Consider the following 44,754-nt stretch of genomic DNA (forward strand, 5'->3'; position numbering starts at 1 on the left):
GTTACGACCACATCGTCGCACCGGCCACCGTGCAGGGCAAGAACGTGATGCCGCGCGTCGCGGCCCTGCTCGATGTCATGGTAATCACCGACATCTCCGCCGTCGTGGACGGGGACACGTTCGAGCGCCCGATCTACGCGGGCAATGCCGTGCAGACGGTCAAGTCCTCCGACGCCAAGAAGGTGCTGACGGTCCGCACCTCGACCTTCGATGCGGCGGGCGAAGGCGGCTCGGCTTCGGTCGAGGATGCGGCGATGGTCGAGGGGCCCGGCCTCTCCGAATGGGTCGAGGACAAGGTCATGGAGAGCGATCGCCCCGACCTGACCTCCGCGAAGGTCGTGGTTTCCGGTGGTCGCGGCGTGGGTTCGGAAGAAAACTTCGCGATGATCGAGAAGCTGGCCGACACGATGGGTGCCGCGGTGGGCGCATCGCGTGCCGCGGTCGACTCGGGCTATGCGCCGAACGATTGGCAGGTCGGGCAGACCGGCAAGGTCGTGGCACCCGAGCTTTACATCGCGGTCGGCATCTCCGGCGCAATCCAGCACCTCGCGGGGATGAAGGACTCCAAGGTGATCGTCGCGATCAACAAGGATGAGGAGGCTCCGATCTTCCAGGTCGCCGATTACGGCCTGGTGGCGGATCTCTTCGACGCGGTTCCCGAGCTCGAGAAACAGCTCGGCTGAGCGGACCGGTCAAACGACAGACGCCCCGTCCGGATGAGCTCCGGGCGGGGCGTTCGTTTTTCAGGCGTCCCGGTCGCTCACCGCTATCAATCTGCGGCAGAGCGGCCAGCTCGCGATGGCCGCGGCGATCCCTCCCAGACACAGAATGATATTCGAGGCTGGTGCCGCGATTCCAGCGAGGCTTTCCGCAGCCCAGAGCGGCAGCAGCACGAGCAACGAAAACTCGATGCCGACAAGCACGGCCATCAAGACGCCCGAGAGGCGATCGGATTGCATTCAGGCAAACTCCGGGTGGCACGCAGTTACCCGTGGTCCCGGCTGTCCGGGCACGTCGCGCGCGACCCGAGATGGAATGTGCGCTTGCCGATCTGACCCGGCAAGCCTCGTCACAAATCGTGAAAGAGGGTCGGTCGACCCGCGAGCTGCCGCACGAATGGAACGCTCGCCTAGTCCTTGCGGCGGACCACGACGCGATTGCCCGCATCACGGCTCACATCGAACGCTCCGGTCTTCTCCACCAGTTTCGACAGGCTGGCGCAGCCATATGTCCGAGCGTCGAAATCGGGGCGTGCATTGCTGATCCGCTGGCCCAGGACGCCGAGAGAAACCCAGTCATCCTCCTCCTCCAGCTCCGCAATGGCACCGCGCAGGATCGGAAGGGCGGCCGATGGCGGTTCGGTACGGCGCTTCTCCGGCATGTCGGAGCCGTTCTGACCGCTCATCAGGTTCTCGTTGTAGATGAACCGGGTGCAGGCCGCGCGAAAGGCCTCCGGCGTCTTCTGCTCGCCGAAGCCGTAGACGACGGCGCCCTCTTCCTTGATCCGCTGGGCGAGCCGCGTGAAATCGCTGTCCGAGGAGACGAGGCAGAAGCCATCTACCGAGCCTCGGTGCAGCAGATCCATGGCGTCGATCACCATCGTTATGTCGGATGCATTCTTGCCTTTGACATAGGCAGGCTGATGCGTCGGGATCAGCGCATGGGTTGCCAGCTTCTTGTCCCAACCGCTCATCTCGGAACGTGTATAGTCGCCATAGATCCGGCGCACGTTCGCCTCACCAAGCCGCGCGATCTCGTCGAACAGGGCGTGAGCGACGTTGTGGTTGGTGTTGTCCGCATCAATCAGCACGGCGAGCTTGCGCGAGGTTTCGGCCATCGGACGTCCTTTTCTGTTTGAGGACAGGACGTAGCGCGTCAGCCTCCCCGCGCAAAGTCATAACATGCGGTGACCCAGCAGTTGTTCGACCGGTTGGGCCAGCAGGTCCGCCGCCTCGGCATGCATGGCATGGGACGGGAGCCGACGCGCGACCTCCGGCGGTTTGCGGCCCGGCATCCGTTCGCCTTCGGCCGCTTCCGTACTGGCGACATACTCCACATAGAAGTCGGCATGTGGCCGCAGACGCTCCACCATCTGCCGATCCACGAAAGACGGTGTCAGATCGCGCGCGGGCAACGGGATCATCCGTCCATCCTCGTCCGGCGAACTGTCGGAGCACCAGAACAGGATCGTCGGTGTCTCGATATCCGTCAGCAACTCCTTCATCCGGGCATGCCACGCCTCTCGCAACTCGACCTCGACCACCTTGAACCGATCCGCGCTGACCCTGTGCAGCGTCGCCAGCATGTTGAGCACGAAACGGAACTGGTCGAAATCCACTTCGGGATAGAGCGCGCGCAGCATGTCGCTGACCGACCTCAACCTTGCATTGCGTCTGGTGAAGACAGAGTAGAGGCGGTTCGACACCACATGGGCCGACATGACGGAGACGATGCACGCGCGCGCATTCGAACACGCCTCCAGCAAGACGGGATCCTTCAGGAAGAAGCTCGCGCCCGCGCCTGGCGTTCCCCAGTTCGCACACGTCGTTCCGACGTTCTGCTGCAGTCGGGAAGGCCAGGGGTCGCTTGCGAACCGTCCGTAGGTTTCCGACCCGCCGATGCAGGCGACATAAGGTCGGCGAAGGTCCGGCTTCGGTCCGCGAAAGACCTGTCGCGAGCGTCCCCAGCGGTACTCTCGATAATCGACCCCTTGCGTCATCACGGACAGAAAGCTCATCTCGGTTTCCTTACGCTGCGCCCATGCCCCCTCTTAAGGCACGAGATCTGAACAAATCCTGAACGGCTTGCGCAGCGGAACCGGGACGCCATATGGTGCGGCGCAACGGTGAGAGGTGCGGACATGGAAATCAGGACGGTGGGCGTGGTCGGCGCCGGTCAGATGGGCAACGGTATCGCCCATGTGTTCGCGCAGGCGGGTTTCGACGTCAAAATGACGGATATCTCCGCGGCGGCGCTTGAGGCATCGGTCGAGCGGATCGGCACGAATCTCGACCGCCAGGTCGCGCGCGACCGCCTGACCAAGGCCGACCGGGACGCGGCCATGTCGCGCATAACGACGACGGATCAGCTTTCCGAATTGGGATCCTGTGATCTGATCATTGAGGCGGCCACGGAGAATGAGACGATCAAGCACCAGATCTTCGCCGATCTCGCTCCGCATTTAGGTCCTGACACGATCCTGACATCGAACACGTCCTCGATTTCCATCACCCGGCTGGCTTCCAAGACCGATCGGCCCGAACGGTTCATGGGTTTCCATTTCATGAACCCGGTTCCGATCATGAGCCTCGTCGAGCTTATCCGCGGGATCGCCACGGATGAGGCCACGTTCGATCTGCTCAAGGGTGTCGTGGCCAAGCTGGGCAAGACGGCGGCGAGTGCCGAGGACTTCCCGGCCTTCATCGTGAACCGGATCCTCATGCCGATGATCAACGAGGCGATATATACGCTCTACGAAGGGGTCGGCTCGGTCGAGAGCATCGATACGTCGTTGAAGCTGGGGGCCAACCACCCGATGGGCCCGCTCGAACTGGCCGATTTCATCGGGCTCGACACCTGCCTCGCCATCATGAACGTGCTCCATGACGGGCTCGCCGATACGAAGTATCGCCCCTGCCCGCTCCTGACCAAATATGTCGAGGCGGGCTGGCTGGGCCGCAAGACCGATCGCGGCTTCTACGATTATCGCGGAGATGTTCCGGTTCCGACCCGGTGAGTGGTTGGCGGCGGATCGAGAGCCGATCCGACTACCTTGCCGCATGCTCCGGGCGGCTCTTGACCGGCAACGGGCTGCAATTCAGGGTTCATGCCGACGGCACCCTACATGGGTGCGCCCGGGGCAGGCCTTTCCATGCGACATGGACTTGGCGCGGCCCCCACTTCGTTAGGCTGTCACTGAATGGCGAGACCGGAACGCCGAAGATCGAGCAAATCGAGATCCGGGATGACAGATTGCGGTATCGCGAAATCGATGGGCACTGGCGCGAGGTCCATATCGGGCCTGCCTGATCGTGACTGCCGAGCCCCTGCAATGAGGTCACATGGCCCCATCTGTCGCAATATCGTGAACAATTTGTGGCGTGCTTACCACGTGACAACGGGACCGGTGCGCGCCACCTTCCACACCATCGAAACGCAAAGGAGCCTCGTCATGGGCATTCGCACGATCCTTCTCGCCTCCACGCTCGCATTCGCCCCGCTCGCCGCACATGCGGATTGGGAGGTCGACTCGGCCCACCAGCACATTCAGTTCGAGGTCAGCCACCTCGGCTTCTCGAACACACAGGGCCGCTTTGACAGCTTCTCGATCGCGGTCGAGGATTTCGATCCCGAGAACATCGAAGCTGTGAAGGTCTCCGCCGTGATCGACGCCTCCTCGGTCGCCACGGGCCACGAGCCGCGCGATGCGCACCTGAACCGCGCCGACTTCCTCGACACCGAGGAGTTTCCCGAGATCAGGTTCGTGTCCACCGGGGTCACGCAGACCGGCGATAATACCGCCGACGTGACGGGCGACCTGACGATGCTGGGGCAGACGCATGAGGTCACCTTCGAGGCGATGATGCACAATATCGGCCCCAACCCCTTCAACCCCGAACAGCAGATCGCAGGCTTCACTGTCACTGGTGAGATCGATCGCACCGAGTTCGGAATGGGCTTCGGCGCGCCGGCCATTCCGGCGATGATCCCGGTCGAGATCAACGTCGATCTGATCAACAACGGCTGATCCGGGCGGGCGGCCTTCGGGCCGCCCCTTGCCTCGGGAGGATGACATGCAGATCCGCAATTCGACGCGACGCTGGGGCATTCCTTCCCGCATTATCCATTGGCTGACGGCCGGGATCCTCCTGTGGACACTCGGGCTCGGTGTCTACATGACGAATTTCGTCGCTGACCCGCTGGACCAGTTCGCGCTGACGCAGGTTCACAAGAGCTGGGGTTTCCTCGTGTTCGCGCTCGCCGTGATCCGGGTCGTCTGGCTCATGCTGTCGCCGAAACGCCCTGCCCTCCCGGCCGACACGCCGCGCTGGCAGATCGGTGCGGCGCATGCCAGCCACGCCGTTCTCTATCTGATGATCTTCCTCATGCCGCTTAGTGGCTGGGTCATGTCGGCCGCCGCGCCGATCCAGGACCTTCTGAACATCGACAACAAGGTCTTCGACTGGTTCGTGCTGCCCGATCCCTGGGTGCCCGGCGTGGAGTGGATCGAGAATGTCGCAGCTTGGGTGCACTACTGGTCCGGCATCCTGCTGGGGCTGACCCTGCTCGCCCATATCGGTGCCGCGCTGAAGCACCACTTCGTCGAAAAGGACGATGTCCTGAAGCGGATGACGACCGGCTAGATCACTCGCCTTCGCCGAACCGATCCGCGATCAGGGTTCGCAGCGCGTCGGCCAGTTCGGCCGCTCGAGGACCGTGGGTGACGACCTCGATGGTTGTGCCCTGTGCTGCCTCGAGCATCAGCAGACCCATGATCGAGTCGCCCGACACCGTCTCGCCATTGCGACTGACCGACGCCGTCGCATCGTGGGCCTCCACCACCTCGACGAACCGTGCCGACGCACGCGCGTGCAGGCCCTTCCTGTTCAGGATTTCGAGCGTCTGTTTCATGCCCTACTGCGCCGCCACCTGGCGACCCTCGCGCGCGTCGAGATATCGGCGGCCCGCGTGAAGCGCCGCATTCAAAGCATCGTGGCGCGACAGATGGCGGGATTTGGCGAGTTGGACGAGCATCGGCATGTTCGCTCCCCACAGCACGTCCATCCCGGACCTGTCACAGGCCTTCATGGCCAGATTGGATGGGGTCGATCCGAAGAGGTCCGTCACCATCACGACGCCATCCCCGCGATCCACCTGCGCTACCGCATCGCGTATCTGGGCCTGGCACAGATCGAGCTTGTCTTCGGGGCCGACCGAAACCGCTCGCACGCCTTCGAGCGGCCCGACCACATGTTCGAGCGCTGCCAGGTATTCCCGCGCCAGCCCGCCATGAGCCACGATCACGATACCGATCAATCCGGTGCCACCTCTCGCTTCCCGTCGCGCAGCCCCAATCCGCGCCGGGTCAGTTCCCTGTGCCGAATAGACACGCGCGCACCATCCTCCGCAAGCCTCTTGCCGAGCGTCTCGGCCATGTAGACCGAGCGGTGTTGCCCTCCGGTACATCCGAACCCGAGCGAGAAATAGGATTTGCCCTCGTCGCGATATGCCGGGATCAGGAGCTCGAGAAGGTCGTTCACACGTTCGATGAAGGCATCGTGCCGCGGATCGGCCGCGACATGCGCGGCCACGGCTTCGTTCAGCCCCGTCAGATCTCGCAGCTCAGGAACCCAGTGGGGATTTTGCAGGAAGCGGCAATCGAGCACCATGTCGAGCCCTTGCGGAACACCGCGCTTGTAGCTGAAGGACTGGACGCTGACGGACAAACCGTCCTGTCCCTGCGGCCCGAACCACCGGGCGATCTCCGCCTTCAGATCGTGGGGGGTCAGATCGGTGGTGTCGATGACCACATCCGCGCGATCCCGCAGTCCGCGGAGCAGGTCGATCTCCTGCTCGATCGCGACGGCCGGCGCCTCGGCTTCGAGCGGATGCCGGCGCCGGGTCTCCGAGAACCGACGCAGCAGCACGTCCGGCGCGCAGTCGAGATAGAGCAGACGGCCTGCGATGTCGGGCTCGGTCTGCATCCACTCGGTCAGCCAGATCATGTTGCTGGCCGAGAAACCCCGTGTGCGGACGTCCACCCCGATAGCCAAGGGCCCTGTCGCGGCCCCGCCCTGCGCGACCTGCCGGATCAGCGACAGCGGCAGGTTGTCGATGGTTTCGTAGCGCAGATCCTGCAGCGCCCGGATCGCCGTCGTCCGTCCCGCCCCCGACGGCCCGGTCACGATCACGATGGGATTGCGGTTGGCGACTGCGGTCATGTCTGCTCCTCGAAATCGAGCGATCCGTCCAGCCATAGATGGAGGGTGGCGGCCAGCCCGACAACGCCCCGTGCGGGCAATCGTCGCAACGTGATGCCGCAGGCCGTCCAATCGCTTTGCGGCGGTTGGCGTCCGTCCGGGATCTCATCGAGGTCGACGCAGAGGTGAATACCCGTGGTCACAGCCCCTACCCTCCCGATGCCGATGCCGCGCAGTTCGATCCGCCCGCGGAGGGTCGATGGCGGCGAGGCGACGAGCCGCCCTGCCTCGGCTTCGAGAATGACCCTGTCATCCGCGATCAGACGGCAGCCGCGCGACACGAGATCGAGCGCCAGGCTCGACTTGCCGCTGCCCGCCGCGCCAACGATGATCAGGCCCCGCTTCCGACCGGCGACGGCGGTTGCATGGAGGCTCACTTGGGAAGGCGCACGGTGAACCGCGCGCCCAGAATGGATCCGGCCTCATCCATGCGGTTGGCTGCACGGATGGTGCCGCCATGCGCTTCGACGATCTGCTTGGAGATGGCTAGTCCCAGGCCGCTATGATTCCCGAACTCCTGTCCGGGACGTTCCGAATAAAAGCGGCTGAAGACATCCTCGAGATTTTCCGGCGGGATGCCCGGACCCGTATCCTCGACCCGGATCACCGCGACTTCGTCATCCTCGGACACCTCGACGGACACGGTACCGTCCGGAGGCGTGAAGCTGATCGCGTTCGTGATCAAATTGACGATGACCTGAGCCAGGCGGCCTTCGAGGCCAGGCACCATGACCGGCCGATCGGGCGATTTCGCCTGCAGCGTAACCCCGCCATCGGCGGCGAGGTCCTGATTGTACGAGACCAGCGAACTCGCCAGCGCGGCGAGATCGAACGGCTCCATCTCCTCGCGCACGAGTTCGCTGTCGAGCCGAGAAGCGTTCGAAATATCCGTCACCAGCCTGTCGAGGCGCTGGACATCCTTCGCGATGACACCGAGCAACCTCGCGCGTTGCTCATCCGTCTTCGCGTACTCCATCGTTTCCACCGCCGATCTCAGCGATGTGAGCGGATTCTTGATCTCATGGGCGACATCCGCTGCAAAGACCTCATTGGCCTCGATCCGCTCGTACAAGGCCTGCGTCATCAGGATCAGCGCCCTGCTCAGGTTGCCGATCTCGTCGGGACGGCCGGTCAGGTCGGGAAAACTGATCCGTTCGGGTGCCATGTCCCGAGTCGAGCGGCTGGCCGCCTGCGCCGCGTTGGCGAGGACCCTGAGCGGGCGCGCGATCGAGTTCGCCAGCACGACCGAGAGGCCGATGGACACGGTCAAGGCCAGCAGGAAGACCGTCATCAGCTGTCTACGCTCGCGGCTGACGAGCTCGGGAATATCGCCCGCGCGCGTCGACAGGACCAACGCCCCGACGGGCGCCCCTCGCACGGCCAAGGGAAGGGCGAGGGTCAGTCGGTAGTTCCCGGACGCGTCTCCGCTCACGACCTGCGAGGTGACGCCCGACAGGGCATCCGCCACCGCCTTGTCCAGCTGTGCGCGGGACAGAACGGCTTCCTGCGCGACGTCGCCGCGCCGGGTGAGGGCTGCCAGCCGATCGATGACCTGGTCGTAGATATAGGTGGGACGCGGTGCTTCGGATGGAACGGGCACCCCGTCGCCGTCGGGGCGCGCTTCACGCGTGTCCGCGATGGTGCGCGCATCCGTATCGAAGAGACGTACCCGCGACGCGGACACCCGGCCGATTCGCGTGACGATGGCGCGGGCTTGCCCGATATTGATCGAACCGCTTTCTGTATCGAGCGCGAATTGGTCGATGGTCTCAGCGATCAGCGCGGCATCGCGGGCGAGGGCCTCGGCCCTCATATCCACCAGTGAGCTTTCGAAACGGCTGAGGAAGAGGATCCCGATGACGAGAAATGCCTGGGCCAAGAGGTTGAACAGCACGATGCGACGGGCGATCGGCGAACTGGAATAGAGATGATCCTCCTCGGCGGCTGCCCGTGCACGCGCGGCATGGTCCTTCGACAGCACGCGCCCGTGATCGAGCCCCTGCAAATTGCCCGCCGACACCGTCAGACCTCGGTGTACCGATAGCCGACACCGTAGAGCGTTTCGATGGATGCGAAGCTGTCGTCGACCTTCTTGAACTTCTTGCGCACGCGCTTGATGTGACTGTCGATGGTCCGGTCGTCGACATAGACCTGATCATCGTAGGCCGCATCCATCAGCTGATCCCGGTTCTTGACGAAACCCGGACGCTGGGCCAGCGCCTCGAGGATCAGGAACTCGGTCACGGTCAGCGAGATCGGATTGCCATCCCAGGTCACGGTATGGCGCAGGCTGTTCATCATCAGCTTGCCCCGCTGCATGGTCGTGTCGGCCTCCTCCTCGCTCTCCGGTTCGGCACGTGCCGCCCGGCGCCTGAGCACCGCGCGGATCCGCTCCAGAAGCAGTCGTTGAGAAAACGGCTTGCGCACGTAATCGTCCGCACCCATGCGCAAACCCAGCACCTCGTCGATTTCCTCGTCCTTCGAGGTCAGGAAGATGACGGGGAGGTCGTTCTTCTGGCGCAGCCTGCGGAGCAATTCCATGCCGTCCATCCGCGGCATCTTGATGTCGAGCACCGCGAGGTCGGTATCTCCTTCGGACAGGGCCGGTAGAGCCGCCGCGCCGTCGCTGAAGGTCCGGACCTCGAATCCCTCCGCCTCCAACACCATCGAGACGGATGTCAGGATGTTGCGGTCATCGTCCACCAAGGTGATGCGTTGCATAGGTAAGCCCCCACTGACCGGCCTGTTGCCTTGCTGCAATAGTGCTACCGCGCGCGACATTCCAACGCAACTGAACGCAGCCGATGATACGATTCAAACCGCTTGCGGAATAAAATACCAAAATATGCGGACTGGATTTGCGAAAATTGTCTCGGTAAGGAGTGCGTGTCACCGCCCCTCGCAAGGCGCCATCGCCCGTGGAACTGGCCCTTCCACAGCATAGGGGGCACGATAAGACACAGGCGCGCGCCGCCACAGTATCCCGCGCGCCTCATTCGGGAGCTCAGTCCAGATGGAGACGGGCAAGGTCAACCCTGCACAAACCCTCGACAAAACCGGCATCGAAGGGGTCGCACGCGTTCATTACAACCTGCTGGAGCCCGCGCTGATCGAAGAGGCGCTGGAGCGCGACGAAGGCTCGCTGGGTCAAGGGGGCGCGTTCCTCGTCTCCACCGGCAAGCACACCGGACGCTCGCCCAAGGACAAGTTCGTCGTCGACGAGCCGTCGGTGAAGGACTCGATCTGGTGGGAGAACAACCCTCCGATGGCGCGCGACGCGTTCGACCGGCTGCACTCCGACATGCTCGCTCATGTCCGGGAGGGCGAGCTGTTCGTGCAGGATCTCTATGCCGGTGCCGACCCCGAGCATCGGCTCAATGTCCGGGTCATCACCGAGCTCGCGTGGCACAACCTGTTCATCCGGCACCTGCTGCGCCGCCCCGAACTGGATGAGCTCGAAGCCTTCGCCCCCGAATACACGATTCTCAACTGCCCCAGCTTCAAGGCCGATCCCGAACGGCATGGCTGCCGGTCCGAAACGGTGATCGCGCTGAGCTTCGAGAAGAAGCTGATCCTGATCGGCGGCACCTCCTATGCGGGCGAGAACAAGAAGAGCGTCTTCACGCTTCTGAACTACCTCCTGCCGGAGAAAGGCGTGATGCCGATGCACTGCTCGGCCAACCATGCCCAGAAGGACGCGCATGACGTCGCCGTCTTCTTCGGCCTGTCCGGCACCGGCAAGACCACGCTTAGCGCCGATCCGGGCCGCGTGCTGATCGGCGATGACGAGCACGGATGGTCGGACACCGGCACCTTCAACTTCGAGGGTGGCTGCTATGCCAAGACAATTGGTCTCAGCGCCGAGGCCGAGCCCGAGATCTACAACACCACCTCGATGTTCGGGACGGTGATCGAGAACATGGTGTTCGATCCGCACACCAAGGAGCTCGACTTCAAGGATGACAGCCTGACGCCGAACATGCGCTGCGCCTACCCGCTCGACTACATCCCGAACGCCTCCGAGACGGCCCGCGGCGGAATGCCCCGGCACGTCGTCATGCTGACCTGCGACGCGTTCGGCGTGCTGCCGCCGATCGCGCGGCTGACGCCTGCGCAGGCCATGTACCACTTCCTGTCGGGCTTCACGTCCAAGGTGGCCGGCACGGAGAAGGGCGTAACCGAGCCGTCGCCGACCTTCTCCACCTGCTTCGGCGCACCCTTCATGCCGCGTCGCCCGGAGGTCTACGGCGCACTGCTGCGCGACAAGATCGCCCAGCACGGCGCGACGTGCTGGCTGGTGAACACCGGCTGGACGGGTGGCGCCTACGGCACGGGCTCGCGCATGCCGATCCGGGCCACACGCTCGCTGCTGACCGCGGCGCTGAGCGGGCGGCTCGACGATGCGGAGTACCGCACGGACGAGAATTTCGGCTTCGAGGTCCCCGTTTCGGTCGATGGGGTGTCGGACATCCTCCTTCACCCGCGCCGGACCTGGGACGACAAGGATGCCTATGACGCGCAGGCGGCCAAGCTGGCCGGCATGTTCGCCGACAATTTCGCGCAATACGAAGCGCATGTCGGTGACGACGTGATGCAGATCGCCGTCACGGCTGCCTGATCGACACGGCGGAGGGCGCGTCCTGCGACGATGCGCCCTCCTCTCCTTGGCGGTTCGTGCCGGATGGCAACTCGTTCCCGCCCACTCCTGTCCTATCTGCTGCCCAGACGGCCCCAAGCGGCCAACGGCAGATGACAGGAGTACGCCCCATGACCGAACATGCAGCCACGAAGGGCACCTGCCCGTTCCGCGGAACCCGTATCGGGGGCGCGCAAGGGTCCGAGCCGCAGCTTGATCACTGGTGGCCGAACCGGCTGAAGGTCGAACTTCTCAATCAGGATGCGCCGCAGTCCAATCCGCTGGGCCGTGATTTCGACTATGCCGAAGCGATCGAGAGCCTCGACTACGAGGCGCTGAAGGAGGATATCCGCCAGTTCCTGCACAGCTCGGTCGACTGGTGGCCGTCGGACTACGGCCATTACGGCCCGCAGATGAACCGGATGACCTGGCACTCCGCGGGCACCTACCGGATTGCCGACGGGCGCGGCGGCTCTGCGGAAGGCATGCAGCGTTTCGCCCCCATCAACTCTTGGTGGGACAACGGCAATACCGACAAGTCGCGCCGCCTGCTGCTGCCGATCAAGCTGAAATACGGCTCCAAGGTCTCCTGGGCCGATCTGATGATGCTCGCGGGCACCGTCGCGCTGGAGGATATGGGCCTGCCGCTGCAGGGCTTCGCCTTCGGCCGCGAGGATGCGTGGGAGGCGGATCGCGGAACCTATTGGGGCCCCGAAGGCTGGGACGGCAAGGCCCCGACCGAGGTGCCCGCCGACCCCAAGCTCGGCCATCCCGGCGACATGGTCCACCGCGGCATCCGCTGGGAGGGTGACGTCAAGGAGGACTATTACGACCTCGAAAACCCGCTCGCGGCCTCCCACCAGTCGCTGATCTATGTCGATCCCGAAGGCCCGAACGGCAATGGCGATCCGATGGATGCTGCCCGCGACATCCGTGAGACGTTCGCCCGCATGGCAATGAACGACGAGGAGACGGTCGCCCTCGTCGCCGGGGGCCATGCGTTCGGCAAGTCGCACGGCGCCGTACCCGCCGACAAGATCGGCGGCGCGCCCGAGATCGCGAGGATGAGCGAAGCCGGCATGGGGTGGAGCAACCCCGTCGGCACCGGCAACGCGGAATACACGATGACCAATGGGATCGAGGGGTCCTGGACCCCGAACCCGACCCGCTGGGACAACGATTACCTCACCAACCTCTTCAAGTTCGAGTGGGAGCAGACGAAGAGCCCGGCAGGCTCGCTCCAGTGGACGCCGAAGGACCCCGATGCGCCCAAGACCCCCGACGCGCATATCGAGGGCAAGATGAACCCGCTGATGATGATGACCACGGACATCGCCTTCAAGGTCGACCCCGAGTACCGCAAGGTCTGCGAGAAGTTCCTGGCCGATTTCGACTACTTCACCGAAGCCTTCTCGAAAGCCTGGCACAAGCTAATCCACCGCGACCTCGGCCCGACCTCGCGCTGGCTCGGCCCGGATCAGGGCGGCAAGTTCATCTGGCAGGATCCGACCCCCGAGGTCGATCACCCGCTCGTCGATGCCGACCAGATCGCGCGGCTGAAACGGGACGTGCTCGCCTCCGGCCTGAGCGTCCGCGATCTGGTGGGCGCTGCCTGGGCCTCCGCCTCGACCTATCGCGACAGCGACAAGCGCGGCGGTGCCAACGGCGCGCGTGTCCAACTCGCTCCGCAACGCGGCTGGGCGGTCAACGATCCCGAACGCCTGGAACGCGTGCTGGGCAAGCTTGAGGAACTTAAGTCGAGCTTCGACGGTGAAGGGGCCACCAAGATCTCGATGGCCGACCTCATCGTTCTCGGCGGCTGTGCCGCAGTGGAAAAGGCAGCGGCCGATGGCGGCCACGAGGTCGAGGTCCCCTTCGTCCCCGGCCGCACCGACGCCACGCCCGAATGGACCGACGAGGAGAGCTTCGAATGGCTGCGCCCCGTTGTCGACGGTTTCCGCAACTACGTGGACGAGGCGCCAGGCTACAAGGTCTCTCCGGAACGGCTGTTCCTCGACAGGGCGGCGCTCATGAAGCTCACGGCTCCCGAATGGGCCGTCCTGACCGCCGGACTGCGCGTGCTCGACCAGAACTGGGACGGCTCCGACCTCGGCGTCTTCACCGAGCGCAAGGGCGTGCTCAGCAACGACTTCTTCGCCGAGCTCGTCTCGCCCGACCTTGACTGGCGTCCGCATGACGAGGCCGAGACGCGCTTCGACCTCGTCGAGCGCAAGACCGGCCAGACGAAATGGACAGCGACCCGCTGCGATCTGATCTTCGGCTCCAACACCGAACTGCGCCAGATCGCCGAGTTCTACGCGGGCGCGGATGGCGAAAGCCGCCTGATCGCCGATTTCGTGAAGGCCTGGCACAAGGTGATGATGCTCGACCGCTTCGACGTGAAGGCCGAGCGCAAGGCTGCGGTCGAATTCTGTTGAGCTGCCGGCCCGCCCCTGCAACCGGGGCGGGCCGCTTCAATCGTAGGACGCGATCTCGATCAGGTTTCCGTCCGGGTCGTTGAAATAGACCGACGAGATCGGCCCGCGCGCTCCGGTCTTGGCCACCGGCCCTTCCACGACCTCGACGCTCTCCCGGTGCAGCCGGGACACCACCGCATCAGATGACAGGCTGGTGAGAAGACACACGTCGCCGCAGCCGATCGCGGCATGATTGCGCGTCTCCTGCCCGAGCGTCTGCAGGTTGATCTTCTGGCTCCCGATCTTGAGCGCCTTGCGCCCACCGCCGAAGGTCTCGACCTCGGCACCGAGCACCCGTTCGTAGAACGCCACGGCAGCCTCGATGTCCCGCACCGTCAGGACGACATGATCGATTCCGGTCAGTTGCATCTTCTCACCCCATGATACCGCGCCGCAGCAGGTTCAGCCCCGCCAGAACCAGCACAACGAGCGTTGCACGCCGGAACGCCTCCTGCGCCATCCGGTCTTGCACCCACAGCCCCAGCCCCATCCCGGCGAAGGCCGGCAGGATCAGCAGAACCGACAACGGCAGTGTCACCTCGTCGAGCACGCCGGTCGCTCCGTGCACCAGCGTCACCACGCATAGCCCAAGCAGGAAGATCACGCCCTGAATGCGCACCTGCTCCACCTTGGGAACACCCCGCGCCAACATGTAGAGCACGACCGGAGGGCCGGTGACGGCGGCCAGACCGCCGAAGATACCGGCAAGGATGCCCGATCCGACCATCGCGCTCCGCCGTCGTGCAAGCGCCGCCGACGGACGCCAGCCTGCCAACTGGATCGCCGCAAAGCCCGTGACGCCTGCCCCCAGGACCAGGAACAGCACGCGCGCAGGCAGCACGCTGACCAGGGGCGCGACCAAACCCATGACGACCACGATCAGAATCACGTAGCCGCGAAAGGCCTGGAAGCTGGCCCAGGCATTGCGCGGTCCGTCCCGCAGCGCCTGCCAGACATTGGTCAGCAGCGCCGGCAGCATGAGCGCGGCCACGGCCACGGCGCCCGGCACCAACGATCCGATCCCGCTGACCGCGACCATGGGCAGCGCGAATCCGACGGCGCCCTTGACGAAGCCCGCGACGAACATGATGAGCGCGGCGAGGATCAGCAATTCGACTGGAAAGGTGGCGAGCAGGGGCGCAAAGAAATCCATGAGCCTTGCTGGCATGCGCCTGACCGGGTTGCAAACGTATCCTCGGCCCTCACCGGTCAGACTAATTTCCGATCCATGCGGCGTGACGTCGCGAACGATTGTTGCGCGGTGAACTTGACCCTCTCCGCCTGCCCATCTAGGGTCCCTCGCAGTTGCACACTACGCGTGGCCGAAACGCGAAACGCTCGTGGAGAGACCGATGAAAGACCTCGCCCAGACGCCCGACGCCCTTCTTTCAAAGGGCCGCGCCGCCGTTCCCGCGCTGCGTGAACTTCGCGCCGACGCCGTGGCCAAGCTCGCCGAAATGAGCGCCGAGGCCGGTGTGGATGCGGTGCAATACGCCGCACACGGTACCGGTTGGGTCGCGACCTATTGCGAGGCGCTCGAACAGATGGTCGCCTGGGCCGAGCGGCTGGAGCGGGCCGGTGCGTTCGGTGAGATCGAGAATCTGATCCTCGCGATCGCGCTGGGAGAGTATGCCGCGCAGCTGCAGGGCGGCATTCCCATGAGCCAAGGCGAGATCTTCCGGATCGCCGAGCTCGACCTGACCTTGCCTGAACCGATCGCCACTCTCATCGGCAGCAATACCGATGCGGCACGCCAGCGGCTCGTCACCCTGATGATCGAGCGGCAGGGCGTCGCGAGCTACGGCGCGACGGGTCTCGACGAGGAATTCGAGATGATCCGCGAGCAGTTCCGCCGCTTCGCCGAGAATCGCGTCCTGCCCGATGCGCATGAATGGCACCTAAAGGACGCGCTGATCCCGATGGAGATCATCGAGGAAATGTCCGAGATGGGTGTCTTCGGCCTGACCATCCCGGAGGAGCATGGCGGATTCGGCCTCGGTAAGACGGCGATGTGCGTCGTCTCCGAGGAATTGAGCCGCGGCTATATCGGGGTCGGCTCGCTGGGCACCCGGTCGGAGATAGCCGCCGAGCTGATCCTGTGCGGCGGCACCGATGCGCAAAAGGCCGAGTGGCTGCCGAAGATCGCGAGCGGCGAAACCCTGCCCACCGCCGTCTTCACCGAGCCCAATACCGGCTCCGACCTCGGCGCGCTCAAGACCCGCGCGGTGCGCGATGGCGACGACTGGGTCCTGCGCGGCAACAAGACCTGGATCACGCATGGCGGTCGCACCGATCTGATGACGGTACTGGCCCGCACCGATCCCGCGACGGACAATTATGCGGGCCTGTCCATGTTCCTCGCGCCCAAGACCCGCGGCACGGATGCTGAACCCTTCCCCGACGCCACCATCGCGGGCGGGGAGATCGAGGTTCTGGGTTATCGCGGGATGAAGGAATACACCCTCGCGCTCGACGATCACCGCGTCGGCGGCGATGCGTTGCTCGGCGGCAAGGAAGGTCAGGGCTTTCGGCAGCTTATGCGCACCTTCGAGAGTGCGCGCATCCAGACCGCGGCCCGTGCCATCGGCGTGGCGCAGAACGCGCTCGACCTCTCCTTGCAATACGCGCTCGACCGGATCGCCTTCGGGGCTCCGCTGGCCGAAAAGCCGCGTGTCTACGCCAAGCTCGCGATGATGGCGGTCGAGATCATGGTCGCCCGTCAGCTGACCTATTTCTCCGCACGCGAAAAGGATGCCGAGCGCCGCTGCGATCTGGAGGCGGGAATGGCCAAGCTGCTGGGCGCGCGCGTCGCCTGGGCCGCCGCCGACAACGGCGTGCAGATCCACGGCGGCAACGGCTTCGCGATGGAATATCCGATCAGCCGCGTGCTGTGCGATGCGCGCATCCTCAACATCTTCGAGGGCGCGGCGGAGATCCAGGCGCACGTCATCGCACGCCGCCTGATCGACACACATCAGAAGTGAGCCGTTGCGACGAAGGGTTCGGCAGGCTAGTCCTGTCGGCACCTGACACGCACCCGGACAGACATTCTTCATGCGGCTGACCCTCCTGCCCCTTCTCGTGGTCCTGAGCGCCTGCGCCTCCGGCCCGCCCGACGAAATCGTGCCAGCCATCCCAGCAGGCCGCCCCGCCCCGCCGCGCGCCGCCCAGGACGCGGCGGAAGCCGAAGCCGCCCGCGCCGCCGAGCTGGCGCGCCGTGCCGCGATCCCGGATGAGATCAGTGACACCGACTGGACGCTGACCACGCTGAACGGGCAGTTGGTCGGACGTGTGATGGAGGTCGACCTGTCCGGCGGCCAGATCGACGGCATGGGACCGTGCCATTCGATTCGCGGAAACTACTACGGCACCGGCCCGATCTTCGTGGTCGAGACGATCATCGTTCCGCGCCTGCCCGATTGCGAACGGGCCGCTCTGCAGGAACAGATCGCCATCGCGATGATCGACGCCCGCTCCGCCCTGATCGAGGATGGCCGACTGGTCGTGCGCGATGCCGAGGGCAACGTCAGGCTGGAGTTCCTGCCCCTCGGCTGAGCGCGGCGACGATCGCCCTCGCAGCCGCGTCTCGAGCGTCGATCGCGGCCGGTCGCGGCAGTAAGGGGGCCAGCCGCTGGTGCAGGAAATGCCCTGTCAGCGCGAGCCCCGCCTCCACATCCGCAGCCGATGCGTCTTCGCCACCGTTGAGGAAGCTCGGCAGCACCAGCAGGCGGTCCGCCCACTCCCCCGCCCCATCCCTGCTGACCCCGCGACCCGTGCGCGGCGAGACGAAAGCGAGTGGCCCCTGCCCCCCGTTCGCGCAGCGGCGCAGATCCAGTCCAAAGCCCAGATCGGCCAGCAGCATGGCTTCCCAAGCGACATAGGTGGCAGGCCAGTCGCCACTGGCGAGCATACGCTCGAACAGAGCGATCGTCCGATCATAGAGCGGGACCATCGGCTGCCGTTCTGGCGCGGCGGCGGCGATGAGTGAGGTGACCGATTTCAACGTCGCAAGCGCCGCGCGATCGCTCATCAGCGCACCGGCCCGCCCGCGGATCGGCTCCGCGACGAAGGAGCCGATATGCGTCTCGATCCGGGCGCGCCATTTCAGATCGAGCTGTGCGCCGGGCTGCAGATGCGCGGCCCGTTTGCGCGACTGACCACCCCGGATCACCCCCGCATGACGGCCCCGGTCCCGCGTCAGGACCTCGGCGATGGTGTCCGCCTCGCCATGCGGTCGGTTTGACAGGAGGATGCCCTCGGCGCGCCACTCGATCATGCGCGCGCGCCCGTCACCGCAACCCGTCCTCGTCGAGCAGGTGCCGCCCTTCGCGATCCTCGACTTCGACTATCCAAAGGTCCGGGTCGTAAGCGCGTTGGCGTACAAGTTCCGCCTCGACCTCCGCGTCCGGTCCAGTGATCAGTTCCGCCCAGACCCTGTTGAAGTCCGTGTCGTAGCTGCGGTGCCAAGCCCGCGCGTAACCGTCGAGCGTCGCGACCTTGACGATGACCGCGCCCGCCGTCGGATCGCCCTTCGCCGTCAGGAAGGCCGGGATCGCCGCCAGCCGCAGTCGCGCCAGATAGGCGCGCACCCAGAAGTCCGAGGTCAGGCGCGCCTCAGCGGCCATCCTTGAAATCCAGTCCCATCTGGTCGTAGCGCTCGGATTCCTCCAGCCAGCCCGGCCGGACCTTGATCTGCAGGAACAGGTGGACCTTTCGACCCAGAAACTCGGCAAGCTCCTCGCGCGCGGCCATCGAGACCGCCTTGATCGTCTCGCCCTTCGGTCCCAGCGCGATGCCCTTGTGGCCGTCGCGGGCAACGTAGATCATCTGATCGATCTTGACCGAACCGTCCTTGCGCTCCTCCCAGCCCTCGGTCTCGACGGTCAGCTGGTAGGGCAGTTCCTGATGCAGGCGCAGCGTCAGCTTCTCGCGCGTGATTTCAGCCGCGATCATGCGCATCGGCAGATCGGCGATCTGATCCTCGGGATAGAGCCACGGGCTCTCGGGCATCCTGGCGGCAAGCCAGGCCTTGAGGTCGGCGACGCCATAGCCCTTCTCGGCAGAGATCATGAAGATCTGCGCGAACTCGAACTCCTTGGACATCTCCGCCGTCAGGGCGAGCAGCTTGTCGCGCGGGATACGATCTATCTTGTTGATGGCGAGTGCGACGCGCGCGGGCGGCACCTCCCGCTCCCGCAATGCCTTCAGGATCGCGTCCACGCCATCGGTGCGCCCGCGATGGGCCTCGATCAGCAGGACGACCACATCGGCATCGGCCACGCCCGACCACGCGGCGGCGACCATCGCCCGGTCGAGATGACGGCGCGGGCGGAACAGGCCCGGTGTGTCGACCAGCACCAGCTGGCTCTGCCCTTCCATCGCGACGCCGCGGATGCGGGCGCGGGTCGTCTGCACCTTGTGCGTGACGATCGAGATCTTCGCGCCCACCAGCGCGTTGGTCAGCGTCGACTTGCCGGCATTGGGTTCACCGATCAGGGCGACGAAGCCCGCGCGGGTCGGTTGCTCGGTCGTCGGTTGCTCAGTCATCGCCTACCTCGCTCAGCAGTTTCTTGGCCGCGCGCTGTTCTGCATCGCGCTTGCTCGACGCCTCGGCACTGGCGCTCGCCCCGTCCTCCAGCCGCACCTCCACCGTGAAGACGGGCTTGTGGTCCGGGCCGCGCCGGTCGACGACGCGGTAATCGGGCAGCGCCTGCCCGCGTGCCTGCGCCAGTTCCTGAAGTCGCGTCTTGGCGTCGCGCGCGTCCTCGGCCGCGCCTTCGATGCGGTCGGCCCAGAGCGTCAGGATGATTTCGCGCGTCCGGTCCATGCCCGCGTCGCGATAGAGCGCCGCAATCACCGCTTCCATCGCATCGCCCAGCAGCGCCGTCTTGCGCCGCCCGCCGGTCTGCGCCTCGGACCGGCCGAGGATCAGCGCCTCGCCGATGCCGATGGCCGTCGCGATCTCGGCGCAAGTCTCCTTGCGCACGAGCGCGTTGAAACGCGGCGCGATGGTCCCCTCCGCCGCGTCCTTGTCCTCGTCTAGCAGCGCCTCGGCGATCACCAGTCCTAGCACCCGGTCGCCCAGAAATTCGAGCCGCTGATTGTCCGGGCGGCTCTTGCTCGCGATAGACGAGTGGGTCAGTGCCCGCTCCAGCAGTTCAGGCTTCGCGAACTCGTGACCCAGCGCGCGCATCAGAGCGGCGCGCGCGGCTTTTCCGCTCACTCCACCCATTCGAGAAGGCGATCGAACCGCCAGTTCCACAGCAGGAAGAGCGAGGGACCCTCGGCCGAGAACACCACCAGATTGGTCTTGCCCAGCAGGAAGTCCCGATGCACGAACCCGACCCCGCCGGGGTGGAACGGGATCGACCCTTCGAGGTTGTCGCGATTGTCGTTGAGCTGCGCCCGGCTGAAGAACCGGCTGTCGACCGAGTTGTCGCGGTTGTCGCCCATGAAGAAATAGTGATCCTCGGGCACGGTGTAGATGCCGGTCTCGTCCTGCCGTCCGTCCTGGAAGTTCAGCACGTAATGCTCGGTGCCATCGGGCAGCGTCTCGACGAACCGTTCCTTTTGGCAGTTGGCCCCATCGGCCACGACGCCCATGCAGCGCGGCTCCGCCCCGCGTTGCGCGATATTGGGCTCGTCGAAGGTGCCCGCGGGCTCCAGCGGCAGCATCTCGCCGTTTATGACCAGTCGGCCGCCGGTCACCTGGATCGTATCGCCCGGCAGACCGACCAGACGCTTGATGTAGTCCTGCCGCAGGACCGGGTGGCGGAACACGGCGATGTCGCCGCGCTCGGGCTCGGAGAACAGGATGCGCCCGTCGAACGGGCACAGGCTGAATGGGCAGGAATGGCGCGAGTAGCCATAAGCGAACTTGTTGACGAACAGGAAGTCGCCGATCAGCAGCGTCGGCTTCATCGAGCCGGTGGGGATGTAGAACGGCTGGAAGAACAGTGTGCGGATGATTCCGGCCAGCAGCAGGGCGTAGACGACGGTCTTGATGGTGTCGAGGACGCCGCCTTCGGAGGACTTGCTGGCCATGTCGGAGTTCCTGTCGGCAGGGAAGAATGCTGTCCCGCTTGTTGCCCTAGGCCTCGGAATTGTCAACGGGAACCGGGCGGGCCTCGATGACGACGAAGGCGCTGGCCCAGGGGTGATCGTCGGTGAGCGTGACGTGGATGATCGCTTCGTGACCCGGCGGCGTCATGGAGGCCAGCCGGTCGGCGGCCCAGCCCGTGACGTGCATGACCGGCTGGCCCGTGCGCAGGTTCGAGACGGCCATGTCGCGCCAGGCGATGCCCATCCGCAGGCCGGTTCCGAGCGCCTTGGAGCAAGCCTCCTTGGCTGCCCAGCGCTTTGCGTAGCTCTCGACACGGTTGGCGACGCGGTCGGATCTGCGGCGTTCGGTCTCGGTGTAGACACGGGTCAGGAACCGCTCTCCGAACCGGTCGATCGTGCCTGAGATCCGCTCGATATTGGCGAGGTCGGTACCGATGCCGAGGATCATGGAAACTCCGAAAAACGGTGTATGCGATGCGTATGGAAAGCGTATGGCATGCGTATGGCAGATTTTGCCAGCCTCCGCGCCCTCCGCCCGCTCACAATCCGGCCGATCCGGTGCGCAGGATGCGCAGCGCAGCCCCCGCGAAGAGGATCGCGACCGCCCCCTCGATCCAGCGTCGCGCCCGTAGATAGACCGCCTGTGCGCGCGGCGTGGAAAAGAGCAGCGCGTAACCGAAGAAGATCGTCGCACTGAGCGAGGCCATCAGGACCACGACCGACACCAGCTCGGGCCCCGAGGTGCCGACCGGCAAGCCGACAGTGTAGAGCGCGCCAAAGAAGAAGATCGCCTTGGGATTGGTCAGGTGCAAAGCGAGGCCGCGCAGGTAGCTGCCTTTCAAGGCGCGGGCGTCGGACGCCCGCACCGGCGGATTGCCGCGGCGCAGCGCCGACTTCGCGGATTTCCAGGCGAGCCATCCGAGATAGAGCGCCGCCAGGATGCGCAGCCAGCCGACGAGAGCGGGGTTCGCGGCCATCAGCCCCGCGAGACCGAGCGCGGCGGCGCTCGACCACATGACCCCGCCCGTCAGCACCCCGGCGGCGAGTGCGACGCCGTGCGCACGCCCCCGCTGCATCGCCGTTCCCGAAATGGCGAGGGTCGCGGGCCCCGGTGTCGCCGCCGCGACGAAGGCCGCGCCCAGCACGAAGGTATAATCGGCCGGTGTCATGGCTGGGCTCCTCTCATGTTGGTCGCCAGACTGCGAGCCGTATCGCCGCCGCACCGAAGAAGACGGCGCAGGCTCCGTCGATCCAGCGGCGCGCGGCGGCATAACTGGCCATCACGGACGCGCGCGAGAAGAGGATCGCGTAGGCGAGATAAAGGACGAGCCCGAGCAGCGCACATGCGACGACGGTCGTCCAGGTTGCGGCAGTGGTCCCTCCCTGCCCCAGCGCGAGAGCGGCGACCCAGGCGAGCGCGGCTTTCGGGTTCAGCAGGTTGAGCAGCAGACCGGATCGGAACGCGCCGCCGGGTCGCCGCGCTGGCGTCGGGGACGTCCGCCGCGCACTGCGGAGGGCTGCCAAGGCGAGCCAGCCGAGATAGGCCGCGCCGACCAGCTTGACGACCATCAGCACCGGCGGCGAACCGAGGACGAGCGTGGCGAAGCCCGCCCCGGCGGCGGCGCCCCAGAGCCCCAGCCCGATGGCGAGGCCTATGGCCTGTCGGATCGCGCGGCGGCGCCCCGAGGCCATCGCGGTCGCGGCGACGCCCAGCGTCGCGGGCCCCGGCGATCCGGCGGCGATCAGGAAGGTGCAGAGCGCGACGGCGATGCTCACCGCGCCGCGTCCATCAGGCGGCGCATGTGGCCGATCGCGGCATCGAGACCGATGAAGATCGACTCACCGATCAGGAAGTGGCCGATGTTGAGTTCGCGCATTTCCGGGATCGCGGCGATGGGGCCGACCGTGTCGAAGGCGAGGCCGTGCCCGGCGTGTACTTCGAGCCCTAGGCCGTGCGCCTGCTCGGCGGCGGACTGGATGCGCGCCAGTTCGAGGTCGCGATCCTCGAACCGGCCTTCCATATGGGCGTCGCAATAGGCTCCGGTGTGGATCTCGACCACCGCCGCCCCGACCTGAGAGGCCGCCACGATCTGCGTGGGATCGGCGGCGATGAAGAGCGAGACGCGCGCGCCTGCTTCGGCCAGCGGCGCGATGAAGTCGGTGAGGCGCGCCTTGTCGCCCGCGACCTCCAGCCCGCCTTCGGTCGTGCGTTCCTCCCGCCGTTCGGGGACGATGCAGACGGCGTGCGGCCTGTGCCGCAGGGCGATGGCCTGCATCTCCTCGGTCGCGGCCATCTCGAAGTTGAGCGGGATCTCCAGCGCCTGCATCAGCGCATCGATATCGGCGTCGCGGATGTGGCGGCGATCCTCGCGCAGATGGGCGGTGATGCCGTCCGCCCCGGCCTTGGCGGCCAGCATCGCGGCGCGCACCGGGTCGGGCACATGTCCGCCGCGCGCGTTGCGCACGGTCGCCACGTGGTCGATGTTCACGCCGAGGCGCAGTTTGGTGTCGTGCTCGCTCATCGGGTCCTCCGCCGTTCCGGGGGACAACCTAACGCGGTGCGTGCGGATTTGGAGCGCGGGATTGTAACCGCTACGCGGAACCGCCCCGCCGGGCGGCCTTGCCGACCTTGGCGTCGCGCGCCTCGGTCGCCTTGGCGATGCGCGCGAGGTTCTGTGCACGGCGGCGGGCCTGGTAGGCCCGCACGAAGGGGCGACTGACGTAATAGGTCAGGACGGCCCCGAGCAGGCCGGGGATCAGCCCGCCGACGAGATAGGGCCAGAAGAAGTAGTCCCAGAACCCCAGCAGCCGGTCATAGGGGGCGGGACCGAAGCCGAACAGGCTCTTGAAAGAGAACCACAGACCCTGCCACGCGTCGACGACCGCCTGCTTGAGCAGTTCGAATTCCGACGTGCCCCGCGTGCCGGTGATCCAGCGGCCCAGTCGCAGCGAGACGTAGACGATGAAGGGGAAGGTCAGCGGGTTGCCGAAGAAGGTGCCGGTGACCGCGGCCAGGATGTTGGCGCGCATGACCCAGGCCAACCCCGCCGCGATGAGGATATGCAGCCCGAAGAGCGGCGAGAAGGACATGAACACGCCGATGGCGAGGCCGAGGCTGATCTTGTGCGGACTGTCGGGCAGGCGCCGCACCCGGTGGGCGAGATATTCGACCACGCGCCGCCAGCCCGCGCGCGGAGCGACGCCCTCGCGCATCCATTCCAGGTAGCCCAGCGGTTTACGGCGCTTGAACATGGCTGCACTCGCGGCGGATCACGCCGCCGCCGTTTCCGAGTTTCGTTTCCGCATCACATCTGTCACGGCGCTGTCGGCCTGTATAGCCGTCTCGATGCGCGACAGATGCTGCAGGTCACGGACCTCGATGCGGACCTCGATGACGTAGAAATCGGGCTTTGGATCGAGGATGCGGATATCGGAGATGTTGGCGTTGTGCTCCCCGATCAGGGAGCACAGCCGCCCCAGCACGCCCGCATCGTTGGCCATCGTCACGGCGAGGCGGGCGGAATGGGTGCCGAGGCTCTCGCCAATGCCCCATTTGAGGTCGATCCAGCGCTCGGGCTGGTCCTCGAAGGCGCCGAGGCGGGGGCAGTCGATCGAGTGCACCTCCACCCCGCGGCCGCGATAGCTGATGCCGACGATGCGTTCGCCCGGCAGGGGCTCGCAGCAGAGCGCCGCGCGGGCGGCCTGGCCGGGATCGAGGCCGATGACCCCGTCGGGGCGGCCCTGCGGCTCGGGCACGTCGCCGGTCAGTTCGGGGTAGAGCGTGGTGACGATCTGGTCGCCCGACAGCTCGGTCGCGCCGAGCGCGCGCAGCACCTCGTCCGCCCCGCCTTCCACGCCGAGACGCTCGGCCACGGTCGCGAGCGCCTTGTCCGTCGGTTTCTTGCCGACCTTGGCGAAGGCGACGCGAGCGAATTCGCGGCCAAGGCGCACCTGTGCCTCCCGCTCCGCCTCGCGCGCGTGGCGGCGGATCGCGGTCTTGGCGCGCCCGGTGACGACAAGTTCGGCCCAGCTGGCCTGCGGTGTCTGGCCGGGGGCGGAGATGATGGTGACGGACTGGCCGTTGCGTAGCCGGGTGAAGAGCGGCACGCGGCGGTTGTCGACCTTCGCGCCGACACAGGAATTGCCCAGATTGGTGTGGATCGCATAGGCGAAGTCGAGCGGCGTCGCCCCGCGCGGCAGCTTCACCACCTTGCCCTTGGGCGTGAAGCAGAAGACCTGGTCCTGGAACATCTCCAGCTTGGCATGTTCGAGGAATTCGGCCGGGTCGACGGCGCCCGACAGCCCTTCGCTGAGATCCTTGAGCCAGGCCAGCGGATCGGCGGCGAAGGGATTTTCGAAACGCACGCCGTCGCGATAGGACCAATGCGCGGCGATGCCGGTCTCGTTCACCTCGTGCATCTGCTGGGTGCGGATCTGGATCTCCACCCGCCGCGCCGAACGGCCCGAGACGGTGGTGTGGATCGAGCGGTAGCCGTTGGACTTGGGCTGGCTGATGTAATCCTTGAACCGGCCCGGCACCGCGTTCCAGCGCCGGTGCACGACGCCGAGCGCGCGGTAGCAATCCTCGACCGAGGTGGTGACGATGCGGAAGCCGAAGATGTCCGACAGCCGGTGGAAATCGCCCTCGGGGTCGTTCTTGTCGTTGAGCTTGCGCCAGATCGAATAGGGCCGCTTTTCCCGCCCCGTCACCTCGGCCGCGATCCCGGCGTCGAACAGGGCGCGGTCGAGATCGTCGGTGATGCGGGGAATGACGTCGCCCGTCTCGTTCTTGAGCGTGATGAAACGGCGGATGATCGAGGAGCGCGCCTCGGGCTGGAGGACGCGGAAGGCGTGATCCTCCAACTCCTCGCGCATCCACTGCATGCCCATGCGCCCGGCGAGCGGCGCGTAGATGTCCATCGTCTCCTGCGCCTTCACGATCTGCTTCTCGGGGCGCATGTGGCGGATGGTGCGCATGTTGTGCAGACGGTCGGCGAGCTTGACCAGAAGGACGCGCATGTCCTTGGCCACGGCCATCAGGAGCTTGTGGAAGTTCTCGGCCTGCTTCGTCTCCTTGGACGACAGCTCCAGATTGGTCAGCTTGGTCACGCCGTTGACCAGCTCGGCGATCTCCTTGCCGAAGAGGCGCGTGACCTCCATCAGCGTGGAGCCGGTATCCTCGACCGTGTCGTGCAGGAGAGCCGTGACGATGGTGGCGTCGTCGAGCCGCTGTTCCACCAGCATCTCCGCCACGGCGAGCGGATGGGTGAAATAGGGCTCGCCCGAGCGGCGGCGCTGGTCGGCATGGGCGGCCTGCGCATAGGCGTAGGCCCCCTCGATCAGGGCGGCGTTGGAATTGGGATTGTAGCTGCGGGCCAGCGCGGCGAGTTCCGCCGCGGCTGGCGCAAAGAGGGTGCCGGCGCTGGACGATCCGTCAGGCATCGCGCGCCGCCCCCATCACTTCTCGCCCTGGGCGTCCATCAGCGCGCGCAGGAGCGATTCCTCGGACATGTCGTCCTCGGCCGGCTTGTCGGCCGAGCCGCCATCGCCCATCAGCAGGGCCATCTGGTCGTCCTCGGGCTCGTCCACCTCGATCTGACGCTGGTTGCTCTCGATCGCGGCTTCGCGCAGCTGCGCGGCGGTCAGCGTCTCGTCCGCGATCTCGCGCAGGGCGACGACCGGGTTCTTGTCGTTGTCACGGTCCACGGTCAGCGGCGCGCCAGTCGCCAGTTCGCGCGCGCGGTGCGCGGCGAGCATCACCAGCTCGAACCGGTTGGGAACCTTGTCTACGCAATCTTCGACGGTCACACGTGCCATGTCCGGCCTCCGCTTCATCAGCCATACGGATAGGAGAAGTTCCGCATGTAGCGCCTGCGCGCGCCGGATGCAAGCGAATGGCCCGGTCGCTCCTCAGGATGTGAGGAGCAGGTAGCGCGCGATGCCGTAGAGGTAGAGGCCGCTGAAGACGATGTTGATGTATTTGAGCTGAGGCTCGGTACGGAGCCAGCCGCAGAACACCCATATCAGGCAGAAGGGCAGACCCAGCAGCATGGCGGAAAGCTGCCAGCCCTGGACGATCGAGATGGTGCTGAGAAGTCCGAGCGCGAACGCCGCCCATTTGAGCGGCTGCTCGAGCGCCGCAAGTCGGTGAAGTATCATTCGGTCATGTCCGGTGCCCAGCGCCGTTGACCCGGCGATCTGGTGGACTCCGGTTAGCATGGGGACGGACCCTCGGACAAGACGTGTGCGCGACCGGTCACCGCAGGATCGGCACGATCTCGGCCTTGGCGGCCTCGGGCAGTGCGCCGTGCATCTGCCGGACGGTGAGGTCCAGCAGCGGATGGCGCCAGTCGGGCGCGACCTCCATCAGCGGAACGAGGACGAAGGCGCGTTCGTGCAGGCGCGGATGCGGCAGCAGCAGCGTGGCCGGCGGCGTTTCCGACGGCCCCGCATCGATCGCCGCCCGGACCGTTTCGGCATCGGGGGACACGAGGTCGTCCCCGCCCAGAAGGTCGAGATCGCTGGCCCGCGCCGCCCAGCGCCTGCCGCGCACGCGACCGAGATCGGCCTCGATGGCGTGCAGGGCCGCGAGCAGCGCCTCGGCGCCCATTTGCGACGTGATCGATGCGGCGGCGTTCACGTAGTCCGGGCCTGACCCGGCAGGCCAGGCCGGGCTGGAATGGTAGCGGCTGGCGCGAAGCCCGGTGCCGAGTTCGGCGATCCGGTCGAGCGCCGCGTCGAGGGTCGCGTCGGGCGCACCGGCGGGTCCCGAAAGGTTGGCGCCGAGCGCCAGGAGGTATCGCATCCGTCCGCCGTCCTTGCCCTCTTCCCACGACAATCGCTTTTCCATACTGTGTGCATATTGCACAAGACGTTCGCGCGGATTTGGAAGCGAACCTACCGACAGATTGGAGATATTGTGTTCTATCGCGACGAGAAGCTCGCCCTGTTCATCGACGGGTCGAACCTTTACGCGGCAGCGAAGGCATTGGGATTCGACATCGATTACAAGCTGTTGCGCACCGAGTTCATGCGCCGAGGCAAATTGCTGCGCGCCTTCTACTACACCGCGCTGCTGGAGAACGAGGAATACTCGCCCATCCGGCCGCTGGTGGACTGGCTCAACTACAACGGCTTCAGCATGGTCACCAAGCCCGCCAAGGAGTTCACCGACTCGCTGGGTCGGCGCAAGGTGAAGGGCAACATGGATATCGAGCTGGCCGTCGACGCGATGGAGATGGCGCCGCATATCGACCATATGGTCCTGTTCTCGGGCGACGGGGATTTCAAGCCGCTGGTCGCGGGCATCCAGCGGCAGGGGGTGCGGGTCTCGGTCGTCTCCACGATCCGCTCGCAGCCGCCGATGATCGCCGACGACCTGCGGCGCCAGGCGGACAACTTCATCGAGCTCGAGGAACTGCGCGACGTGATCGGCCGCCCGCCGCGGGAGCAGTGACGAAGCGTTAATCTTTGCGCGCTACGCCTCGTCTGCATGACGGACGCTTCTCTCACCAGCAGGCTCACCGCGTTGCGCAAGCTGTGCCAACGGGTCGTCGTGGCCGTGGCACCGGCACGCAATGCCGCGGGTGTCCTCGTCGCCGCGCAGAAATGCCGGGGCGGGCTGCCGCGGCCCGCCCTCGTCCGGGCGTTGGAGCGGATCGTCGAGGCCCGCGAGCTTGCCGCCCTCGCGCAGGAGATGAGGGACGAGGCGAAGGCGCTCGACTGCGACCCGTGCCTGCGCCCGATGCGAGAGCATGTGCAGGCGGTTCTCGAGCAGCTCCATCGCCACACGGGGGAGGATCCCGAACGGTTGGAGGAGCGGCTCGCCGCGGCGCCCGACCTGACGGAGCTGTGCCTGTTCGAGCTCGACGACGCCGTCTCGGACTATGTCGACGCGCTGATTCGCGAGATCGGTCGCCTGACCCGCCGCATCGATCAGGGGAAACGCGAAACGCTCGACGGGACGCTTGCCAGACTGAAACGGGTGGGGACGTCGATGGAACTGCTGTCGATCAATGCCGGGATCGAAGCGGCGCGCAGCGGCAGCGCGGGTGCGGGCTTCCTCGTCATCGCACAGGAGATGCAGCGCCTGTCGGGGGAGGTGGGACACTTCGTCGGGGATGTGCGGGCCGACCTGAAACAGGCCTGACGACGGGTGGCATCGCGGCGCGCGGCGGCTTATGTCAGGGCGAGGACGGGAGAGTGCCATGACCAAGCCACCGCTGAAGATCCTTCTGGCCGCGCCGCGCGGCTTCTGCGCGGGTGTCGACCGGGCGATCAAGATCGTGGAGATGGCCATCGAGAAATACGGCGCGCCGGTCTATGTGCGGCACGAGATCGTGCACAACCGCTACGTCGTCGACGAGCTGCGCGAGAAGGGCGCGGTCTTCGTCGAGGAGTTGGACGAGTGCCCCGACGACCGGCCGGTGATCTTCTCGGCGCACGGCGTGCCCAAATCGGTACCCGAGGCGGCACAGGCGCGCCAGATGCTCTATGTCGATGCGACCTGCCCGCTGGTCAGCAAGGTGCATATCGAGGCGGAGCGGCACCACGAGAACGGGCTGCAGATCGTGATGATCGGCCATGCCGGACATCCCGAGACCGTGGGCACGATGGGTCAGTTGCCGCCCGGCGAGGTGCTGCTGGTGGAGACGCCCGCCGATGTGGCGACGCTGTCCCCCCGCCGGCCGGAGGAGCTGGCCTATATTACGCAGACGACGTTGAGCGTCGACGACACGGCGGAGATCGTGGCCGCGCTGACCGCGCGCTTTCCCGCGATCGTCGGTCCGCACAAGGAGGACATCTGCTACGCCACCACCAACCGGCAGGAAGCGGTCAAGGAGGTCGCGCCGAAGGTCGATGCCCTGCTGGTGATCGGGGCGCCCAACTCCTCGAACTCCAAGCGGCTGGTCGAGGTCGGGGCGCGCGCGGGATGCGGTTATTCCCAACTGGTGCAACGGGCGACCGATATCGACTGGCGGGCGATCGAAGGGATCTCGGCGCTGGGCATCACCGCGGGCGCGAGCGCGCCGGAGGTCCTGATCGACGAGGTGATCGACGCCTTTCGCGACCGCTACGACGTGACCGTCGAGATCGTCGAGACGGCAAAGGAGCGGGTGGAATTCAAGGTGCCGCGCATCCTGCGCGAAAGCGCGGCCTGACCCCTTTAGTTGCGGCAACTCACGTGGCACGGTGCCGCGACGCCAGCCGAAGGACACCCGCATGATCAGTCTCGCCTTTCTCGCGACGGCGCTCGTCGTCGTGCTCGCCCCCGGAACCGGGGTGATCTACGTGCTATCGGTGGCGCTGACGCGGGGGCTGCGCCCCGCACTGGCGGCCGTCGTCGGCTGCACCTTCGGGATCGTGCCACATCTTCTGGCGGCGACGCTGGGACTGGCGGCGGTGCTGCATGCCAGCGCGCTCGCCTTCCAGATCGTGAAATTCGCGGGCGTCGCGTTCCTGATCTGGATGGCGTGGAAGACCTGGGCCGAACGCGGTGCGCTCGAAACCGGCGGCACGAGCCCGGCGGGCCCATTCGCGATCGCGGCGCGCGGCGCGCTGATCAACGTCCTGAACCCGAAACTGTCGCTGTTCTTCCTCGCCTTCCTGCCGCAGTTCCTGGTGCCGGAGGCGGGCGGCGTGACGGCGCAGATGCTGCTGCTCGGCGGGATCTTCTCCGCCATGACGGCGGCGGTCTTCGCCCTCTATGCCGTCTTCGCGGCGGCGGCCCGGTCGCACGTGCTGGGCTCGGCCCGCGCGATGCGCGTGTTGCGGGGCACCTTCGCCGCGGCCTTCGCCGTGCTGGCAGGGCGGCTCGCGGTCGAAAGCCGCGGCTGACCCGACGCCGCGCTTGCTGGCGTGCAGGATGCCTTTCGACGACGGGCAGACGGTACCGGTCAGGTAGGTCTTTGCCTTGGTCGGCGCCCGTCGTCGCGGCCCGAGCGCGCCTCTTGCCGACCAGTCGCCGCGAGAAATGTGGTATCGCGATGCAACCGGACCCGCTCCGTCCGGGTTTCCTTCCCATCGGACATGTGGGGTTCGATGGCCTGAGGCGCGGCGACAGCCAAACCGATGGCACCGCAGACATGTGCTGCGACCAGGCGGAGATCCCGTGGGGGTTGGATCTCCGCCGCCGCGCGTCTTGGCTTCGCCACTCGGGGCGTGTAGCCAAAGCGAACACGAGCGGAGCCCCGATGCCATGTCTGACATTCCCAAGCCAGCGCTGATCCTTGCCTGGGCCGGGCTGCTGCCGTTCCTCTACGGCGCGGCGTCGGTGCTGTTGCCTTCGGGCAGCCTGCCCGGCTTCGGGCCGTTCGAGCCGTCGCCTGCGGGGGGGCGCGCGCTGCTGATGTTCTACGGCACGATCATCCTGAGCTTCATGGCCGGGTGTTCCTGGGGGTTCGCGAGCCGCCACGGGCGGCGGCCCGGCTGGATCGAGCTGGGGCTGAGCGTCGTGCCGCCGCTCTTCATCTTCTTTTTCCTGACGGACGATCCGGCCGCGTCCTGCACCGTGCTGATCTATGCCTTCGCGGGCCTTCTGGCCATCGAGAGCTGGTTCGCACGGCAGACGGTCGTGGTCTGGTGGTGGCTGTCGCTGCGCATCCCGCTGACGATCGCCGTCTGTATCTGCCTTATGATCGGAGCCTTCGCATGAGTCTGACCGGCGGCTGTCAATGCGGTGCCGTCCGCTACGCCATCGAGGGGGAGCCGCTGGGCTTCGCCCGCTGTCATTGCACCGACTGCCAGCGGCAGAGCGGCTCGGCCTTCGGGCTGTCGCTCTACTGCGTGGCCGAAGAGGTGAGCTGGCAGGGCGACCTCGCGACGTTCGAGAGCGTCGCCGAAAGCGGCAATCGCGTGCAGCGGCGCTTCTGCTCAAAATGCGGCGTGCGGATGTATCACGATGGCGGGGGCGACTACATCTCGATCAAGGCGGGGACGCTCGATCCGGGGCACGAACTGGAGCCGAGGGCCGAGATCTGGACCGACAGCGCCCTGCCTTGGGTGCCGCTGATCGAGGGGGTGCCGCGCTACGAGCGCCAGCCGCCCGACCAGATGGAACTCCGCACCGCCTGGACCGCGTGGCGGCGCGGGCAGACGCTGGCCTTCTACGACGAGAACGCGGCGGATTACGCGGCCTATTCGGACGCGACCGAGGCGCATCCACGGCTGGCCCGCTGGATCGACACCCTGCCCGAGGGGGCGCGGGTGCTCGATCTGGGCTGCGGCACGGGCTGGGCGGCGGCGCAGATCGGCCGCGCGGGCTTCGACGTGCGGGCGATGGATGGCAGCCGCGGACTGGCCGAGGAGGCGCTGCAGCGCCACGGCATCGAGGTCGAGATCGTGGATTTCGCGGAGCTGTCGGAAAAGGCGGCGTTCGAGGCGGTCTGGGCCTTCTTCAGCTTGCAGCACGCGCCGCGCGACCGGATGCCCGATCACCTGCGCCGGATCTGGGAGGCGACGACGCCGGGCGCGCGGCTGTTCCTGGGCCTCAAGGAGGGCACGGGCAGCCTGCGCGACGAGAACGGGCGGCTCTACACCTTCTACGGCGAGGCGGAGATCGCGCGGCGGCTGGAGCATGGCGGCTTCGAGATCGTGAAGGTCGATCGCGGCACGGGGCGCGGCTTCGACGGGCAGCCGTCCGACAATCTCTACGTGGAGGCGGTCCGTGGCTGAATTCTTCGCCTACACGGACGGCGCATGTTCGGGCAATCCCGGCCCCGGCGGCTGGGGCGTGCTGATGCAGGCCAAGCGCGATGGCGCGGTCGTGAAGGAGCGGGAGCTGAAAGGTGGCGAGACGCAGACCACCAACAACCGCATGGAGCTGATGGCCGCGATCACGGCGCTGGAGACGCTGGGTCGCCCGACCGCCGTGACCATCGTCACCGACTCGGCTTACGTGAAGGACGGTCTGACCAAGTGGATCCACGGCTGGAAGCGCAATGGCTGGAAGACGGCCGCGAAGAAGCCGGTGAAGAACGAGGACCTGTGGAAGCGGCTGGACGCCGCGCAGGCCGCGCATGACGTGACCTGGGAATGGGTCAAGGGCCATGCAGGCCACCCGGAGAACGAGCGCGCGGACGAACTGGCGCGCGCGGGCATGGCGCCGTTCAAGTGAGGCGCGCGGCGTGAGCCTCGTCGGTCTGCTCGATTTGCTGGCGGTCTTCGTCTTTGCGCTGACCGGCGCGCTGACGGCGAGCCGGGCGCAGCTGGACATCGTGGGCTTCGTTTTCGTCGCCTGCCTCACGGCGATGGGCGGCGGCACGGCGCGCGACGTCATCCTGGGCCGCGAGGCGGTGTTCTGGGTGGCCGATCCGGCCTATGTCGCGGTCGCGGGCGGGGCGGCGATCCTCGTCTTCTTCACCGCGCACCTGATCGAGAGCCGGATCCGGGCGGTCATCTGGCTCGACGCGCTGGCGGTGGCCGTGGCCGTGCCGGTCGGGGTCGCGGTGGCCCGCGGCATGGGGTTCGACTGGCCGGTCCTGCTGATCATGGGAATGGTGACGGCGTGCATCGGCGGGCTCGCGCGCGACGTCGTCTGTAACGAGGTGCCGCTGGTGCTGAAGGCGCGCGACCTCTACGCGACGGCGGCCCTGGCCGGGGCGGTCGCCAACGTGCTGGTCTTCGCCGCGGGGGGCGGGGCGATCCTGTCGGCGCTGGCCTGTGCCCTGCTGACCTTCGGCATCCGGGCGGGCTCGATCGCGTTGGGATGGCGCGCACCGGTCTACCGGGCGCGCCCGCCGCGACCGTAGCATTCACGTATTTGAAGGAAGATGAAGGGACTAGCGCCGCCGGGAGCGAGAGCGGTAGCGCGTGCGCGTCCGGGCCGCCGCCTCTGTCGGGATCAGGATCAGCGCGCCCGCGGCGGAGATGATCGCGTTCAATCCGGGGCTGCCGAAGCTGATGCCGAACATCACCCGTATCATGAAGAACAGCACCACCCCGCCCAGCGCGATCACGATGGACGGGACGTAGCCGTTATGGGTGAAGCCCAGTCGCTCGGCCGCGTATCCGACGATCCCACCCAGCATCATCGAGCCGAAGAAGGCGAAGAAACCCATCCTAATCTCCCAACATGTCTCCCATCGATATGGGGTGTCCGCGCAGGAATTCATCCGCCTGCGCGGCCTTGCCCCCCGCGCGCTGCAGCCGCAGCAGCTGGACCGAGCCATCTGCACAGGCGACGGAGAGGTCGTGGTCGAGCACCTGGCCCGGCTCGCCGCCGCCCGGTCTGCCGGGACGGGACAGGAGGAGCTTGATCCGGGCGCCGTCATGGGTCGTCCATGCACCCGGGAACGGGGAGAGGCCGCGGATCTGGCGGTCGATCTCGGTGGCGGGGCGGGTCCAGTCGACCCTGGCCTCGGACTTGTCGATCTTGGACGCGTAGGTGACGCCCTCCTCGGGCTGGATTTCGGGCGTGCGGTCGTCGAGCGCGGCCAGCGTCTCGACGATCTGCCGGGCGCCGATGAGGGCGAGCCGGTCGTGGACGGTCTGATAGATGTCCTGCGGCCCGATCGGGGTCGCCTCGCGGCTCAGCACCGGGCCGGTGTCGAGCCCGGCCTCCATCTGCATGATGCACACGCCGGTTTCCGCGTCGCCCGCCATGATGGCACGCTGGATCGGGGCCGCACCGCGCCAGCGCGGCAGCAGCGAGGCGTGGATGTTGAGGCACCCGTGCGCGGGCGCGTCGAGCACGGGCTGCGGCAGTATCAGGCCATAGGCCACGACCACCGCGATCTCGGCGTCCAGCGCGGCGAAGGCCGACTGCTCCTCCGCTCCGCGCAGGCTGGTCGGTGTGCGGACCTCCAGGCCCAACGCCTCGGCCCGCTGGTGCACCGGGGTGGGGCGCAGCTGCTTGCCCCGCCCGGCGGCGCGCGGGGGCTGGGTGTAGACGGCCGCGACCTCATGCCCGGCGGCGTGCAGCGCGTCGAGCGCCGTGACGGAGAACTCGGGCGTTCCCATGAAGACGAGGCGCATCGGGGCTCTCCTGTTCTCGGTCGGACAGATGTCGCGCAGGTGGCGGGCGCTTGCAAGGCTGGGATCGGAGTTCGGCCGCGCTAGGTGGCAGGCCAACGCGATTGGAGGAGTGACGAGATGGACAGAAGACGGTTCCTGGCGACGAGCGGCGCGCTGACCGGCGCGATGGTCCTGCCCTATGCGGCGATGGCGCAGGGCGGGGAGTCCCACAGCTATGCCACCGACGGCGGCGAGGTGGTGATCCACCCGGTCGATCACGCCTCCTTCGTGATGGAGACGCCCGGCCTCGTGATCTACAACGACCCAGTGGGCGAGGCGGCGCGCTACGCGGAGTATCCGGCGCCCGACCTGATCCTCGTGACGCATGAGCATGGCGACCATTACAACGTGCAGACGCTGCGCGGGATCGTCACCGATACGACGAAACTGATCGTCAATCCCGGCGTGTTCCGCATGCTGCCCGACGATCTGAAGGCCCGCGCGATGATGCTCTCGAACGGCGACACAACGCATGCCGGTCCGTACTACGTGGCGGCGGTGCCGGCCTACAACATCACCGAGGACCGGCTGCAATACCATCCGCAGGGGCGCGACAACGGCTATGTGCTGACCGTGGACGGGTTGCGGGTCTACATCGCGGGCGATACCGAGAACGTCCCCGAGATGGCGCATCTGGAGGAGATCGACATCGCCTTCCTGCCGATGAACCTGCCCTACACGATGGATGTGGCGCAGGCGGCGGATGCGGTGGCGATGATCAATCCGCGCGTGGTCTATCCCTATCATTACCGCGGCAGCGATATCGACGCGTTCACCCGGATGGTGGGCGCCGATGCCGAGGTGCGGCGCGGCGACTGGTACTCGTGACGCTCAGCGGCGGTGCTTCTCGAACTTCCTAAGGAGCATCTGCCGCTTCACGGGCTTGAGGCGGTGGACGAAGAGCCTGCCTGCGAGATGGTCGATCTGGTGCTGGACCGAAGTGGCCCAGAGGCCGACGAAATCGCGCTCGGTCTCCTCTCCGGCCTCGTCGAGATAGGCGACCGTGACCGCGCGCGGCCGGGTCACGGTGGCGGAGATGCCGGGCAGGTTCGGCGAGGCCTCCTCGTGCTCGCGCATCTGGACCGAGGCGTGCAGGATTCGCGGATTGGCCATGCGGACGGACTGGTCCATGCCCTTGGAGCAATCGACCACAGCCAGCGCACGCATGACGCCGATCTGCGGAGCGGCGAGGCCGACGCCGGGCATGGCGTACATGCTGTCGAGCATGTCATTCCAGATCGCGCGTACTTCGTCATCGACCGTGTCGACAGGTGCTGCGGCGGTGCGCAGCCGCTTGTCGGGCCATTGCAGGAAGGGGCGCCGCGCCATCAGAGGCTGCCTTCGATGGGCGCGGCGGCGGCATAGTCCGCGCCGTCCATGTGGGCGATCCAGGCGCGCTGTTCGTGGGCGATGACGTGCAGCTCCCACACGCAGGCCATCAGCGGGCGGTCGTCCACGGCCACGAAGTCGAGCGTGCCGGGATCGGCGCGCCACAGCCGCTGGCACAGGATGTCGCCATGCGCCCACCACAAGGCGAGCTGCCAGGTGCCCGCCTCGCCCTCGTGGAGGATGGTAAAGCCGTGCCCCTCCGCCCCGCCTTCCACGGCGATGGCGTTGGCGAGGTCGGCGCCGAGCGGATCGAGCGCGGGGAGGATCGTGCCGACGGGTGCGGCGTCCAGTCCGATGGCGTAGGTTCTGAATGCCACGCCCGCGATATCGAGAACGGGGCCGGGCGCGATGTGACGCGGGGCGTAGCCGCTCACGATGCGCGGGCCTTCTTCAGCTTCTTCATCTTGTTGGTGATCATCTGGCGTTTGACCGAACCAAGATAGTCGATGAAGAGCTTGCCATCGAGGTGGTCGAGCTCGTGCTGCACGCAGGTCGCCTCCAGCCCTGCGAAGTCGCGGCTCTGCGGATTGCCGTCGCGGTCGATCCAGGCGAGCGTCACCTCGGCCGGGCGCGTCACCTCGGCGTAGATCTCGGGGATCGAGAGGCATCCTTCCTCGTAGACCGACTGGTCGTCCGAACGCGCCGTGATCTCGGGGTTGAACATGACGAAGGGGGCGGGGGCCTCCTCCTTGTCGGCGCAGTCCATGACGAAGAGCCGGACGCCCTGCCCGATCTGGGGCGCGGCGAGGCCGATGCCCGGCGCCTCGTACATCGTCTCCAGCATGTCGTCGGCCAGAGCGCGCAGGCCGTCCGTGAGGTCGGCGACCGGCGGGGCCACCTTCTTGAGCCGCGGATCGGGGTGGATGAGGATGGGTCTGATCATGCCCCGGCATGTAATCCAAGCCATCCGCGCGCGCAATCGCCCGCCTCTGTCGGGATACAATCCCAGCCTTGCCCTGCAGGCGTCGCGCCATAAGGTCGGGGGCGACAGAAGGAGAGTGCCATGACCGTGAATTTCGACGAACCGATCGACCGCCGCGACACCCATTCGGTGAAGTGGGATGCGTGCGAGGCGCTTTACGGTGTATCGCCCGATGACGGCATCGCGATGTGGGTCGCGGACATGGACTTCAAACCGCCGCAGGCGGTGAACGACATGCTGGCGAAGGCCGTCGCGCATGGCGTGCACGGCTATTACGGCAATGACGGCCCCTACCGCGAGGCGATCATCAAGTGGATGGCGCGACGGCACGGCTGGACGGTCGAGCCGGAGTGGATCTCCACCACGCATGGGCTCGTGTCGGGGGTGGGGCTGTGCCTTCAGGCCTTCACCGCGCCGGGCGACGGCGTGATGCTGATGACGCCGGTCTACCATGCCTTCGCCAAGATGATCCGCGCCAACGATCGGCGTCTGGTCGAGGCCGAGATGCGTATCGAGGACGGGCGCTACGTGCCCGATCTCGACGAGATGGAGCGGCTGGTCGAGGGCGTCTCGATGCTGATCCTGTGCTCGCCGCACAATCCGGGCGGCACGGTCTGGACCGAGGACGAATTGCGTGCGATCGCGGCGTTCTGCGAGCGGCACGACCTGATGCTGCTCTCGGACGAGATCCACCACGACCTCGTCTTCGGCGATGCCGATCATCACGTGCTGGCCAAGCTGATGCCGGAGCTGGCGCCGCGGCTTATCACGCTGACCGCGGCGTCCAAGACCTTCAACCTCGCGGGCGGGATGACCGGCAACGTCATCATCGCCGATCCCGAGCTGCGGGCACGGTTCCAGAAGGTGCATCTGGCGACGGGCGCCTCGCCCAACCGGTTCGGCATGATGATGACGACGGCTGCCTATTCGCAAGGGGACGAGTGGCTCGACGCCGCGCGCGCCTATATCGACGAGAACCGGCGAATTCTGGAAACGGCGCTCGACGCGATACCGGGGGTGCGGGTGATGCCGCTCGCCTCCACCTATCTGTGCTGGGTGGATTTCGCGGGAACCGGCATGACGCCCGAGGAGGTGCAGGCCCGCGTGCAGGACGACGCGAAGATCGCGGCCAATCACGGCGCGAGCTTCGGCAAGGGCGGGGAGAGCTGGCTGCGCTTCAACGTCGCGACGCGGCGCGCACTGGTCGAGGAGGCGGCGGCGCGGCTGACCCGCGCCTTCGCCGATCTGCAATAGGTCAGTCCACCGTCAGGAAGCCGCCGGTCACGGTATTGCCGCCGTTGTTGATGGTGAACGCGCCCCCGAGCTCGTTCAGCGACGGGCCGTAGAACTGCACGTTCAGCGCACCGCTGGCACCGGGCGCGAAGGCGACGGAACTGCCCGCCGGGGCCGCGCCCGTCTGCGCGGTGCCGTTCCCGCCCGACCCGGTGATCGAGGCCGAGAGCAGGATGTCGTTGAACGCTTCGGTCGTGCCAAGGCCGGTATCGGCGACGACACCCGTGATCTGGCCGTTGATGGCCGCGGCGCCCGCGAAATTGGCGGTCAGCGACGCGTTGCCGCGCAGCGCCACCGGGTCGCCGCCGCCGGGGCGGTTGCGCTGGCCCGAGAAGGTGCCGCCATAGCTGGCCGTTCCCGAGGACGGCACGGCGGTGACCGGTGAGCGGATGCCGAAGGTGACGGCCCCGCCATCGGCGTCCGCGACGTTGAACGGGAACGAATAGACCCCCGCCGCGCCGTAGGTGCCCACAACCAGCCCCGCAACCGCGGCGTCGCCGCTGGTGGTCGTGAAGTTAGACACGCCGCCCGTGGTGTCGCGCAGCACGAGATCGGCCTCGTAGCCCTGGTCGGAGCGGATGCGGTAGCGGGTCGCGGTCAGCACCTCGACGCTGGCGGTGTCGTTCGCGCTGACGGGCGAGGCGGAGAACGTGCCGCTTCGCAATGTGGTGCGGTACTGCGTGGCGGGCAGCGGGGTGCCCGCCCGCGCGACGAGCGTGTCGCCAGGGCCCGTCGCCACGACGGGCGAGACGGGCGTGAAGCCGGAGATCGATGTGCTGCCGCCACCGCCGCACGCGGCCAACGCGAGCGAGGAGAGGCACAGGAGGGCGGTGGTGCGCATGAGGGGCAAGCCTTTCGATAAGCTGCGGATCGCAGGCAGGTTCCCGCGCCGGGGCAGACCTGTCAACGGCGGCGACGTCCGGCGCACGTGGCCGTGATGGATCGTGCGCTGCCGCCCCGGCTTGCGGCGGCGCACTCCCTCGCGACAGGGACGTTCCCTCGCCGATTGCCGCGCGCGTCAGGTGGTCCCGTCGAGCGGGCGGCGACGGGCCGGACCCTCAGACCTCGTCGGGGAAGTGCTTCATGACGAGGCGGATCGGGTTCGGCGCGGCCTGACCCAGGCCGCAGATCGACGCGTCGACCATCAGGGTCGACAGCTCCTCCAGCAGGGGCTGGTCCCAATGTTCCGCCTGCATCAGCTTGACCGCCTTCTCGCAGCCGACCCGGCACGGGGTGCACTGGCCGCAGCTCTCGTCCTCGAAGAAGCGCAGCATGTTGAGCGCGGCATCGCGGGCGCTGTCCTGCGTGGATAGGACCACCACCGCCGCCGACCCGATGAAGGTGCCGTGCGGTTGCAGCGTGTCGAAATCGAGCGGGACGTCGTGCATCGAGGCGGGCAGCAGGCCCGAGGACGGACCGCCGGGCTGGAAGGCGTAGAATTCGTGCCCGTCCGCCATGCCGCCCGCAAGCTCGATGAGCTGGGCGATGGTCTGCCCGGCATCGGTCAGGTACACGCCGGGCTTGGCCACGCGCCCCGACACGGAATAGGCGCGCAGGCCCTTGCGCCCGTTCACGCCATGCGCGCCGAAGATTTCGGGACCCTCGCGGCAGATCTTGCCGATCCAGTGCAGCGTCTCGACATTGTGGACCAGCGTCGGCCGGTCGAAGACGCCGACCTCGGCCACGTAGGGCGGCCGGTGACGCGGGAGGCCGCGCTTGCCCTCGATGCTCTCGATCATCGCGGATTCCTCGCCGCAGATATAGGCACCCGCACCCCGGCGCAGATCGATATGGCCGGGCTCGACGAGGCCCGCCTCCTCCAGCCGTGCGATCTCGCGCCGCAGGATTTCCAGGATCGCGGGATATTCGTCGCGCATGTAGAGGAAGATTCGCTCGGCCTCGACGGCCCAGGCTGCGACCAGCATGCCTTCGAGGAAGCTGTGGGGGGTCCGCTCCAGCACCCAGCGGTCCTTGAAGGTCCCCGGCTCCCCCTCGTCGCCGTTGACGGCGAGGTAGCGCGGACCCTCGTAGCCGCGCACGAAGCTCCATTTCTTGCCCGCCGGGAAGCCCGCGCCGCCCATGCCGCGCAGACCCGCGTCGAGCAGGTCCTGCTGCACCTCGTCGGGTGTCCGGCGACCGGCCCGCAGATCGGCGAGCGTGGCATAGCCGCCCTCGGCGCAATAGGCGTCGTAGTCCTGGTAGTCGGGGATGATGGCGTGAGTCGCACCGTCGGCGATCGCCTCCCGCACCTTTTTGGGCGTGGCGTGGTCGATATGCGCGTGCCCCAGTTCCAGCACCGGCGCGGTGTCGCAGCGGCCCATGCACGGCGCGCGCAGCACGCGGACCTCCGCCGGGTCGAGACCGTCCTCCAGCGCGGCCTTGAGCGCCTGCGCGCCCGCCAGTTCGCAGGACAGGGAATCGCAGACGCGGATGGTCAAAGCGGGGGGCGGGGTCTCGCCCTCCTTCACCACGTCGAAATGGGCGTAGAAGGTCGCGACCTCGTAGACCTCGGCCTGCGCGAGGCGCATCTCCTCGGCCAGAGCGCGCAGATGTGCGGCGGAGAGGTGGCCGTAGGCGTCCTGGATCTTGTGCAGATGCTCGATCAGCAGGTCGCGCCGTCGCGGCGCGTCTCCCAGAAGCGCCTGCACCTCGGCCAGCGCCGAATCTTCGTATTGGCGGCCCTTCGGCGTCGCGCGGCCCTTGCCGCGGCCCGATTTCCATACGCCCTTGCGATCGTCCAGCGGTGCCATCACGCGTCTCCCTGCCCTTGCACGCGCCACGATAGGCCCCTGCCCCGCCCCCCGACAGCGCAAAAGCGGCGGTTTCGGGCCGTCTTCGCGACATGGGGTTTCCGATCGGCGACGCCCTGTCGCCGGATCGTGAGGGGACACCGGGCGGAACTTGCCCTAACTTGCCCTGCGACACGCATTCCCGGAGGACCCGATGATCCGTATAGCCCTCGCTGCCCTGCTGCTCGCCACGCCCGCGCTCGCCCAGGACGAGCCGCGCCTGATCCCGCCCGAGGAATGGGTGGACATGGTCGGCGGCCAGACCGTCTATTACGAGATCGAGGGTGAGCCCTACGGCCGCGAATACTACGCCCCCGATGGCGAAAGCGTGGTGTTCGAGCATGTCTCGGGTGCCTGCCTCGAAGGGCGCTGGACCTATTTCGAGCCGCTGGAGGCCTATTGCTTCGCCTGGCCGGGGGAGACCTCATGCTTTCGCCATTTCGAGCAGGACGGCGCGCGGCTGATCCAGGGGGTGGAGCCCGACGGCACGCTCGACACGGAGAGCCTGCAGGAGGTCGGCCGCATCGTGCCCGTGCCGCTGACCTGCGAGCCGGGCGTCACCAGTTGATCCGCGCGCTCGCCCTCGCCTGCCTTCTCGCCGCTCCCGCGTGCGCGCAGGACGGGCGGGACATACCGCTCGCCGAATGGCGGGCGATGACCGAGGGGCGGACGGTGATCTACCGGATCGGGCCCGAAGTCTTCGCGCGCGAGACCTATCACCCCGGCGGGCAGGTGGTCAGCATCCTCTACGCAGACGGGACGTGCCTCGAAGGGACCTGGCGGTTCATCGAACCGGCCAGCGCCTATTGCTTCTCCTGGCCCAACGGCAAGTTCTGCTATCGCCACATGGAGGATGCGCAGGGTCTCTACGTCCTGCCGGTGGATGAGAGCGGCGCGCGCGATGCCCGGTGGGAGATCCAGCGCATCGAGGGCATCTCCGAGCGAACGGTGTCTTGCGAGATTCCCGTCTCCTGATCCCTTGCCCTTCGACGCGGGATGACGGAGCCTGCGCGCGACCGAAAGGAGCCGACACCATGCGCCTCGCCAGCCTGATCTGCCTTGCTTCGATCGCCCTGCCCGCCGTGGCGCAGGACGGACGCCCGATCCCGGTCGAGGAGTGGCGAGACCGCGCGCTCGGCAATTCGGTCCGTTACTTCATCGGCGAGACCTATATCGGGCGCGAATTCTACCTGCCCGATGGGCGCTCGGTCCGCTACGAGGCGGCGGACGGGCAGTGTCAGGAGGGGCTGTGGACCCACAAGGACGGGACCTATTGCTTCTTCTGGCCGAACGGTCCGGTCTGCGCCGCGCACATAGACTTGGGCGACGGGTTGATCGAGTTCCCGACCGTGGACGGCGACGGCAACCTGGTCCCCGACGACACGCAGTTCGGTGAACTGGTCGAGGGCGGCTTTTCCTGCGCGCCGATGGTGATCGGATGAGGGCGCTTCCCGGCGTGACGCGGGGCGACGACGAACAGATCGCGCTGGAGGCCGCGCTCGCCGCACGCGGGCCCGGTTACGTGCCGCGCACGCATCTGATGGACGGCGACGGCCCGCGCTACGTCAACCGGCTGATCCACGAAGCGTCGCCTTACCTCGTCCAGCACGCGCACAACCCGGTGGACTGGCGTCCCTGGGGGCCCGAGGCGCTGGCCGAGGCGACGGCGCGCGATCTGCCGGTGTTCCTGTCGGTCGGCTACGCCACGTGCCACTGGTGTCACGTGATGGAGGAGGAGAGCTTCGACGACGAGGAGGTCGCGGCCCTGCTCAACACCGCCTTCGTGCCCGTGAAGCTCGACCGCGAGCAACGCCCGGACGTGGATCAGGTCTATATCCTCGCCACCATGCTGCAGCATCGGCACGCGGGATGGCCCAATTCACAATGGCTGATGCCGGACGGACGGCCCTTCCACACCGGCACGTACTTTCCGAAACCGCAGTTCCTGCAAGTGCTCGGCGCGATCGCGCAGGGCTGGGATGGCGGGCAGCGTGCGCAGTTCGAGAGCGTGGCGCGGCAACTGTCGGAGGCGATGCGCCGCATCCCGGCGGAGACGGCCCCGCCCGCCGCGCTGGATGCCGCCCCGGCGGCGGCGCTCGCCGATCTCGCGCGGCTGTTCAACGCTGAGCAGGGCGGCTTCAGCCACGGCACGCAGTTCCCGCAGGAGGGGCACCTCCTCTTCCTGCTCGACCACTGGCGGCGCACGGGCGATGCGGCGGCGCGGGACATGGCCTTGCGCTCGCTCGAGGCGATGGTGGCGGGCGGGCTGCACGATCATGTCGGCGGCGGGTTCCACCGCTACACGGTCGATGTGAACTGGCGCACGCCGCATTTCGAGAAGATGCTCTACAATCAGGCGCTGATGCTGCGCGCCTTGGTCGAGGGCTGGCAGGCCGGTGGCGATCCCGCGCTCGCCCGCGCGGCGGCGCGGCTGGTCGCCTACATCGCCCGCGACATGACCGCGGCGGATGGCGCGTTCTACGCCGCCGAGGACGCCGACAGCCTGGAGGCGGACGGGCGGCGGGAGGAAGGCGCATTCTACGTCTGGCCACCCGAAGCCGCACCGGAGGCGGCGCGGGACGTCCTCAACCTGCACGCGGCCCCGACGCTGGAGGCCGGGCCGGTGGCGCACCTGACCCCCGGTGAGCCGGTCGAGTTCGACGCGCTCGATCCGCTGCTGGAGGAGATGCGGCTGATCCGCGATGCCCGCCCCCGGCCCCTGCGCGACGAGAAGGTGATCGCCGGATGGAATGGCTTGTTGATCCGCGCGCTGGCGGAGGCGGCGATCGCGCTGGACCGGCCCGATTGGACGGAGATGGCCGAGCGGGCCTTCGACGCCGTGATGGCGCGGCTTGGCCCGCTGGAGGAGCTTGCCCGTCTCGATTTCGACGGCAAGCGGCGGGAGGTCGCGGATCTCAGCGATCATGCCTGGCTGGGGCTGGCCGCCTTTGCGCTGGGGCGGATCGATCTGGCCGATGCGTTCGCCGCCCGACTGCTGGAACGATTCGATCACGATGGTCGTCTGGTTTTGAGCCCCGAAGGACCGCTGGGACCCGTGCTCGAAACCGAGGACGGCGCCACCCCGTCGGGCGAGGCGGGGGCGCTGGAACTGCTGGCGCTTCTGGCCGAGGCGCGGCCCGATCCGGTGCGCGACGCCCGCGCGCGGGCCCTGCGCGACGCGGTTTCGGGGCGT

At 67.1% G+C, this 44,754-nt stretch carries 54 protein-coding genes (1 of these 54 cut by a window edge); 22 read left to right on the forward strand and 32 right to left on the reverse strand.

The genetic code is table 11. The features are described 5' to 3' along the window. Window positions 1-683, forward strand: the 3' portion of a protein-coding gene (locus tag RX333_RS09695) for an electron transfer flavoprotein subunit alpha/FixB family protein (RefSeq protein WP_316014734.1). It extends 247 nt beyond the left edge of the window; 683 of the gene's 930 nt are visible here — the last part of the coding sequence; its start codon lies beyond the left edge, outside the window; the stop codon is at window positions 681-683. Window positions 684-743: 60 nt separating this feature from the next. Here RX333_RS09695 and RX333_RS09700 read toward each other — a convergent pair whose 3' ends face one another. The 3 genes from RX333_RS09700 to RX333_RS09710 all read right to left on the reverse strand — a co-directional run bounded on the left by RX333_RS09700 (window position 744) and on the right by RX333_RS09710 (window position 2,737). Next, a complete protein-coding gene (locus RX333_RS09700; RefSeq protein WP_316014735.1) occupies window positions 744-959 on the reverse strand; it encodes a hypothetical protein in 216 nt (71 codons plus the stop codon). A 170-nt stretch (window positions 960-1,129) separates the two neighbouring features. Then, complete coding sequence (locus RX333_RS09705; protein ID WP_316014736.1) at window positions 1,130-1,837, reverse strand: NYN domain-containing protein; 708 nt, start codon at window positions 1,835-1,837, stop codon at window positions 1,130-1,132. A 57-nt stretch (window positions 1,838-1,894) separates the two neighbouring features. Continuing rightward, window positions 1,895-2,737 (reverse strand): DUF6473 family protein, encoded by an 843-nt coding sequence (locus tag RX333_RS09710; protein WP_316014737.1) that lies wholly within the window; start codon window positions 2,735-2,737, stop codon window positions 1,895-1,897. Between the two features lie 123 nt (window positions 2,738-2,860). On the opposite strand from RX333_RS09710, the gene RX333_RS09715 reads away from it, so the two are divergent. From RX333_RS09715 to RX333_RS09725, 3 genes are all read left to right on the forward strand, one after another. Next, on the forward strand, window positions 2,861-3,736 hold the full coding sequence (locus RX333_RS09715; protein WP_316014738.1) for a 3-hydroxybutyryl-CoA dehydrogenase: 876 nt from the start codon (window positions 2,861-2,863) through the stop codon (window positions 3,734-3,736). Between the two features lie 435 nt (window positions 3,737-4,171). Continuing rightward, window positions 4,172-4,747 carry a YceI family protein gene (locus tag RX333_RS09720; RefSeq protein ID WP_316014739.1) on the forward strand — a complete coding sequence of 192 codons (576 nt, stop codon included), beginning with the start codon at window positions 4,172-4,174 and terminating at the stop codon, window positions 4,745-4,747. A 46-nt stretch (window positions 4,748-4,793) separates the two neighbouring features. Continuing rightward, the gene (locus RX333_RS09725; RefSeq protein WP_316014740.1) at window positions 4,794-5,363 is read left to right on the forward strand and encodes a cytochrome b; all 570 of its coding nucleotides are present in this window, start codon (window positions 4,794-4,796) and stop codon (window positions 5,361-5,363) included. A gap of 1 nt (window position 5,364) precedes the next feature. Here the strand turns inward: RX333_RS09725 and RX333_RS09730 are convergent, their stop codons facing one another. Genes RX333_RS09730 through RX333_RS09755 form a run of 6 tightly spaced genes read right to left on the reverse strand, consistent with a single transcriptional unit; the run spans window position 5,365 to window position 9,701 of the window. Beyond that, window positions 5,365-5,631 (reverse strand): HPr family phosphocarrier protein, encoded by a 267-nt coding sequence (locus tag RX333_RS09730; protein ID WP_316014741.1) that lies wholly within the window; start codon window positions 5,629-5,631, stop codon window positions 5,365-5,367. Between the two features lie 3 nt (window positions 5,632-5,634). Further along, complete coding sequence (locus RX333_RS09735; protein ID WP_316014742.1) at window positions 5,635-6,036, reverse strand: PTS fructose transporter subunit IIA; 402 nt, start codon at window positions 6,034-6,036, stop codon at window positions 5,635-5,637. After that, entirely contained in the window at window positions 6,033-6,941 is a 909-nt protein-coding gene (rapZ, locus tag RX333_RS09740; protein WP_316014743.1) for an RNase adapter RapZ, read from the reverse strand. The genes RX333_RS09735 and rapZ overlap by 4 nt, the downstream gene beginning before the upstream one ends. Then, window positions 6,938-7,357, reverse strand: a complete 420-nt coding sequence (locus RX333_RS09745) for an HPr kinase/phosphatase C-terminal domain-containing protein (protein WP_316014744.1) — start codon at window positions 7,355-7,357, stop codon at window positions 6,938-6,940. Before RX333_RS09745 ends, rapZ begins: the two co-directional genes overlap by 4 nt. Beyond that, window positions 7,354-9,000: an ATP-binding protein gene (locus RX333_RS09750; protein ID WP_316014745.1), complete on the reverse strand. Its 1,647-nt coding sequence runs from the start codon at window positions 8,998-9,000 to the stop codon at window positions 7,354-7,356. The genes RX333_RS09745 and RX333_RS09750 overlap by 4 nt, the downstream gene beginning before the upstream one ends. A 2-nt stretch (window positions 9,001-9,002) precedes the next feature. Next, window positions 9,003-9,701 (reverse strand): response regulator transcription factor, encoded by a 699-nt coding sequence (locus tag RX333_RS09755; RefSeq protein WP_316014746.1) that lies wholly within the window; start codon window positions 9,699-9,701, stop codon window positions 9,003-9,005. A 292-nt stretch (window positions 9,702-9,993) separates the two neighbouring features. Between RX333_RS09755 and RX333_RS09760 the strand changes: the two genes are divergently transcribed. Continuing rightward, complete coding sequence (locus RX333_RS09760) at window positions 9,994-11,598, forward strand: phosphoenolpyruvate carboxykinase (RefSeq protein WP_316014747.1); 1,605 nt, start codon at window positions 9,994-9,996, stop codon at window positions 11,596-11,598. Between the two features lie 149 nt (window positions 11,599-11,747). Further along, entirely contained in the window at window positions 11,748-14,054 is a 2,307-nt protein-coding gene (gene katG / locus RX333_RS09765) for a catalase/peroxidase HPI (RefSeq protein ID WP_316014748.1), read from the forward strand. Between the two features lie 36 nt (window positions 14,055-14,090). Here katG and RX333_RS09770 read toward each other — a convergent pair whose 3' ends face one another. Then, window positions 14,091-14,462 (reverse strand): VOC family protein, encoded by a 372-nt coding sequence (locus tag RX333_RS09770; RefSeq protein WP_316014749.1) that lies wholly within the window; start codon window positions 14,460-14,462, stop codon window positions 14,091-14,093. Between the two features lie 4 nt (window positions 14,463-14,466). After that, complete coding sequence (locus RX333_RS09775; RefSeq protein WP_316014750.1) at window positions 14,467-15,246, reverse strand: sulfite exporter TauE/SafE family protein; 780 nt, start codon at window positions 15,244-15,246, stop codon at window positions 14,467-14,469. Between the two features lie 199 nt (window positions 15,247-15,445). On the opposite strand from RX333_RS09775, the gene RX333_RS09780 reads away from it, so the two are divergent. After that, window positions 15,446-17,077, forward strand: coding sequence for an acyl-CoA dehydrogenase family protein (locus RX333_RS09780; RefSeq protein ID WP_316014751.1), 1,632 nt, complete (start codon window positions 15,446-15,448; stop codon window positions 17,075-17,077). 70 nt (window positions 17,078-17,147) lie between these two features. Continuing rightward, on the forward strand, window positions 17,148-17,648 hold the full coding sequence (locus RX333_RS09785; protein WP_316014752.1) for a hypothetical protein: 501 nt from the start codon (window positions 17,148-17,150) through the stop codon (window positions 17,646-17,648). Here RX333_RS09785 and recO read toward each other — a convergent pair. From recO to folK, 14 genes are all read right to left on the reverse strand, one after another. Continuing rightward, the gene (gene recO, locus RX333_RS09790; RefSeq protein WP_316014753.1) at window positions 17,620-18,369 is read right to left on the reverse strand and encodes a DNA repair protein RecO; all 750 of its coding nucleotides are present in this window, start codon (window positions 18,367-18,369) and stop codon (window positions 17,620-17,622) included. The genes RX333_RS09785 and recO overlap by 29 nt on opposite strands. Window positions 18,370-18,382: 13 nt before the next feature. Beyond that, complete coding sequence (locus tag RX333_RS09795; RefSeq protein WP_316014754.1) at window positions 18,383-18,718, reverse strand: DUF1491 family protein; 336 nt, start codon at window positions 18,716-18,718, stop codon at window positions 18,383-18,385. Beyond that, on the reverse strand, window positions 18,708-19,640 hold the full coding sequence (era, locus tag RX333_RS09800; RefSeq protein WP_316014755.1) for a GTPase Era: 933 nt from the start codon (window positions 19,638-19,640) through the stop codon (window positions 18,708-18,710). Before era ends, RX333_RS09795 begins: the two co-directional genes overlap by 11 nt. Then, window positions 19,633-20,316 (reverse strand): ribonuclease III, encoded by a 684-nt coding sequence (rnc, locus tag RX333_RS09805; RefSeq protein ID WP_410056063.1) that lies wholly within the window; start codon window positions 20,314-20,316, stop codon window positions 19,633-19,635. The genes era and rnc overlap by 8 nt, the downstream gene beginning before the upstream one ends. Further along, entirely contained in the window at window positions 20,313-21,137 is an 825-nt protein-coding gene (gene lepB / locus RX333_RS09810; protein WP_316014756.1) for a signal peptidase I, read from the reverse strand. Before lepB ends, rnc begins: the two co-directional genes overlap by 4 nt. 46 nt (window positions 21,138-21,183) lie before the next feature. Next, window positions 21,184-21,603, reverse strand: coding sequence for a holo-ACP synthase (acpS, locus tag RX333_RS09815; protein WP_316014757.1), 420 nt, complete (start codon window positions 21,601-21,603; stop codon window positions 21,184-21,186). 91 nt (window positions 21,604-21,694) lie between these two features. Then, window positions 21,695-22,324 carry a LysE family translocator gene (locus RX333_RS09820; protein WP_316014758.1) on the reverse strand — a complete coding sequence of 210 codons (630 nt, stop codon included), beginning with the start codon at window positions 22,322-22,324 and terminating at the stop codon, window positions 21,695-21,697. Window positions 22,325-22,337: 13 nt separating this feature from the next. Then, window positions 22,338-22,931 carry a LysE family translocator gene (locus RX333_RS09825; protein ID WP_316014759.1) on the reverse strand — a complete coding sequence of 198 codons (594 nt, stop codon included), beginning with the start codon at window positions 22,929-22,931 and terminating at the stop codon, window positions 22,338-22,340. Beyond that, entirely contained in the window at window positions 22,928-23,677 is a 750-nt protein-coding gene (locus RX333_RS09830; protein WP_316014760.1) for a pyridoxine 5'-phosphate synthase, read from the reverse strand. Before RX333_RS09830 ends, RX333_RS09825 begins: the two co-directional genes overlap by 4 nt. Before the next feature lie 70 nt (window positions 23,678-23,747). After that, window positions 23,748-24,407 (reverse strand): DUF2062 domain-containing protein, encoded by a 660-nt coding sequence (locus RX333_RS09835; protein ID WP_316014761.1) that lies wholly within the window; start codon window positions 24,405-24,407, stop codon window positions 23,748-23,750. A gap of 18 nt (window positions 24,408-24,425) precedes the next feature. Continuing rightward, window positions 24,426-26,597 carry a bifunctional (p)ppGpp synthetase/guanosine-3',5'-bis(diphosphate) 3'-pyrophosphohydrolase gene (locus tag RX333_RS09840; RefSeq protein WP_316014762.1) on the reverse strand — a complete coding sequence of 724 codons (2,172 nt, stop codon included), beginning with the start codon at window positions 26,595-26,597 and terminating at the stop codon, window positions 24,426-24,428. Window positions 26,598-26,612: 15 nt separating this feature from the next. Then, window positions 26,613-26,972 (reverse strand): DNA-directed RNA polymerase subunit omega, encoded by a 360-nt coding sequence (gene rpoZ, locus RX333_RS09845; RefSeq protein ID WP_316014763.1) that lies wholly within the window; start codon window positions 26,970-26,972, stop codon window positions 26,613-26,615. 93 nt (window positions 26,973-27,065) lie between these two features. Beyond that, entirely contained in the window at window positions 27,066-27,314 is a 249-nt protein-coding gene (locus tag RX333_RS09850) for a peptidase (RefSeq protein WP_316014764.1), read from the reverse strand. Between the two features lie 97 nt (window positions 27,315-27,411). Next, a complete protein-coding gene (gene folK / locus RX333_RS09855) occupies window positions 27,412-27,960 on the reverse strand; it encodes a 2-amino-4-hydroxy-6-hydroxymethyldihydropteridine diphosphokinase (protein WP_316014765.1) in 549 nt (182 codons plus the stop codon). A gap of 114 nt (window positions 27,961-28,074) precedes the next feature. Here folK and RX333_RS09860 point away from each other — a divergent pair, with 114 nt between their 5' ends. The 8 genes from RX333_RS09860 (at window position 28,075) to RX333_RS09895 (ending at window position 33,904) form a co-directional block, all read left to right on the forward strand. Next, a complete protein-coding gene (locus tag RX333_RS09860) occupies window positions 28,075-28,611 on the forward strand; it encodes an NYN domain-containing protein (RefSeq protein ID WP_316014766.1) in 537 nt (178 codons plus the stop codon). 36 nt (window positions 28,612-28,647) lie between these two features. Continuing rightward, window positions 28,648-29,304, forward strand: coding sequence for a methyl-accepting chemotaxis protein (locus RX333_RS09865; protein WP_316014767.1), 657 nt, complete (start codon window positions 28,648-28,650; stop codon window positions 29,302-29,304). 58 nt (window positions 29,305-29,362) lie between these two features. Next, the gene (gene ispH / locus RX333_RS09870) at window positions 29,363-30,316 is read left to right on the forward strand and encodes a 4-hydroxy-3-methylbut-2-enyl diphosphate reductase (RefSeq protein ID WP_316014768.1); all 954 of its coding nucleotides are present in this window, start codon (window positions 29,363-29,365) and stop codon (window positions 30,314-30,316) included. Between the two features lie 61 nt (window positions 30,317-30,377). Continuing rightward, window positions 30,378-30,992, forward strand: coding sequence for a LysE family translocator (locus RX333_RS09875; protein WP_316014769.1), 615 nt, complete (start codon window positions 30,378-30,380; stop codon window positions 30,990-30,992). 361 nt (window positions 30,993-31,353) lie between these two features. Further along, entirely contained in the window at window positions 31,354-31,809 is a 456-nt protein-coding gene (locus RX333_RS09880; RefSeq protein WP_316014770.1) for a DUF3429 domain-containing protein, read from the forward strand. Continuing rightward, window positions 31,806-32,828, forward strand: coding sequence for a GFA family protein (locus RX333_RS09885; protein WP_316014771.1), 1,023 nt, complete (start codon window positions 31,806-31,808; stop codon window positions 32,826-32,828). The genes RX333_RS09880 and RX333_RS09885 overlap by 4 nt, the downstream gene beginning before the upstream one ends. Further along, window positions 32,821-33,270, forward strand: coding sequence for a ribonuclease HI (gene rnhA, locus RX333_RS09890; RefSeq protein ID WP_316014772.1), 450 nt, complete (start codon window positions 32,821-32,823; stop codon window positions 33,268-33,270). The genes RX333_RS09885 and rnhA overlap by 8 nt, the downstream gene beginning before the upstream one ends. Window positions 33,271-33,280: 10 nt before the next feature. Continuing rightward, window positions 33,281-33,904 carry a trimeric intracellular cation channel family protein gene (locus RX333_RS09895; RefSeq protein WP_316014773.1) on the forward strand — a complete coding sequence of 208 codons (624 nt, stop codon included), beginning with the start codon at window positions 33,281-33,283 and terminating at the stop codon, window positions 33,902-33,904. 30 nt (window positions 33,905-33,934) lie between these two features. On the opposite strand, the gene RX333_RS09900 is transcribed toward RX333_RS09895, so the two are convergent. Continuing rightward, complete coding sequence (locus tag RX333_RS09900) at window positions 33,935-34,213, reverse strand: hypothetical protein (RefSeq protein ID WP_316014774.1); 279 nt, start codon at window positions 34,211-34,213, stop codon at window positions 33,935-33,937. A gap of 1 nt (window position 34,214) precedes the next feature. Beyond that, on the reverse strand, window positions 34,215-35,129 hold the full coding sequence (gene fmt / locus RX333_RS09905; protein WP_316014775.1) for a methionyl-tRNA formyltransferase: 915 nt from the start codon (window positions 35,127-35,129) through the stop codon (window positions 34,215-34,217). Between the two features lie 117 nt (window positions 35,130-35,246). Between fmt and RX333_RS09910 the strand changes: the two genes are divergently transcribed. Beyond that, the gene (locus tag RX333_RS09910; RefSeq protein ID WP_316014776.1) at window positions 35,247-35,996 is read left to right on the forward strand and encodes an MBL fold metallo-hydrolase; all 750 of its coding nucleotides are present in this window, start codon (window positions 35,247-35,249) and stop codon (window positions 35,994-35,996) included. 3 nt (window positions 35,997-35,999) lie between these two features. Here RX333_RS09910 and def (RX333_RS09915) read toward each other — a convergent pair whose 3' ends face one another. The 3 genes from def (RX333_RS09915) to def (RX333_RS09925) are packed head-to-tail and all read right to left on the reverse strand — an operon-like array spanning window position 36,000 to window position 37,440. Beyond that, window positions 36,000-36,497 carry a peptide deformylase gene (def, locus tag RX333_RS09915; RefSeq protein ID WP_316014777.1) on the reverse strand — a complete coding sequence of 166 codons (498 nt, stop codon included), beginning with the start codon at window positions 36,495-36,497 and terminating at the stop codon, window positions 36,000-36,002. Further along, on the reverse strand, window positions 36,497-36,931 hold the full coding sequence (locus RX333_RS09920) for a hypothetical protein (RefSeq protein WP_316014778.1): 435 nt from the start codon (window positions 36,929-36,931) through the stop codon (window positions 36,497-36,499). The genes def (RX333_RS09915) and RX333_RS09920 overlap by 1 nt, the downstream gene beginning before the upstream one ends. Continuing rightward, the gene (gene def / locus RX333_RS09925) at window positions 36,928-37,440 is read right to left on the reverse strand and encodes a peptide deformylase (RefSeq protein ID WP_316014779.1); all 513 of its coding nucleotides are present in this window, start codon (window positions 37,438-37,440) and stop codon (window positions 36,928-36,930) included. Before def (RX333_RS09925) ends, RX333_RS09920 begins: the two co-directional genes overlap by 4 nt. Before the next feature lie 126 nt (window positions 37,441-37,566). On the opposite strand from def (RX333_RS09925), the gene RX333_RS09930 reads away from it, so the two are divergent. Further along, window positions 37,567-38,733, forward strand: a complete 1,167-nt coding sequence (locus tag RX333_RS09930; protein WP_316014787.1) for a MalY/PatB family protein — start codon at window positions 37,567-37,569, stop codon at window positions 38,731-38,733. A gap of 1 nt (window position 38,734) precedes the next feature. On the opposite strand, the gene RX333_RS09935 is transcribed toward RX333_RS09930, so the two are convergent. Both RX333_RS09935 and RX333_RS09940 read right to left on the reverse strand, forming a co-directional pair. Then, a complete protein-coding gene (locus tag RX333_RS09935) occupies window positions 38,735-39,613 on the reverse strand; it encodes a transferrin-binding protein-like solute binding protein (RefSeq protein WP_316014780.1) in 879 nt (292 codons plus the stop codon). 217 nt (window positions 39,614-39,830) lie between these two features. Beyond that, window positions 39,831-41,522 carry an NAD(P)H-dependent oxidoreductase subunit E gene (locus RX333_RS09940; protein ID WP_316014781.1) on the reverse strand — a complete coding sequence of 564 codons (1,692 nt, stop codon included), beginning with the start codon at window positions 41,520-41,522 and terminating at the stop codon, window positions 39,831-39,833. A gap of 193 nt (window positions 41,523-41,715) precedes the next feature. Here RX333_RS09940 and RX333_RS09945 point away from each other — a divergent pair, with 193 nt between their 5' ends. From RX333_RS09945 to RX333_RS09960, 4 genes are all read left to right on the forward strand, one after another. Further along, window positions 41,716-42,129: a hypothetical protein gene (locus RX333_RS09945; RefSeq protein ID WP_316014782.1), complete on the forward strand. Its 414-nt coding sequence runs from the start codon at window positions 41,716-41,718 to the stop codon at window positions 42,127-42,129. Beyond that, on the forward strand, window positions 42,126-42,536 hold the full coding sequence (locus tag RX333_RS09950; protein ID WP_316014783.1) for a hypothetical protein: 411 nt from the start codon (window positions 42,126-42,128) through the stop codon (window positions 42,534-42,536). Before RX333_RS09945 ends, RX333_RS09950 begins: the two co-directional genes overlap by 4 nt. 59 nt (window positions 42,537-42,595) lie before the next feature. Beyond that, window positions 42,596-43,003, forward strand: coding sequence for a hypothetical protein (locus RX333_RS09955; RefSeq protein ID WP_316014784.1), 408 nt, complete (start codon window positions 42,596-42,598; stop codon window positions 43,001-43,003). Further along, a partial coding sequence (locus RX333_RS09960; protein WP_316014785.1) for a thioredoxin domain-containing protein occupies window positions 43,000-44,754 on the forward strand: 1,755 nt, incomplete at its 3' end. The genes RX333_RS09955 and RX333_RS09960, both read left to right, overlap by 4 nt.

This window comes from Roseobacter sp. HKCCA0434 (assembly GCF_032464675.1).
In the GTDB taxonomy this organism is placed as follows: domain Bacteria; phylum Pseudomonadota; class Alphaproteobacteria; order Rhodobacterales; family Rhodobacteraceae; genus Pontivivens.

Coding starts and splice junctions, on each gene's coding strand:
- RX333_RS09700 (WP_316014735.1), bottom strand. CDS start 959: ATGCAATCCGATCGCCTCTCGGGCGTCTTGATGGCCGTGCTTGTCGGC.
- RX333_RS09705 (WP_316014736.1), bottom strand. CDS start 1,837: ATGGCCGAAACCTCGCGCAAGCTCGCCGTGCTGATTGATGCGGACAAC.
- RX333_RS09710 (WP_316014737.1), bottom strand. CDS start 2,737: ATGAGCTTTCTGTCCGTGATGACGCAAGGGGTCGATTATCGAGAGTAC.
- RX333_RS09715 (WP_316014738.1), top strand. CDS start 2,861: ATGGAAATCAGGACGGTGGGCGTGGTCGGCGCCGGTCAGATGGGCAAC.
- RX333_RS09720 (WP_316014739.1), top strand. CDS start 4,172: ATGGGCATTCGCACGATCCTTCTCGCCTCCACGCTCGCATTCGCCCCG.
- RX333_RS09725 (WP_316014740.1), top strand. CDS start 4,794: ATGCAGATCCGCAATTCGACGCGACGCTGGGGCATTCCTTCCCGCATT.
- RX333_RS09730 (WP_316014741.1), bottom strand. CDS start 5,631: ATGAAACAGACGCTCGAAATCCTGAACAGGAAGGGCCTGCACGCGCGT.
- rapZ (WP_316014743.1), bottom strand. CDS start 6,941: ATGACCGCAGTCGCCAACCGCAATCCCATCGTGATCGTGACCGGGCCG.
- RX333_RS09755 (WP_316014746.1), bottom strand. CDS start 9,701: ATGCAACGCATCACCTTGGTGGACGATGACCGCAACATCCTGACATCC.
- RX333_RS09760 (WP_316014747.1), top strand. CDS start 9,994: ATGGAGACGGGCAAGGTCAACCCTGCACAAACCCTCGACAAAACCGGC.
- katG (WP_316014748.1), top strand. CDS start 11,748: ATGACCGAACATGCAGCCACGAAGGGCACCTGCCCGTTCCGCGGAACC.
- RX333_RS09770 (WP_316014749.1), bottom strand. CDS start 14,462: ATGCAACTGACCGGAATCGATCATGTCGTCCTGACGGTGCGGGACATC.
- RX333_RS09775 (WP_316014750.1), bottom strand. CDS start 15,246: ATGGATTTCTTTGCGCCCCTGCTCGCCACCTTTCCAGTCGAATTGCTG.
- RX333_RS09780 (WP_316014751.1), top strand. CDS start 15,446: ATGAAAGACCTCGCCCAGACGCCCGACGCCCTTCTTTCAAAGGGCCGC.
- RX333_RS09785 (WP_316014752.1), top strand. CDS start 17,148: ATGCGGCTGACCCTCCTGCCCCTTCTCGTGGTCCTGAGCGCCTGCGCC.
- recO (WP_316014753.1), bottom strand. CDS start 18,369: ATGATCGAGTGGCGCGCCGAGGGCATCCTCCTGTCAAACCGACCGCAT.
- RX333_RS09795 (WP_316014754.1), bottom strand. CDS start 18,718: ATGGCCGCTGAGGCGCGCCTGACCTCGGACTTCTGGGTGCGCGCCTAT.
- era (WP_316014755.1), bottom strand. CDS start 19,640: ATGACTGAGCAACCGACGACCGAGCAACCGACCCGCGCGGGCTTCGTC.
- lepB (WP_316014756.1), bottom strand. CDS start 21,137: ATGGCCAGCAAGTCCTCCGAAGGCGGCGTCCTCGACACCATCAAGACC.
- acpS (WP_316014757.1), bottom strand. CDS start 21,603: ATGATCCTCGGCATCGGTACCGACCTCGCCAATATCGAGCGGATCTCA.
- RX333_RS09820 (WP_316014758.1), bottom strand. CDS start 22,324: ATGACACCGGCCGATTATACCTTCGTGCTGGGCGCGGCCTTCGTCGCG.
- RX333_RS09830 (WP_316014760.1), bottom strand. CDS start 23,677: ATGAGCGAGCACGACACCAAACTGCGCCTCGGCGTGAACATCGACCAC.
- RX333_RS09835 (WP_316014761.1), bottom strand. CDS start 24,407: ATGTTCAAGCGCCGTAAACCGCTGGGCTACCTGGAATGGATGCGCGAG.
- RX333_RS09840 (WP_316014762.1), bottom strand. CDS start 26,597: ATGCCTGACGGATCGTCCAGCGCCGGCACCCTCTTTGCGCCAGCCGCG.
- rpoZ (WP_316014763.1), bottom strand. CDS start 26,972: ATGGCACGTGTGACCGTCGAAGATTGCGTAGACAAGGTTCCCAACCGG.
- RX333_RS09850 (WP_316014764.1), bottom strand. CDS start 27,314: ATGATACTTCACCGACTTGCGGCGCTCGAGCAGCCGCTCAAATGGGCG.
- folK (WP_316014765.1), bottom strand. CDS start 27,960: ATGCGATACCTCCTGGCGCTCGGCGCCAACCTTTCGGGACCCGCCGGT.
- RX333_RS09865 (WP_316014767.1), top strand. CDS start 28,648: ATGACGGACGCTTCTCTCACCAGCAGGCTCACCGCGTTGCGCAAGCTG.
- ispH (WP_316014768.1), top strand. CDS start 29,363: ATGACCAAGCCACCGCTGAAGATCCTTCTGGCCGCGCCGCGCGGCTTC.
- RX333_RS09875 (WP_316014769.1), top strand. CDS start 30,378: ATGATCAGTCTCGCCTTTCTCGCGACGGCGCTCGTCGTCGTGCTCGCC.
- RX333_RS09880 (WP_316014770.1), top strand. CDS start 31,354: ATGTCTGACATTCCCAAGCCAGCGCTGATCCTTGCCTGGGCCGGGCTG.
- RX333_RS09885 (WP_316014771.1), top strand. CDS start 31,806: ATGAGTCTGACCGGCGGCTGTCAATGCGGTGCCGTCCGCTACGCCATC.
- RX333_RS09900 (WP_316014774.1), bottom strand. CDS start 34,213: ATGGGTTTCTTCGCCTTCTTCGGCTCGATGATGCTGGGTGGGATCGTC.
- fmt (WP_316014775.1), bottom strand. CDS start 35,129: ATGCGCCTCGTCTTCATGGGAACGCCCGAGTTCTCCGTCACGGCGCTC.
- RX333_RS09910 (WP_316014776.1), top strand. CDS start 35,247: ATGGACAGAAGACGGTTCCTGGCGACGAGCGGCGCGCTGACCGGCGCG.
- def (WP_316014777.1), bottom strand. CDS start 36,497: ATGGCGCGGCGCCCCTTCCTGCAATGGCCCGACAAGCGGCTGCGCACC.
- def (WP_316014779.1), bottom strand. CDS start 37,440: ATGATCAGACCCATCCTCATCCACCCCGATCCGCGGCTCAAGAAGGTG.
- RX333_RS09935 (WP_316014780.1), bottom strand. CDS start 39,613: ATGCGCACCACCGCCCTCCTGTGCCTCTCCTCGCTCGCGTTGGCCGCG.
- RX333_RS09940 (WP_316014781.1), bottom strand. CDS start 41,522: ATGGCACCGCTGGACGATCGCAAGGGCGTATGGAAATCGGGCCGCGGC.
- RX333_RS09945 (WP_316014782.1), top strand. CDS start 41,716: ATGATCCGTATAGCCCTCGCTGCCCTGCTGCTCGCCACGCCCGCGCTC.
- RX333_RS09955 (WP_316014784.1), top strand. CDS start 42,596: ATGCGCCTCGCCAGCCTGATCTGCCTTGCTTCGATCGCCCTGCCCGCC.